At 73.5% G+C, this 56734-nt stretch carries 47 protein-coding genes and 5 pseudogenes; 23 read left to right on the top strand and 29 right to left on the bottom strand.

The window, feature by feature from the left end:
* Positions 1-28: 28 nt before the first annotated feature.
* Positions 29-613 carry a TMEM165/GDT1 family protein gene (locus tag ACI2LW_RS06475; protein ID WP_404730020.1) on the bottom strand — a complete coding sequence of 195 codons (585 nt, stop codon included), beginning with the start codon at positions 611-613 and terminating at the stop codon, positions 29-31.
* A gap of 397 nt (positions 614-1010) precedes the next feature.
* On the opposite strand from ACI2LW_RS06475, the gene ACI2LW_RS06470 reads away from it, so the two are divergent.
* Both ACI2LW_RS06470 and ACI2LW_RS06465 read left to right on the top strand, forming a co-directional pair.
* The gene (locus ACI2LW_RS06470; protein WP_404730019.1) at positions 1011-1559 is read left to right on the top strand and encodes a DUF2231 domain-containing protein; all 549 of its coding nucleotides are present in this window, start codon (positions 1011-1013) and stop codon (positions 1557-1559) included.
* An 86-nt stretch (positions 1560-1645) separates the two neighbouring features.
* On the top strand, positions 1646-2101 hold the full coding sequence (locus ACI2LW_RS06465; RefSeq protein ID WP_404730018.1) for a hypothetical protein: 456 nt from the start codon (positions 1646-1648) through the stop codon (positions 2099-2101).
* Between the two features lie 44 nt (positions 2102-2145).
* On the opposite strand, the gene ACI2LW_RS06460 is transcribed toward ACI2LW_RS06465, so the two are convergent.
* Positions 2146-3843 (bottom strand): MOSC domain-containing protein, encoded by a 1698-nt coding sequence (locus tag ACI2LW_RS06460; protein ID WP_404730017.1) that lies wholly within the window; start codon positions 3841-3843, stop codon positions 2146-2148.
* Positions 3844-4123: 280 nt separating this feature from the next.
* On the opposite strand from ACI2LW_RS06460, the gene ACI2LW_RS06455 reads away from it, so the two are divergent.
* Positions 4124-5101: an L-threonylcarbamoyladenylate synthase gene (locus tag ACI2LW_RS06455; protein ID WP_404730016.1), complete on the top strand. Its 978-nt coding sequence runs from the start codon at positions 4124-4126 to the stop codon at positions 5099-5101.
* A gap of 181 nt (positions 5102-5282) precedes the next feature.
* On the opposite strand, the gene ACI2LW_RS06450 is transcribed toward ACI2LW_RS06455, so the two are convergent.
* Together ACI2LW_RS06450 and ACI2LW_RS06445 are read right to left on the bottom strand one after the other, a co-directional pair.
* A complete protein-coding gene (locus ACI2LW_RS06450) occupies positions 5283-5924 on the bottom strand; it encodes a carbonic anhydrase (protein WP_404730015.1) in 642 nt (213 codons plus the stop codon).
* A gap of 185 nt (positions 5925-6109) precedes the next feature.
* On the bottom strand, positions 6110-6607 hold the full coding sequence (locus ACI2LW_RS06445) for a peptidylprolyl isomerase (protein WP_404730014.1): 498 nt from the start codon (positions 6605-6607) through the stop codon (positions 6110-6112).
* Positions 6608-6798: 191 nt separating this feature from the next.
* Between ACI2LW_RS06445 and ACI2LW_RS06440 the strand changes: the two genes are divergently transcribed.
* From ACI2LW_RS06440 to ACI2LW_RS06420, 5 genes are all read left to right on the top strand, one after another.
* On the top strand, positions 6799-7419 hold the full coding sequence (locus ACI2LW_RS06440) for a TetR/AcrR family transcriptional regulator (protein ID WP_404730013.1): 621 nt from the start codon (positions 6799-6801) through the stop codon (positions 7417-7419).
* 295 nt (positions 7420-7714) lie between these two features.
* Positions 7715-8434 carry a HEAT repeat domain-containing protein gene (locus tag ACI2LW_RS06435; RefSeq protein ID WP_404730191.1) on the top strand — a complete coding sequence of 240 codons (720 nt, stop codon included), beginning with the start codon at positions 7715-7717 and terminating at the stop codon, positions 8432-8434.
* Positions 8428-9435 (top strand): MerR family transcriptional regulator, encoded by a 1008-nt coding sequence (locus tag ACI2LW_RS06430; RefSeq protein WP_404730012.1) that lies wholly within the window; start codon positions 8428-8430, stop codon positions 9433-9435. Before ACI2LW_RS06435 ends, ACI2LW_RS06430 begins: the two co-directional genes overlap by 7 nt.
* 183 nt (positions 9436-9618) lie before the next feature.
* Positions 9619-9804: a hypothetical protein gene (locus ACI2LW_RS06425; RefSeq protein WP_404730011.1), complete on the top strand. Its 186-nt coding sequence runs from the start codon at positions 9619-9621 to the stop codon at positions 9802-9804.
* A complete protein-coding gene (locus ACI2LW_RS06420; protein WP_404730010.1) occupies positions 9801-10112 on the top strand; it encodes a hypothetical protein in 312 nt (103 codons plus the stop codon). The genes ACI2LW_RS06425 and ACI2LW_RS06420 overlap by 4 nt, the downstream gene beginning before the upstream one ends.
* Before the next feature lie 48 nt (positions 10113-10160).
* Here the strand turns inward: ACI2LW_RS06420 and ACI2LW_RS06415 are convergent, their stop codons facing one another.
* Genes ACI2LW_RS06415 through ACI2LW_RS06395 form a run of 5 tightly spaced genes read right to left on the bottom strand, consistent with a single transcriptional unit; the run spans position 10161 to position 15916 of the window.
* A complete protein-coding gene (locus tag ACI2LW_RS06415; RefSeq protein WP_404730009.1) occupies positions 10161-10697 on the bottom strand; it encodes a cysteine hydrolase family protein in 537 nt (178 codons plus the stop codon).
* 53 nt (positions 10698-10750) lie between these two features.
* Complete coding sequence (locus tag ACI2LW_RS06410; RefSeq protein WP_404730008.1) at positions 10751-11767, bottom strand: DUF5914 domain-containing protein; 1017 nt, start codon at positions 11765-11767, stop codon at positions 10751-10753.
* Complete coding sequence (locus tag ACI2LW_RS06405) at positions 11764-12813, bottom strand: phytoene/squalene synthase family protein (RefSeq protein ID WP_404730007.1); 1050 nt, start codon at positions 12811-12813, stop codon at positions 11764-11766. The genes ACI2LW_RS06410 and ACI2LW_RS06405 overlap by 4 nt, the downstream gene beginning before the upstream one ends.
* Positions 12810-14579, bottom strand: a complete 1770-nt coding sequence (locus tag ACI2LW_RS06400; RefSeq protein ID WP_404730006.1) for a phytoene desaturase — start codon at positions 14577-14579, stop codon at positions 12810-12812. The genes ACI2LW_RS06405 and ACI2LW_RS06400 overlap by 4 nt, the downstream gene beginning before the upstream one ends.
* Complete coding sequence (locus ACI2LW_RS06395) at positions 14576-15916, bottom strand: polyprenyl synthetase family protein (protein WP_404730005.1); 1341 nt, start codon at positions 15914-15916, stop codon at positions 14576-14578. Before ACI2LW_RS06395 ends, ACI2LW_RS06400 begins: the two co-directional genes overlap by 4 nt.
* Positions 15917-16213: 297 nt before the next feature.
* Between ACI2LW_RS06395 and ACI2LW_RS06390 the strand changes: the two genes are divergently transcribed.
* The 3 genes from ACI2LW_RS06390 to ACI2LW_RS06380 are packed head-to-tail and all read left to right on the top strand — an operon-like array spanning position 16214 to position 19859.
* The gene (locus ACI2LW_RS06390; RefSeq protein WP_404730004.1) at positions 16214-17515 is read left to right on the top strand and encodes a lycopene cyclase family protein; all 1302 of its coding nucleotides are present in this window, start codon (positions 16214-16216) and stop codon (positions 17513-17515) included.
* Positions 17512-18243: a class I SAM-dependent methyltransferase gene (locus ACI2LW_RS06385; protein WP_404730003.1), complete on the top strand. Its 732-nt coding sequence runs from the start codon at positions 17512-17514 to the stop codon at positions 18241-18243. Before ACI2LW_RS06390 ends, ACI2LW_RS06385 begins: the two co-directional genes overlap by 4 nt.
* Positions 18240-19859 carry an FAD-dependent oxidoreductase gene (locus ACI2LW_RS06380; RefSeq protein ID WP_404730002.1) on the top strand — a complete coding sequence of 540 codons (1620 nt, stop codon included), beginning with the start codon at positions 18240-18242 and terminating at the stop codon, positions 19857-19859. The genes ACI2LW_RS06385 and ACI2LW_RS06380 overlap by 4 nt, the downstream gene beginning before the upstream one ends.
* 172 nt (positions 19860-20031) lie before the next feature.
* On the opposite strand, the gene ACI2LW_RS06375 is transcribed toward ACI2LW_RS06380, so the two are convergent.
* Together ACI2LW_RS06375 and ACI2LW_RS06370 are read right to left on the bottom strand one after the other, a co-directional pair.
* Positions 20032-20253 carry a helix-turn-helix transcriptional regulator gene (locus ACI2LW_RS06375; RefSeq protein ID WP_103780551.1) on the bottom strand — a complete coding sequence of 74 codons (222 nt, stop codon included), beginning with the start codon at positions 20251-20253 and terminating at the stop codon, positions 20032-20034.
* Positions 20253-20738, bottom strand: coding sequence for a DUF2975 domain-containing protein (locus ACI2LW_RS06370; protein WP_404730001.1), 486 nt, complete (start codon positions 20736-20738; stop codon positions 20253-20255). Before ACI2LW_RS06370 ends, ACI2LW_RS06375 begins: the two co-directional genes overlap by 1 nt.
* A 229-nt stretch (positions 20739-20967) precedes the next feature.
* Here ACI2LW_RS06370 and ACI2LW_RS06365 point away from each other — a divergent pair, with 229 nt between their 5' ends.
* On the top strand, positions 20968-22917 hold the full coding sequence (locus ACI2LW_RS06365; protein ID WP_404730000.1) for an ABC transporter ATP-binding protein: 1950 nt from the start codon (positions 20968-20970) through the stop codon (positions 22915-22917).
* A 133-nt stretch (positions 22918-23050) separates the two neighbouring features.
* Here ACI2LW_RS06365 and ACI2LW_RS06360 read toward each other — a convergent pair.
* The 3 genes and pseudogenes from ACI2LW_RS06360 to ACI2LW_RS06350 all read right to left on the bottom strand — a co-directional run.
* A pseudogene (locus ACI2LW_RS06360) lies at positions 23051-23959 on the bottom strand (RNA repair domain-containing protein); the annotation flags it as partial.
* 195 nt (positions 23960-24154) lie between these two features.
* Positions 24155-25153 (bottom strand): type I glyceraldehyde-3-phosphate dehydrogenase, encoded by a 999-nt coding sequence (gap, locus tag ACI2LW_RS06355; RefSeq protein WP_404729999.1) that lies wholly within the window; start codon positions 25151-25153, stop codon positions 24155-24157.
* A 129-nt stretch (positions 25154-25282) separates the two neighbouring features.
* On the bottom strand, positions 25283-26239 hold the full coding sequence (locus tag ACI2LW_RS06350; RefSeq protein ID WP_404729998.1) for a GlxA family transcriptional regulator: 957 nt from the start codon (positions 26237-26239) through the stop codon (positions 25283-25285).
* A 340-nt stretch (positions 26240-26579) separates the two neighbouring features.
* Here ACI2LW_RS06350 and ACI2LW_RS06345 point away from each other — a divergent pair, with 340 nt between their 5' ends.
* Positions 26580-27800, top strand: a complete 1221-nt coding sequence (locus tag ACI2LW_RS06345; RefSeq protein WP_404729997.1) for an acyl-CoA dehydrogenase family protein — start codon at positions 26580-26582, stop codon at positions 27798-27800.
* Between the two features lie 220 nt (positions 27801-28020).
* Here the strand turns inward: ACI2LW_RS06345 and ACI2LW_RS06340 are convergent, their stop codons facing one another.
* The 11 genes and pseudogenes from ACI2LW_RS06340 to ACI2LW_RS06290 form a co-directional block, all read right to left on the bottom strand.
* Positions 28021-30798, bottom strand: a complete 2778-nt coding sequence (locus ACI2LW_RS06340) for a fumarate reductase/succinate dehydrogenase flavoprotein subunit (RefSeq protein ID WP_404729996.1) — start codon at positions 30796-30798, stop codon at positions 28021-28023.
* Positions 30795-31619, bottom strand: a complete 825-nt coding sequence (locus tag ACI2LW_RS06335; protein ID WP_404729995.1) for an ATP-binding cassette domain-containing protein — start codon at positions 31617-31619, stop codon at positions 30795-30797. Before ACI2LW_RS06335 ends, ACI2LW_RS06340 begins: the two co-directional genes overlap by 4 nt.
* Positions 31603-32534, bottom strand: a pseudogene (locus ACI2LW_RS06330) (ABC transporter permease). Before ACI2LW_RS06330 ends, ACI2LW_RS06335 begins: the two are co-directional and overlap by 17 nt.
* Positions 32531-33874 (bottom strand): ABC transporter substrate-binding protein, encoded by a 1344-nt coding sequence (locus ACI2LW_RS06325; RefSeq protein ID WP_404729994.1) that lies wholly within the window; start codon positions 33872-33874, stop codon positions 32531-32533. Before ACI2LW_RS06325 ends, ACI2LW_RS06330 begins: the two are co-directional and overlap by 4 nt.
* A 14-nt stretch (positions 33875-33888) precedes the next feature.
* A complete protein-coding gene (locus ACI2LW_RS06320; RefSeq protein WP_016437651.1) occupies positions 33889-34116 on the bottom strand; it encodes a ferredoxin family protein in 228 nt (75 codons plus the stop codon).
* Positions 34117-34150: 34 nt separating this feature from the next.
* Positions 34151-34939 (bottom strand): GntR family transcriptional regulator, encoded by a 789-nt coding sequence (locus ACI2LW_RS06315; protein WP_404729993.1) that lies wholly within the window; start codon positions 34937-34939, stop codon positions 34151-34153.
* 467 nt (positions 34940-35406) lie between these two features.
* A complete protein-coding gene (locus ACI2LW_RS06310) occupies positions 35407-36339 on the bottom strand; it encodes an ABC transporter permease (RefSeq protein ID WP_404729992.1) in 933 nt (310 codons plus the stop codon).
* Positions 36326-37147, bottom strand: a complete 822-nt coding sequence (locus tag ACI2LW_RS06305) for an ABC transporter ATP-binding protein (protein ID WP_404729991.1) — start codon at positions 37145-37147, stop codon at positions 36326-36328. The genes ACI2LW_RS06310 and ACI2LW_RS06305 overlap by 14 nt, the downstream gene beginning before the upstream one ends.
* A gap of 16 nt (positions 37148-37163) precedes the next feature.
* Positions 37164-38273: an aliphatic sulfonate ABC transporter substrate-binding protein gene (locus tag ACI2LW_RS06300; protein ID WP_404729990.1), complete on the bottom strand. Its 1110-nt coding sequence runs from the start codon at positions 38271-38273 to the stop codon at positions 37164-37166.
* Positions 38274-38603: 330 nt separating this feature from the next.
* Positions 38604-39377: a hypothetical protein gene (locus ACI2LW_RS06295; protein WP_404729989.1), complete on the bottom strand. Its 774-nt coding sequence runs from the start codon at positions 39375-39377 to the stop codon at positions 38604-38606.
* 133 nt (positions 39378-39510) lie between these two features.
* Positions 39511-40941 carry a selenium-binding protein SBP56-related protein gene (locus ACI2LW_RS06290; RefSeq protein ID WP_404729988.1) on the bottom strand — a complete coding sequence of 477 codons (1431 nt, stop codon included), beginning with the start codon at positions 40939-40941 and terminating at the stop codon, positions 39511-39513.
* Positions 40942-41203: 262 nt separating this feature from the next.
* Between ACI2LW_RS06290 and ACI2LW_RS06285 the strand changes: the two genes are divergently transcribed.
* Entirely contained in the window at positions 41204-42817 is a 1614-nt protein-coding gene (locus tag ACI2LW_RS06285) for an MFS transporter (RefSeq protein WP_404729987.1), read from the top strand.
* 152 nt (positions 42818-42969) lie between these two features.
* On the opposite strand, the gene ACI2LW_RS06280 is transcribed toward ACI2LW_RS06285, so the two are convergent.
* Complete coding sequence (locus ACI2LW_RS06280) at positions 42970-43419, bottom strand: ester cyclase (protein WP_404729986.1); 450 nt, start codon at positions 43417-43419, stop codon at positions 42970-42972.
* Between the two features lie 135 nt (positions 43420-43554).
* Between ACI2LW_RS06280 and ACI2LW_RS06275 the strand changes: the two genes are divergently transcribed.
* The 8 genes and pseudogenes from ACI2LW_RS06275 to ACI2LW_RS06240 all read left to right on the top strand — a co-directional run bounded on the left by ACI2LW_RS06275 (position 43555) and on the right by ACI2LW_RS06240 (position 49718).
* Positions 43555-44220: a TetR/AcrR family transcriptional regulator C-terminal domain-containing protein gene (locus tag ACI2LW_RS06275; protein WP_404729985.1), complete on the top strand. Its 666-nt coding sequence runs from the start codon at positions 43555-43557 to the stop codon at positions 44218-44220.
* Positions 44221-44768: 548 nt separating this feature from the next.
* Positions 44769-45134, top strand: a complete 366-nt coding sequence (locus tag ACI2LW_RS06270) for a PH domain-containing protein (protein WP_404729984.1) — start codon at positions 44769-44771, stop codon at positions 45132-45134.
* Positions 45135-45383: 249 nt separating this feature from the next.
* The gene (locus tag ACI2LW_RS06265) at positions 45384-45989 is read left to right on the top strand and encodes a dihydrofolate reductase family protein (RefSeq protein ID WP_404729983.1); all 606 of its coding nucleotides are present in this window, start codon (positions 45384-45386) and stop codon (positions 45987-45989) included.
* A 203-nt stretch (positions 45990-46192) separates the two neighbouring features.
* Positions 46193-46627: a hypothetical protein gene (locus ACI2LW_RS06260; RefSeq protein ID WP_404729982.1), complete on the top strand. Its 435-nt coding sequence runs from the start codon at positions 46193-46195 to the stop codon at positions 46625-46627.
* 95 nt (positions 46628-46722) lie between these two features.
* A pseudogene (locus tag ACI2LW_RS06255) lies at positions 46723-47349 on the top strand (NB-ARC domain-containing protein); the annotation flags it as partial.
* A gap of 230 nt (positions 47350-47579) precedes the next feature.
* Positions 47580-48197 (top strand): annotated as a pseudogene (locus ACI2LW_RS06250) (hypothetical protein); the annotation flags it as partial.
* 6 nt (positions 48198-48203) lie between these two features.
* Positions 48204-48278 (top strand): annotated as a pseudogene (locus ACI2LW_RS06245) (hypothetical protein); the annotation flags it as partial.
* Positions 48279-48287: 9 nt separating this feature from the next.
* Positions 48288-49718, top strand: coding sequence for a tetratricopeptide repeat protein (locus ACI2LW_RS06240; protein ID WP_404730190.1), 1431 nt, complete (start codon positions 48288-48290; stop codon positions 49716-49718).
* A 92-nt stretch (positions 49719-49810) separates the two neighbouring features.
* On the opposite strand, the gene ACI2LW_RS06235 is transcribed toward ACI2LW_RS06240, so the two are convergent.
* Genes ACI2LW_RS06235 through ACI2LW_RS06225 form a run of 3 tightly spaced genes read right to left on the bottom strand, consistent with a single transcriptional unit; the run spans position 49811 to position 55766 of the window.
* Positions 49811-51910, bottom strand: a complete 2100-nt coding sequence (locus ACI2LW_RS06235) for a hypothetical protein (protein WP_404729981.1) — start codon at positions 51908-51910, stop codon at positions 49811-49813.
* Between the two features lie 59 nt (positions 51911-51969).
* Positions 51970-52590 (bottom strand): GrpB family protein, encoded by a 621-nt coding sequence (locus tag ACI2LW_RS06230; protein ID WP_404729980.1) that lies wholly within the window; start codon positions 52588-52590, stop codon positions 51970-51972.
* A gap of 14 nt (positions 52591-52604) precedes the next feature.
* Positions 52605-55766 (bottom strand): hypothetical protein, encoded by a 3162-nt coding sequence (locus ACI2LW_RS06225; protein WP_404729979.1) that lies wholly within the window; start codon positions 55764-55766, stop codon positions 52605-52607.
* Between the two features lie 242 nt (positions 55767-56008).
* Between ACI2LW_RS06225 and ACI2LW_RS06220 the strand changes: the two genes are divergently transcribed.
* Positions 56009-56506: a DUF1877 family protein gene (locus tag ACI2LW_RS06220; RefSeq protein WP_404729978.1), complete on the top strand. Its 498-nt coding sequence runs from the start codon at positions 56009-56011 to the stop codon at positions 56504-56506.
* Positions 56507-56734: the final 228 nt, after the last annotated feature.

Here is a 56734-nt window from a genome sequence, read left to right as displayed (position 1 = left end):
AAGGGCGGGGAAGGGGCGGGGAAGCGGGTCAGACGGTGAAGGCCTCGACGAGCATCCAGACGGCAAGGCCCGCCATGCACAGCCCCCCGACGCGCTGCACGATCTTCAGCGGGACGCGCTTGGCGATGAACCGGCCGACGAGCAGGGCGAGGGCGGACACGGACATCAGGGCCGCCGCGGAGCCGATGGCGGTGGAGAGCCAGCCGTTGGTGGCGGCGAGGTTGGCGGTGGTGATCTGGGTGAGGTCGCCCCACTCGCTGATGAACACGGCCATGAAGGCGGTGGTGTAGACGGGCCAGAATCCGGTGACGGTCCGGGTGCCGGCCTCGTCGTCCCCGTCGTCGCCGCCGTCGCGCAGCAGGACGAACGCGCCGAAGCCGAACAGGGCCGCGGAGACCAGCTTGACGGCCATGGCGGGGAGCAGGCCGATGAGGCTGCCGGCGCCGACCGCGATGGCCACGTGGACGATGAACGCGGTGGACGTGCCGAACCACACGTACAGCGGGCGCATGCGGGTGCCCATGGCCAGTGAGGCGAACATCGTCTTGTCGGGGAGTTCGGCGAGGAAGATCAGCCCGAAGGCGGTGAGGATCGCCAGGGGGTCGAGAGTCATCCTTGAGGCTTTCTGCTGGGGCCGGGCCGGACTGTTCTTCCAGCACCCAGGGCGGGGGCGGCGGGGAACCGTTCGGCTCGGCACGACGGATCCGCCCGCACGGTGCGCGCGGGCAGGGTCATGCGTGGCCGAAGGTCTCGTCCGCCTCGGTGCGCCGCGGCCCGGTGGCCGGGACGGATGACCGTCCAGTATGTCGACCAGCGGTGTTGCAGGACTACTCCCCTTCGCTCGTTCCAGTGTAAACGAAGCGGGAAGCGGCGGGATGCACGCCCCCCGATAACGCCCACTCCTGTAGGCACAAATGTTCTTCACTCGTCATGGGCTCAGAGTCTTGACGCCCCTCTCCAATAAGACCAAGATTTGTTGGTGAAAGGGCAGGGGCGACGAGGAGGCCGCGATGATCGGCAAGTCACACCTTCAGGCGAAGCACCCGGTCAGCGCCTCGCTCGCCGGCCCGTACGGCCACCCGTTCCACCCGATCCTGGTGACCGTGCCGATCGGCGCCTGGGTGACCGGCCTGGTCTTCGACATCGCATCCCATGTCGTGCACCGTCCGGGCTTCCTGACCCAGTCGTCCGAATGGCTCGTGGCGGTTGGCGTGATCGGCGCCCTGCTGGCGGCCACGGTCGGATTCCTCGACCTGTTCGCCATTCCGGCCGGCACCCCGGCCCATCGCACCGCACTGGTGCACATGACGCTGAACCTGCTGGTGACCGCCGCCTACGTCGTGAACTTCCTGTGGCGCCACGGCGAGCGCACCGACGGCGCGAGCGTCGGCTTCGGGCAGCTTACGCTGTCCGCGGTCAGCGTCGCCGCCCTGGCGGTCTCGGGATTCCTGGGCGGCAAGCTCGCCTACCGCTACGGCGTACGCGTCGCCGACGAGGACACCCAGGCCGAGGGATACACACCCCGCCCCGGCCGGAGCGGCAGCCACTCGGCCGAGTGACCCGCTCGGCACGCGCGCACCTCCACCCACCAGGACGGCCGATGTCCTCCGGTCGCCTTCACCACCGTCCCCCTCGGGAGTTCCCCATGGACATCGCCGCACTGATCACCTGGGTGATCACCGCTCTCGGCGGCTTCTACATGCTCGGCACCTGGATCCGGCGCGGCGGGGTCCGCCAGCAGCAGAGCGGCGTCAGCCGTCTGCCCGCGCCCGCCGTCTTCGGCCATTTCGTCCTGGCCGCGCTCGGTCTCGTGGTGTGGATCGGCTACGTCGTGACCGACAGCACCGCGCTGGCCTGGACGGCGTTCGGCCTGCTGCTGCCCGTGGCGCTGCTGGGCTTCGTGATGCTGGCCCGCTGGATCCCCGTCCATCGCGCCCGTGCCACGGCCGGCGCCGCCGCGACCGCCGCCGGCCCCGGAGCCGAGGCCACCGTCCCGGCCGAACAGCACTTCCCGGTGCCGGTCGTCATGGCCCACGGTCTGCTCGCCGTGATCACCGTCCTGCTGGTGCTGCTCACCGCGCTGGGGGCCGGAGGAAGCTGACGCGACCGGCCGCGAGCCGGGGCGGCGCGCACGAGCCGCCCCGGCTACAGGTCGAGTACGACGGCGCCGGCCGGCCTGGAGCAGCAGATGAGGACGTTGCCCGCGGCCGGGGGCTCGACGGGGTCGGGGGAGTAGTCGACGGCGCCGGCCAGCAGCGCCAGTTCGCAGGTGTGGCACACCCCGGTGCGGCACGACCAGCGGACGGGGACGGCACAGGCCTCCGCCAGCTCGAGAAGGGACTCGTACGTGTCGTTCCAGGGGACGTCGAGGCCGCTGCGGGCGAAGGAGACCTCGGGTCCGCCGCCCACCGGACCCGCCGGCCGGTGCGGAGCCGGAGCGGCCCCGGAGCCCTTGATCCCGGGGGTCAGGGCAGCGCCCGAACCGAAGATCTCGGTGTGCACCCTGGCGGCGTCCAGGCCCCAGTCGACGAGCCCGGCGGCGAGGCCGTTCATGAAGCTCTCCGGGCCGCACAGATAGGCGTCGGCGTCGGTCGGCAGGCCGAGCTCCGGGATGCGATCGGCCGACAGGCGCCCTGCCTGGGTGTAGTCGACGCCCCGGCGGTCCGCGGCCCTCGGGGCGCTGTAGAAGACGGCCGACCGCGCGTGGGGGAGAGCGGCGATCAGGTCCTGGCACTCCTTGGCGAAGGGATGTTCCCGGCCGTTCCGCGCTCCGTGCAGCCACCGCACCTGCCGGGTGGAGCGGTCCCGCGCTAGCGCGTGCAGCATCGCCAGTACGGGCGTCACCCCCACTCCCGCCGACAGCAGGACGACCGGGCCGTCGCCGGGGGCGAGGGAGAAGGTGCCGCGCGGTGCCGCGATCTCCAGCCGGTCGCCGACTCGGACATGGGCGCGCAGCTCCGCGCTGGCGGCGCCGTGGGGTTCGGCCTTCACGCTGATGCGGTACGTGCCGGTACCGGGCTCGCCCGACAGGGAGTAGCTGCGGATCAGCGGGCTCGCCCCTCCCGCGGGCCGGACCCTCACCGTCAGGAACTGTCCGGGCCGCGCCGCCGGCAGGGGGGACCCGTCGGGGTCGGCCAGGTACAGGGAGAACACGCTGTCGCTCTCCTGCTGGACGCGGGTGACCGTCAGGGGGCGGAAGCCCTGCCAGGCGGGCGGCGGGGCGGTCGCGGCCGGGTTCAGGCCGGCGCTGCCGCCGGCTGCGCCGGCCCCGCCGTCGGCCTGTTCCAGGAGCGCCCGCATGGACTGCCGCCAGCCCGGGCTGAGCGCGGGGATCCGCAGCGCGCGTTCCACCTGCTCACGCGTGTGGCCGGGCAGGTAGAGGATTCCGTCGATCTCCTCCACCGTCATGGCCTCGGGACCGGTGGAGATCTTGACGATCTCCTGGCCGGCCTCGACCTCGCCCTCCTCGATCACCCGGAGGTAGAACCCGGGGCGGCGGTGAGCCACGAGCAGGGCGGGCATCCGGGGTTCCCGCATCCGCAGCCCCACCCGGTAGCACGTCACCCGGGGCTGTGTGACCTCGAAGACCGCCTCCCCGATGCGGTAGCGGTCCCCGATGCAGACCTCGTCGTCGGGCAGACCCTCGACCGTGAAGTTCTCACCGAACTGCCCGGGCGCCAGGTCGTCCCGGCCCAGTTCCTCGCGCCAGTGGCGGTACGAATCCAGCTGGTACACCAGTACGGCCCGCTGCTCACCGCCGTGGCCGCCCAGGTCCCCCTGACCGTCCCCGTCGATGTTCAGCCGCCGCACCATCCGCGGCCCGGAGACCGTTCGCTTGTACACGCCGGTGTGCACGGTGCGGTCATGCCACGGAACGTCCTTCGGCATGCCCACGTTCACCGCCGTCAACCTGGCCACCACCACACCACGCTAAGCCGCGGGTCCGCGGCGGGCCATGCGGGGAGCCGGGACGGGCACACGCCGGGAGGGACCCGAGGCGGGACGGCACCCGCAACCCGACGGCGAGAACCACGTTCCCTCAAGTGACACGGCGCTCCCGCCCGGGCACGAGAGGGCGCGACGCGGGACGCGCGAAAAGAGCGACAACGAGAGGTGTACGAGGGTGACGACAACGGACAGCGACATCGAGAAGGCGGCCGGTGTAATGCGCGGCGGAGGCCTGGTGGCCTTCCCGACCGAGACCGTCTACGGCCTGGGCGCCGACGCCGGGAACGCCGACGCCGTGGCCCGTGTCTTCCACGCCAAGGGGCGCCCGCCCTCCCATCCGCTGATCGTCCACCTCGGTGACGTGGAGCAGCTCGGCGGCTGGGTCGAGGACGTGACGCCGACGGCGCGCCTGCTGGCCGAGCGCTTCTGGCCGGGGCCGCTCACGCTGGTCCTGCGGCGTGGTCCCCGGGTCTCCCTCGCGGCGACCGGCGGTCTGGACACGGTGGCCGTGCGCGTGCCCGGCCACCCCGTGGCGCTCGCGCTGCTGTCGGCCTTCGGCGGGGGCGTCGCGGCGCCGTCCGCGAACCGCTTCGGCTCGGTCAGCCCCACGACGGCCCAGCACGTCCGCGCGGAACTCGGCGATGCCGTCGACCTCGTACTGGACGGCGGACCCTGCACGGTCGGCGTCGAGTCGACCATCGTCGACGCCACGGGCGGCACGCCGAGCGTCCTGCGGCCCGGCGGGGTGACGCGCGAGGACCTGGAAGCGGTCCTGGGGCAGCCGCTCGCGGTCCACTCGACGAGCGGCATCCGTGTGCCCGGCCGGCACCCGTCGCACTACGCGCCGCGTGCGCGGGTCGTCCTCGTCGCACCGGAGAAGGTCGCCGCCGAGGCGGAGCTCGCGCAGGACCTGGGGCACAAGGTGGGCGTCCTGCTTCCTCCCTCCCACGCGGACACCGCCGTCCAGGCGCACGCCACGGTCGCGGTCCCCGCTTCGCGAGCCGACTACGCGCGCGGGCTGTACGGGTTCCTTCGCGAGCTGGACCAGCGCGGGTGCGACCTCATCGTCGCGTCACTGCCGGAGGAGGAAGGGCTCGGCCTGGCGATCGCCAACCGGCTCGGCCGCGCGGCGGGCCCCCGGCCCACCGCGTGACCCGGACCGCGGCCGCCCCGCTCACCCTCCGGCCGCGGGCGGCCACACGGCCCAACGGCGGCCGGTCGCACGCCTCAACGGCGTCCGGTCGCACGCCACGACAGCGGCCGTGAGCGGTCGGGACACGGTGTTGGTCGATCGGCCGCGAGCGGTCAGACACGGGGACGACCGGGGAGCGCGGTCAGGACACGGCCGACACCGGCACGTCCAGGCCGCGAGCCGCGACGAGACGCGCGCTGCCGTCGGCCAGCCGGTAGCACAGGCCCACCACGGCGGTCCGGCCGGCGGCGACGTTCTCGGCCAGTATCCGCGAGCGGTCCATCAGCAGGTCGACGGTGTGCCGCACGTGCTCGGCGAGGATCTCCTCCGGCTCGACCCGTCCGGCGGCCCGCGCCGTCAGCACGCTGGAGGTCACCCGCTCGACGACGTCCCGGACGTATCCCGACGGGGCGATGCCGTCCTCCAGCGCGGCGCAGGCCGCGCCGACCGCGCCGCACGAGTCGTGCCCGAGCACCACGACCAGCGGGCAGTCCAGCACGTCCACGCCGTACTCGATGCTGCCCAGCACCTCGTTGCCCAGCACATGGCCCGCGGTGCGCACCACGAACAGGTCGCCCAGCCCGCGGTCGAAGATGATCTCCGCGGCCAGCCGGGAGTCGGAACACCCGAACAGCACCGCGAAGGGGCTCTGGGCCGGTGCGACCTCGGTGCGGCGGGTGGCGTCCTGGTTGGGGTGCTCGGGAACGCTGTCGACGAATCGCCGGTTACCGGCCATGAGCAGCTCGTAGGCCTCGCGGGGCGACGGGGTGTGGATCTCGGTCATGACCGCAGCCTACGAGGAGGTCCTGACAGCTGCACCCCCCGGCGCGCGGCGCGAGACGCAGTGCCGCTGTGACCTCCGCCGCACGGCGCGAGGGAGCGGGATCACGGCCCGGTGCCCGCGCGCGGCCCGGTGCCCGCGCGTGGCCCGGTGCCCGCGCGTGGCGCGGGCACCAGGCCGCCGATCCGTCAGAGCTGACCGGACGCGGCGATGGTGATCTTCTTGGAGGTACGGCCGCTGGAGGAGCCGAGGGCCTCGATCTTCTTGACGAGGTCCATGCTCTCGGTGTCGGCGACCTCGCCGAACACCACGTGCTTGCCGTTCAGCCAGTCGGTCACGACGGTCGTGATGAAGAACTGCGAGCCATTGGTGTTCGGGCCGGCGTTGGCCATGGACAGCAGGCCCGGCCGGTCGTGCTTGAGGGTGAAGTTCTCGTCGGCGAACTTCTCGCCGTAGATGCTCCTGCCGCCGGTGCCGTCGCCCCGGGTGAAGTCACCGCCCTGGAGCATGAACGAGGGGATGACGCGGTGGAACGAGGAGCCCGCGTAGCCGAAGCCCTTCTCGCCGGTGGCGAGGGCGCGGAAGTTCTCCGCGGTCTTGGGCGTCACGTCGTCGAACAGGTTGAACACGATCCGCCCGGCGGGCTCGTCGTTGATGGTGATGTCGAAGTAGACCTTGGTCGTCATGCCCCCATCCTGACATCCCGGCCCGCCCCGTTCGCGTGCGGCCACGGTGCCGCGCCTCCGTACGCATCCGCCGACTGCCGCCGGCAAGCGGCCGAGCGTGGGAGAAGCAGGCGAAAAAGCAGACGGAAAACCAGGCGGAGTGAGTCCTCACTCATTGACGGAGTGAGCACTCACTCCGTACTCTCGCGGTCATGACGCCCGCCAAGGAGAACCAGACCGCCCGGACCGCCCGCCGCCGCGCCCCCGGCATGTCGCCCGAGCAGCGCCGTGAAATGATTATCCGGACCGCCATCCCGCTCATCGCCGAGTACGGCGCCGCGGTCACGACCGCCAAGATCGCCCGCGCCGCGGGCATCGGCGAGGGCACGATCTTCCGGGTCTTCGCCGACAAGGACGAATTGCTGCAGGCCTGCGTGGCCGAGGCGCTCTCCCCGGATCATGTGATCCGCGAGCTCGACGCGATCGACGTGACCCAGCCGCTGCCCGGCCGGCTCGCGGAGGCGGCCGAAGCGCTGGAGGCGCACATGTCCAGGATGGGCGCGATCCTCGGCTCCCTCGGGCACCACGGCGGCAAGCACCGCGGCACGGTGCGCGGCGCGGGCCGCGAGGAGTCGACGGCCCGTGTCCGCGCGGCCCTCGCGGAACTGCTGGAGCCCGAGCGGGCCGCGCTGCGCCGCCCGCCCGAGCAGATCGCGGCCCTCTTCTTCGGGCTGCTCTTCACCCAGCCGCGCACCGACGGCGAGCCGGACCTGACCCCCGGAGAGCTGGTCGAGGTCTTCCTGCACGGAGCCCTCTCGGGAGCCGGCGCATGAGCCCGTGGCCAAGGTGCCTGGGGCTGCTCCCCTGGCCGTCCCGGTCCCCCTGCGGGTGCGGCCGGCACCCACCGAGGGGACGCCGACCGCGGAGCGCCCCCGTGAGCCGACGTTCGATTCCGGCGCTGGTGCCGGTGTCGGTGCCGACGGCGGCCCAGGGCGGGGCCGGCGGTGCGTCGGTCCGCCGGCCAGGGGCCGGGGCTTGACCTTGACACGTTGTCAACGTGTGCCCTGGGTGCAGGAGGTGGTCCCGATCAAGACGACAGACGGAACCCCGCACAACACCCCCAGGGCCATGGCCATGGTCATGGCCCTGAGCGCCGAGAATGCCTCGGTCCGGCTCCAGGCGGCCCTGGCGATCGGCTCCGATCCCCGTCCGGCCGTCCTGGAGGCACTCGTCGAGCGGTGCGCGGTCGAGCCGGATTTCTTCGTGCGGGACATGCTCTCGTGGGCGCTGACCCGCTTCGCGGCGGAGTCCACCCTGCCCCTGCTGCGGCGGGAACTCCACTCCGAGCATCCTCAAGCCCGCAGCCAGGCGCTGCACACGCTCTCCAAGATCGGTGACAGCAGCGCGTGGGACCGGACCGCGCACCGCCTGCTGCACGACGCCCACGACGAGGTCGCCCGGACCGCGTGGCGCGTCGCGGTCGCCCTCGTGCCCGAGGACGGGAAGGAAGACCTGGCCGACGCGCTGGTGACGCAGCTCGGGCGGGGCGACAGCACCGTGCGGCGGAGCCTGAGCCGTGCCCTCGTCGGCCTCGGCGACGCGGCCGGACCAGCCCTTCGGAGGGCTGCCGCCCACTCCGATCCGGAGGTGGCCCTGCACGCCCGCGCCACCGCGATGCTCCGGAACCACCCGGAGGCAGGGTTCGACGCGGCCGTCGAAGAGGCGAAGCGCATCCTCGCACTCGGCCCGGAAGGGAGCGCGGCCGCCGCGACGGCGGCCGCGGGCGCCGCGAGGCCGATCGGGCCGGCCGAGCCGGCCGGGACCCCCGGGGAGAGCGCGCCGTGCTGATCGGCGAAGTGGCTCGCCGCTCGGGCGTGAGCGCCCGGATGCTCCGGCACTACGACGCCCTCGGGCTGGTGCGGCCGAGCGGTCGTACCGTCGGTGGTTACCGCGAGTACTCCTCCGAGGACGTGCGCAGGCTCTTCCACGTCGAGAGCCTGCGGTCCCTCGGGCTCTCGCTCAAGCAGATCGGGCGTGCCCTCGAGGACCCGGCCTTCCTCGAGGACCCGGCCTGCGCACCGTCGGCTCTGGTCGGCGACCTCATCCGCTGGGCGGAGGAACGCCTGGAGCGGGAGCGGGAACTGCTCGAGCGGCTGCGGGCGATCGACGCCTCGGCGCCGGTCGGCTGGCAGGACGTCCTGCGCGTCGTCGAGCTCATGCAGGGGCTCGACTCCACCAGCGCGGCCCGCAGGCAGCAGGCCGTCCTGAGCCGCCCGGAGCAGCTGCCGGTTCCCGCCGAAGTGCTGGCCAGGGCAATCCTGGCGGAAACCGACCCCGGCGTCGCGGGCGCCCTGAGGTGGGCGCTCGCCCGGTCGGGCGGTGACGCGCCGGCGGTGCTGGCCGACGGCGCGCGCTCGGCGGACGTCCGGGTCCGGCGGCGCGCGGTGCCTGCGATCGCCGTGATGCCCGAGACCCCGGCTGCGACCGCGGCGCTCACGGAGGCGCTCGACGACCCCGACGCGACGGTGCGCGGGCACGCCGCCGTGGCGCTGGGCGGGCGGGGCGCGAGCGCGGCGGTGCCCGTACTCGTCGACATGGTGGTCCGGGGATCCCATGACGTCGAGGCGGCGGAAATCCTCGCCACGCTGTCCCGGGACCCGGCGCGCGAGCAGCGCATCCTGACCGCACTGGTCGACGAACTCGACGCACCCGCCGCGGACACAGCGACGCGGATACGTCTCGTCCAGGCGCTGGTCGAGCTGCCGGGGACCGCCGCGCGGGAGGCCCTGCGCCGGCTGGCCCACGACGACGACCGCGCCGTCGCCCTCGTCGCCTCGGCACTCGCCTGACCGGCCGACTCCGTCAGCGCCGGGGCTGGGACGCTGCCGACGCGGGTCCGGGCGCGGGTCCGGGCGCGGGTCCGGGCGCGGGTCCCGACGCGGGTGCCGGCGCCGGGCGGCGGTCCGGGTCCTGGAGTGCGAGAAGGTCGTGGTGGCTGGCATGACGGCGTCCGTGCCACTAAAGTTGGCGTCATGACTGCCATCACCCTGCGCATCCCGGATGCCATGGACAAGTCCCTGCGGGCGGCCGCCGCCGACGCGCCCTCGCTGAACGACTACATCCTGCGCGCCGTCCGCCGGCAGATGACGCTGGACGCGGCCCGCAAGCTCGCCGAGATCGCCCCCCTCGACCTCGAGGGTGAGGGAGACGCCGCGTGACGGTGCGCAAGGGCGACGTCTGGGACGTCGACACCGGCAGAGGCGTGCGAACCGTGCTCGTCGTCAGCCTGGACGGGCTCGCGGAGGCCTACGGGGCCGCCCTGGCGCTGGTCCTGCACGCCCCCGCCCAGCATCCCGACACGGCGATGAGCGTGCGTCTGACCTCGCCGGTCGACGCCTCCGTGGTCGCCGTGAACCTGCTCCAGCTCGCCGCGGCCCGCTTCGACAACGGCAAGTTCCACGGCAACATCGGCCCCGAGCAGCAGGAGAGCGTGGACAACGCGCTGCGCGCCGTCCTGGATCTCTGAGGTCCCCGGCGGCCGCCGGGGGGCGGGTCGGAGGCGCCGCGCGGCTTGTCACGTGAGGATCTCGTGGCTCTCGCAGACGCGCGCGCCCATGTTCCGCTCCATCATCCGCAGGGCGGCCCGCGCGAGATCCTCGTGGATGTGCGCGACCGCGTCCTTGGGGACGATCACGTCGAAGTGTCGGATGTGGGCGTCCAGGGCCGAGTACAGCACGCACTGCTCCGTCACCTGGCCGCAGAGGATGAGCTGGTCGAATCCCTGTTGCTGAAGCAGGTACTGCAGCGGTGTCTCGTAGAAGATCGAATGGCGGGCCTTCAGCACGAACAGGGAGTCCGCGTCGGGTTTGACGGGTTCGACCAGGCGGGCGTGCGGGCCCGCCAGGGCGCGGTCCAGCAGCTCGCCGTGGTGGGAGCGCCATTCGCCGAAGTTGTCGTTGACGTAGATGACCGTGACCTTCTGCTCCCGCGCGCGCCGCAGGAGGTCGGTGATGACCGGCACGACCGGCTCCACCGCGGGAAGCAGCAGTTCGGCGTCCTCGTGGTCGTAGGTGTTGATCATGTCGATGACGATCAGCGCAGGCTTGCTCATACGCTCAGGGTTCCACCGGAGGCGGCCCGGGCAACTGCGGTGTCGCGTGCCGCTCAGCCCGGGAACCGGCCGGTGGACCGCAGTTGCCAGCGCCGCTCGGCGTAGGCCAGGTCGTCCTTCCACAGCCGCCCGGCCGCGGCGCGCATCAGGGGACGCAGCAGCGGCGCGGCCCGGCGGGCGGCGGCGAAGCCGGGGCGGGGCGAGGAGGCGACGACCGCCTCGACCACGGCGGTGCGCGGCCGGCCGGCCACGTCCGCGCCGAGCGGCGTCGCATGGGTCTCCACCACGGAGCCCGCGCCTTCGCCCTCGGTGATGCGCATGACGACCGTACGGGGCTCGGGTGCGGTGAAGACGGCGCGGACCGGCACCACCAGCCGGCCCGCCACCTTGAAGGACACGTCGACGGTCAGGACGTCCGGGCCGTGGTCGTGCGCCCCGCCGGTGCCGCCGGTGCCGCGCCGCGTATCCACCACCGTCAGGTCGACGAACGAGTAGGGGTGGAACCATGCCCCGTGCCACGGATCGAGCCGGTTGGCCACCACGTCCTCGGGCTCGCAGACGCCGACGCCGGTGTAGACGGCCGTCAGGGAGCGCGCGGTCCCGGGCCGCCGCGGCACCACCGGCTCCTCCAGCGGCTCCTCCCCGCCCACCGAGTCCAGCCGGATCCACACGAGCAGCCCGTCGTCGTGCACCGGCAGCGGCGACCAGCCCGCGTACGGGGTGCCGTCCAGGGCCAGTCCGTGCCAGTGGCAGACCAGCGTGCCGCAGCGCACCGGACTGTCCCGCAGTGGTGCCCCCAGATGCGGGCAGATCCCCGGCCCGCCGGCCAGACGCCCGCCGGGCCCGCGCCACACCACGACCTCCTGCCCGGCCACGGTCCGCGCGAGCTTCCCGTCGCCCCGCAGGGCGCGGGAGGCGCCGACGACGTACCAGTTCCCGGACGGGCGGGCCCGCGCCCGCTTGAGCGCCCCGGCGATCACCGCGGGCCGTGCCTCGGGCCAGGTGGGGCGCTGGCCCTCCCAGGGCACGGCGCGGCGGCGCAGGGACAACGGCAGACGACGGCGGTTCACACGACCTCCTCGGCGCGGCGGACGGCGGCCGCCGGCGCGACCGCGGCAGCCGCCGCGAACGCGGCCGTCGGCAGGGTGCGGGCCCGAGGGGGCGGCCGGTGTCCGGGACCGCTGCGGGTACGCAGCCGGGCCGCCGCCACCCGGACCAGCCCGTCGGCGGCGACTACCGCCCGGCGCCGCCGCGGCACCACCGACCGCCGGTGCAGCACGGTGTAGCCGTCGCGGGCGACGGCGTCGAGGATGCCGCCGTACAGGACGGCCGCGGTGCGGACGCAGGGCCGTGCCACCGGTTCGAGCAGGCCGACTCCTGGCATCGCCGTCCGGTACGCCTCGCGGGTCAGGGCCTCGAACTCCCTGAGCGCGGCGGTGATGCGGCGGTCGGTCCGGCCCGTCGCGCGGCTCCACACCAGCAGCTCCCGGTCCACTCCGTGACCGGCGAGCAGGTCGGCCGGCAGGTAGACGCGTCCGCGGTCCAGGTCCTCGCCGACGTCCCGGAGGAAGTTGCTCAGCTGGAAGGCGACGCCCAGCGCCGCGGCGTACGGTGCGGCCTCCTCGCGCGGCGCCACGGTGCCCAGGACCGGCAGCATCTCCAGCCCGATCACCGCGGCCGAGCCGTGCATGTACGCCCTCAGGTCGGCGTAGGTGGGGTAGGAGGCGACGACCAGGTCCGAGCGCATCGCGGTCATGAAGTCACGGAAGTGGGCGTGGTCGATGGCGTAGCGGCGGGCGGTGTCGGCGAGGGCCCGCACCACGGGCCGGCCGTTGCCGCCCCGCCGCAGTCCTTCTTCCAGGTCGTCCTGGAACCGGGTCAGCGTCCGCCTCCGTGCGTCCGTTCCGGCGCCGGGGGTGAGGGAGTCGACGATGTCGTCGGCCCAGCGGGCGAAGCCGTACAGGGCGTGCACGGCGGGCCGGCGCTCGGGCGGCAGCAGCCGCGTGGCGAGGAAGTAGGTCCTGCCGTGGCGGGCGTTGAGGGCGCGGCAGTGGTGGTAGGCCGCCCGGAGCACCGGATCGGTGATGCCCGCCGCGTCCAGTTCTCGATCGGTCATCCTGTCCTGCCTTCGCTCGCGGGGGCCGGGGGATCGGCGGCGGGGTGCTGCGGGGTTGGGGTCCGCCTCGCGGCGGGTGCGGACTCCGCGGACGGGGACGCGGACGGGGACGGGGGCGCGGACGCGGACGGGGCCGGGGCCGGGGCCGGCGGCTTCAGTGGCCCTGGACGCAGGGGCGGCTCCTGCGCGGCGCCGGCCGGGGCGCCCGCCGTGGTGGCCGGGGTGCCGGCCGGGGCGGGGAGGGCGGCCGCCGCGGCGCGGCGCCGGCGGGTGCCCGTGCGCCGGGGAACCCCCGTGATGCGGGCGGCGGCCAGCTTGCCCGACAGCAGCACTGTCGGCACGCCGACGCCCGGCGTGGTGCCGCAGCCGGCCAGGACCGCGTTCCGGGTGCCGCGCACCAGGTTGCGCGGCCGGAACGGCCCGGTCTGCGCGAAGGTGTGGGCGGCCGAGAAGGGTGTTCCGGCGGCGTGCCCCTGGGCGTGCCAGTCGGCGGGAGTGACCAGGCACTCCTCCTCGACGGCGGCTCCCAGGCCGTCCATTCCGCGCCGTTCCAGCTCGCGCAGCAGCGCGTCCCGGTAGCGCGGGCCGAGGCCGGACCAGGCCGCCGCGTCCGGACCGATGTCGGTGTTGGGGCAGGGGGCCAGGACGTAGTGCAGATGACGGCCCGGCGGTGCGAGGCTCGGATCGGTGGCGGTCGGGCGGGTGACGAGCAGGGAGGGGTCGCTCATCAGCCGCCCGGTGCGGGTGAGTTCGCCGAAGGTGGTGTGCCACGCCGCGCCGAAGGAGATCGTGTGGTGGGCGAGGTGGGGCCAGGTGCGGTCCGTGCCGGCGTGCAGCACGACGGCCGAGGGGGAGTGGCGCAGGGCGAGCGGTCTGCGCGGCCGGCGGCCGAGCAGCCGGTAGGCCACGGGCAGGTCCGGGGTGAGGACCACGGCGTCGCAGGGGATGCGGCCGGTGTCCGTGACGACGGCCGTGACGCGCTCGCCCGAACGCTCCAGACGGGTCACCCGCTGCCCGAACCGCAGGTCCGCGCCGGCCGCGGCGGCGGCCTCGGCCATCGCCCGCGGGAGGGCGTGCATGCCGCCCCGGGGGAAGTACACGCCGGCGACGGTGTCCATGTAGGCGATGACCGCGTAGGCGGCCAGCGCCCGCGCCGGCGGCACCCCGGCGTAAAGGGCCTGGAAGGAGAACACCCGGCGCAGCCGCTCGTCGCTCAGGAAGCGGCCGATGCGCGCGTCCAGGCGGCCGAAGCCGCCGAGGGCGGCCAGCCGGGCGAGATCGGGGGTGAGCAGGCCGAGCGGCGAGTCGAAGTTGGCGTCGATGAAGTGCCGCATCTGCGCCCGGTACAGCCGCTGGAGCCAGTCGCGCAGCCGCAGGTAGCCGGCCGCCTCGGCCGCCCCGGCGAACCGCTCCACCTCCGCGGCCATGGCGTCCGCGCCGGTGTGCACGTCGATGCTGCTGCCGTCGGCGAAGCAGGCCCGGTAGGCCGGGTGCAGGGGAATCAGCTCGACCCGTTCGCGGAGACTGCCGCCGACGGCGGCGAACGCCTCGTCGGCCAGCTCGGGCATGGTCAGCACGGTCGGCCCGGTGTCCATCCGGTAGCCGGCCCGGTCGAGGCGTCCGGCCCGGCCGCCGGGCAGTTCCTCGCGCTCGACGACGGTGACCCGGCGTCCGGCGCCCAGCAGGTGCAGGGCCGCCGACAGTCCGGCGAGTCCGGCGCCCACGACCACCACGTGGTCCGTGGGACCGGGCACGGTGCGGGTCACCGGCCGCTCCCCGCGCCGCCCCCGGCACCGGCCGCGCACGGACCGTCCGCGGTCCGGGGACGCGGGGATGCCTCCCCGCCGTACTGCCCGGCCCCGGCCGTCGCGAGCAGCAGGGCGCGCAGCGGGCCGGCGCCCTCCGCGTCGAGCACGGCGCCGTCGAAGTGCCTCAGCCCCTGCGCGGCGAGCCGGTCGACCCTGGTCTCCACGGTGGCCCGGGCGCCCGTCGTGACCAGGACGTCCCGCACCTCGTCCAGACCGTGCCGGGTGAGGGCCGGGTCGCCGAGCCACCGGTCCAGCACGGCCAGCGCGGCGCCGTTGCCGGTGGCCTCGGCCCGCTCGCGGGCGACCGCGACCAGATACGTGGGCTTGCCCTCCCGGATGTCGCCGCCGCACGCCTTGCCGGTCCGCCGCGGATCCCCGAAGACGTCGTCCAGGTCGTCGCGCAACTGGAACGCCATGCCGACACACCGCCCGGCCTCGCACAGCCGGCGCAGCGTCACCTCGTCCGCGCCGGCCACGGCGGCCCCCAGCGCGAGGGGCCGCTCGACCGAGTACAGGGCGCTCTTCAGGCGGGCGGCGCGCAGCACCCGGGGCAGGGACCGCGTGGCGGTGACCTGGCCCTGCACGTCCAGGTACTGGCCCGCCACCATCTCCGTGCGCATGTCGCTCCACAGCCGCCGCACCACCACCCCCGTCCAGGGCGCCAGCGGTGTCTCCGCCACCATGTCGTCGGCCCACACCAGCGCCAGGTCCCCGGCGAGCACCGCCGCCGACTGGCCGAACCGCTCGGCCCGCCCGGCTCCCACCCGGTCGGCGTACTCGGCGGTCAGGTCGGTGTGCAGGGTGGGCCGGCCGCGCCGCAGCGTCGCCCGGTCCATCACGTCGTCGTGGACGAGGGCGCAGGTCTGCAGCAGTTCCAGTGCGGCCGCGATCCGCAGGGCCGCGCCCGCGGACGCCGGGTCCGGGCCGGCGCAGGCGCGCGACGCCCACCACACCAGCTGCGCGCGTCTGCGCTTGCCGCCCTCCAGGGTGAAGCCCGCCACCCGTTCGGCCACTTCCCGGGCGAACAGCGGATCCGCCAGCCGTGCGCGGCGCAGACGCTCGGTCAGCACATGGTCGAGCATCCGGCCGACGGCGCCGGGCACGTCGGCGTCGATCCGGCGCACCTCGGCGGGGCCGGCCGGGAGCGGGCCGCCGGCCGCGGGGCGCTCCTCGGCCCGGCCGTGTCCTTGCTCGTCGTCGGCCTCTCGCCCGGGCGCGGGTGACGCCACGGGCGCCGCCGTGGCCGGCTGCGGCGGCGCGGTCGCGGGGTGGTCCTTCGCACGGGTGGGACGCATTCCGGTTCCCTCCATCGTGTCCGTCTCGGTCGTTCCCGTCACCCATCCGCTTCGGCGTGCACGGCACGGACGGATGCGCGAACGGCCCACGCGATCGCGGCGGCCACCGGGGATCCGTCCCCTTCCACCGTGCCGTGTCCGGCGCTCGCCCGCTCGCCGCCACGGGGCGCCCTGCATCCGCCGGGGTACACACTCCGGAAGACCGGGCCGGGGCGTACGCGGTGACGTTCGAGAAACCGGGCAACCGGAGGGAGCCCGAGGAAAAGGACCCCGAGGACCCCGAGGAAGGGAGAGGCCGTGCCGGAGGCGGACGTCGCCGTCGTGGGTGCGGGCGCAGCCGGGCTGTCGCTGGCCCACCGGCTCGCCGGAAGCGTTCCGGGTCTGCGGACACCCGCCGTGGTGCTGGTGGACGCACCGCCCGGCCCGCTGCGGCCACCACCGCGGACCTGGTGCTACTGGACGGCGGGGCCGGGACGGTTCGACGCGGCGGTGCGGGCCGAGTGGCAGCGGCTGAGAGTGCGCCCCCGCACCGGGGCCCCGGTCGACGGCGACATCTCACCCCTTCGGTACCGCATGATCCGCTCCGACGACTTCGAGCGCCTGGTCCTTCGGGACCTGGCCCGCAGCCCCAACGTGCGGCGCCTGCGGGCGACCGTGGACGCGGTGGAGGACGTGCCCGGCGGCGCACACGTCCACCTGAGGGACCCCGACGGGCGCGTACGGGTGCTCAGCGCCCGCTGGGTGCTCGACTCCCGGCCCCCCGGCAGCCTGCCGGCCGCGCGCACCACCCTGCTGCAGCACTTCCACGGCTGGTTCGTGCGCACCGCCCGGCCGGCCTTCGACCCGGCCGTCGTGGAGCTGATGGACTTCCGCACCCCGCAGCCCGCGCACGGCCTGTCCTTCGGCTACGTCCTGCCGACCGGGCCGTGCGAGGCGCTGGTGGAGTACACCGAGTTCTCCACCCGCACCCTCACCCCGGAGGGGTACGAGGCCGCCGTACGGCACTACGCCGACGAGGTGCTGCGCCTGGGCGAACGGCGGGTCCTGGCCCACGAGACGGGCGTCATCCCGATGACCGACGCGCCGATCCCGCGGCAGACCGGAGCCTCCGTCTTCCGCATCGGAGCCGCCGGCGGAGCGACCCGGCCCGCCACGGGCTACACCTTCGCCGGACTCCAGCGCCAGACCAGGGCCGTGGCCGACGCGCTGCGCCGCGGGCGCCGCCCGATGCCGCCGGCCGCCCACCCGGCGCGCTCCCGCGCCATGGACGCCGTCCTGCTGCGCGCCCTGGACAGCGGCCGTGCCGACGGCCCGGAACTGTTCAGCCGCCTGTTCGCCCGCGTGCCCGCCGCACGGCTGCTGCGCTTCCTCGACGGAGCGACCCGCATGCACGAGGACCTGGCCATCGGCCTGCGCACACCCGTCGGGCCGATGCTGCGCTCCGCCCTGGAACTGCCCCGCCTGCCCCGCCGCCCCTTCGACCTGCCCCCCTGCCCGCAGCCGCCGCCACCCTCCACCGCCGGCCCGCCGCCCGTACCCGACCCGTCCGCCCCGAAACCGCCCCCACCCCCGCCCCCGCCCCCGACGGAGACCGCATGACGCTGCTTCGTGACGAGCACCTCGCCGCCGCCTTCGACCACGCCTCCCGCACCTACGACACGCTCGTGGCCGCCAATCCCGGCTACCACGCCCATCTGCGCCGCTCGGTGCGCCGGCTGGGCCTGCCCGGACACGGACAAGGGCTGCGCCTGCTCGACCTCGGCTGCGGCACCGGCGCCTCCACCGCCGCGCTGAGGTCCGTCCTGCCCGCCGCCGGCATCACGGCCGTGGACGCCTCGGCCGGCATGCTCGAGCGGGCCGCGGCCAAACCCTGGGCGGAGGGGGTGAGTTTCGTGCACGCCCCCGCCGAGCGGCTGGCCGAGGCCGGGGTGCGCGGCCCCTACGACGCCGTGTTCGCGGCCTACCTCTTCCGCAACGTCACCGACCCCGACGCCGTCCTCGCCGCCGTGCACGGGCTGCTGCGGCCGGGCGGCCGGCTCGGCGTGCACGAGTACACCCTCAGCGGGCGGCGCGCGGACCGCGCGGTGTGGACGCTGGTGTGCCGCGGTGTCGTACAGCCCGTGGCGGCCCTGCTGGGGGACGGGCCGCTGTACCGGCATCTGTGGCGCAGCGTGGTGGAGTTCGACACCGCGGAGCGGTTCGCGCGGCGGCTCGGCGCGGCCGGCTTCGGCCAGGTCCGCGCGCTGCCCCTGCCGGGCTGGCAGACGGGCATCACCCACACCTTCGTCGCCCGCCGCCCGCACGACCGCGAGAAGGCGGACGCGTGAGCGCCACCCGCCAGGGCGGCACCCGCCAGGGCGCCGCGCGCCGGGGACGCGACCGGCGGGCCCGGATCCTGCCCGCCCGCCCCGGAGCCCCCAGGGTGGCGGGGGACCCGCCGTCGGTGACGGTGGTCGGCGCGGGCATCGCCGGTCTGGCCGCCGCCACCGCGCTCGCCGAGCGCGGGGTCGCCGTCACCGTGTACGAGAAGCGGCCCTACCTCGGCGGGCGGGCCGGCGGATGGCCGACCGTCCTGCGCGACGGCTCGACGGCGACCATGAGCCGCGGCTTCCACGCGTTCTTCCGGCAGTACTACAACCTGCGCGGGCTGCTGCGCCGGACCGACCCCGGCCTGGAGCGGCTCACCGGCCTCCCGGACTACCCTCTGCTGCACGCCGGCGGTCTGCGCGACAGCTTCCGCCGCGTCCCGCGCACCCCGCCGCTGAGCGCCCTGGGCTTCGCCGCGCTCAGCCCCTCCTTCCGGCTCGCGGACCTGCGCGCCATGGACCCGCGGGCCGCCCTGCCGCTGCTCGACGTGCGCGTGCCGGACGTGTACGACCGTCTGGACTCCACCAGCGCCCACGCCTTCCTGGACGCCGTGCGCTTCCCCGAGGACGCCCGTCACCTGGCCTTCGAGGTGTTCTCCCGCAGCTTCTTCGCCGACCCGCGGGAGCTGTCGGCGGCCGAGATGGCGCTGATGTTCCACATCTACTTCCTCGGCTCGGCCGAAGGGCTGCTGTTCGACGTGCCCCGCGCCCCCTTCCCGGCCGCGCTGTGGGACCCGCTGGCCGGCTATCTGGACGGCCATCGCGCCGAGCTGCGCACCGGGACGGCCGTCGAGCGCATCGCGCCCGCCGCCGACGGCGCTCTCGTCATCACCTCCGACCGCGACGAACGCCGCTGCGACGGGGTCGTCCTCGCCCTGGACTGCGCGGGGCTGCGCTCCCTTACCGGGCGCAGCGCGGAGCTGGGCGACGCGGCCTGGCGCGAGCGGATCGCACGGCTGCGCACCGCCCCGCCCTTCCTGGTGAGCCGGCTCTGGCTGGACCGGCCCGTGGCGCCCGACCGGCCCGGCTTCCTCGGCACCAGCGGCTTCGGCACCCTGGACAACGTCAGCGTGCTGGAACGCCACGAGGACGAGGCGGCCCGCTGGAGCGCGCGCACCGGGGGCTCCGTCGTCGAGCTGCACGCCTACGCCGTACCGGCCGGGGCCGCCCGGGACGTCGAGCAGAAACGCCTCCTCGGCCAACTGCACCGCGTCTACCCGGAGACCGGCACGGCCACGGTCCTCGACGCCCGCCACGCATGGCACGAGGACTGCCCCCTGTTCCCCGTGGGCGGCTACGGCGACCGCCCCACCGTCCGCACTCCCCACCCCCGCGTGGTCGTCGCCGGCGACCTGGTCCGCACCGGCCTGCCCGTCGCCCTCATGGAGCGGGCCGCGACGAGCGGCTTCCTCGCGGCCAACGCCCTGCTGGAGCAGTGGGGGGTGCGGGGGCAGACCCTGTGGACGGTGCCGGACCGAGGCCGCAGCGCGATCCTGAGGGCCCTGGCGGCCCACTTCACCGGCGCACGGCGGGGTGCGGCGACACGGCGGGGAACGGCGGCAGCAGCGACCGGCTGACCGGCGAAGTCCCTCTGGCTCCCCGCCCGTCGCGAACCCCCGCCCCTCCGCGGCGGAGGAACGGGGGTTCGTGACGGGCGGAAAGACGCCGGAGCCGGCGCTGTCGGCATGTCGGTATGCCGGTATGCCGGTATTCCGGCATACCGACATACCGGTGTCCGTCCCGGGTACGTCACCCGCCCGCGGCGTCCTCGGCCTCCCAGCGCAGCAGGTCGCCCGGCTGGCACTTGAGCACCTCGCAGAGCGCGGCGAGCGTCGTGAAGCGCACCGCCTTGGCGCGGCCGTTCTTGAGCACGGCGAGGTTGGCGGGTGTGATCCCCACGCGCTCCGCCAGTTCGCCCACGGACATCTTGCGCCGGGCCAGCATCACGTCGATGTCGACGACGATGGGCATCAGATCACCTCGTCCAGCTCGGCCCGCAGCCGCGTCGCTTCGACGTCGCGCGCGACGGCCTGGGCGAGCAGCGCCCGCAGCAGGTGCACGATGAGCGCGACGCCGAGGATGGCCACGCCGATGCCGCCCATGATGAGGGTGACGCCCGGATCGTCCCGCTGTCCGGGCGCGTTGACGAGGGTGACCGCGAACCACACGAGGGCGGCCGCCACGATCGCGCCGACCACGATGTCCACGTACCGGAAGGCCGCGTGGGAGAACACGGTGCCGCGTCGCACCATCGTCACCAGCCGCCATACGCAGACCAGGACGACCTGCACGGACACCATGCCCAGGACGGTGAGCAGGCGCAGCGGGGTCAGCGGGAGCGACCCGTCCTCCGGATCGGTGGCCAACGCCCACACCATCAGAACCTGTACGAACACGGTGCCGGTGAGCACCACCACGAGCACGGCCCGCAGCGCACGCACTGTCAGCTTTCCCACGACACGTCCTTCCATCGACTCACGATGGGAAACTATCGAAATTCGATAGATCCCACAAGTGCCGGGACGGCGGGCGTGCGGCGGTCTCACACCATGGCGGGAGGACGTCCGGGTACGGGTGCGGGTCCCGCCGCGCGGGGTGTCCGGTTCTCGCAGGTCCGCGGTAAATGCCTGGACCGAGGACCGCCCAGGACGGGACACTTCCGACTTCGAACCTTCCGGGAGTGTGATGGGCACAACGAAGACGCCGGGGCTGACGCCGGGCAGGGGCGCGGTCGTTCTGGCGCTGCGCTGTTATGGCCGGGAACTTCTGCGACTACGACGACTGACCCTGCCCGCGCTGCTGCTGCCGGCCGTGGGCAACATCGGCATCCGCTACATCGCCCCTCTGCTGATCGCCAAACTGGCGGGGCAGGCCGCCGAGGCCGGCGGTCTCACCCTCGGCTCGGCGCTGCCGTCCGTGCTGGGCTTCGGCCTGGTGCTGCTGCTGTCCGAGGCCGTGTGGCGGGTGGGGCTGCACTGCCTGAACCGGGTGGACGCCCTCGGCATGGAGCACCTGTATGTCACCGGCATGGACGAACTGCTCGCCAAGGACGCCGCCTTCTTCCACGACAACTTCGCGGGCTCCCTGACCAAACGGGTGCTGAGCTTCGGCAAGCGCTTCGAGGACTTCGTCGACACCCTGACGTACCGGATCGTGGGCAGCCTCGTCCCCCTGGTGTTCGGCGCCGTGGTGCTGTGGAGCTACGCACCGATGCTCGTCGTCGGTCTCCTCGTGATGATGGCGCTGACCGTGCTGGCCGCGACGCCGCTGATCCGCCGTCGGCAACGGCTCGTCAACGACCGTGAGGCGGCCATCGCCCGGGTCTCCGGCCATGTCGCCGACAGCCTCACGAACATGGAGACCATCCGCGCGTTCGCGGCCGAGCGGCGGGAGGCCGGCGAACACCGCGACCGTGTCGCGCACTCCCGGCGCCTGACGCTGCTCTCCTGGGACTACGGCAATCTGCGTGTCGACACCCTGATCGCCCCCATGTCCGTACTGACCAACGTTCTGGGGCTGCTGGTCGCCGTCGCCTTCGGCGGCCCGGGCCGGGGAGTGGAGGAGGTCGTCGTCGCCTTCACCTACTACTCCAACGCCACCCAGATCATGTTCGAGTTCAACCAGATCTACCGGCGTCTGGAAAGCTCCATGACCGAGGCCGCCCAGTTCACGGAACTGCTGCTGGACCCGCCCACCGTGCTCGACCCGGCGGAACCCGAACCGCTCGCACCCCGCGACACGGGCATCCGCTTCGAGGCGGTGACCTTCGCCCACGCGGGCGCGAAGCCGATCTTCCGGGGACTCGATTTGGACGTGCCCGCAGGCGCGCGGATCGGCCTGGTCGGCCGGTCCGGCGGCGGCAAGACCACCCTCACCCGGCTCCTGCTGCGGATGTCGGACATCGACGGCGGACGCATCCTGATCGGCGGTCAGGACATCAGCCGGCTGCGCCAGAGCGATCTGCGCTCATTGATCGCCTACGTCCCGCAGGAACCCGCCATGTTCCACCGCAGCCTGCGCGACAACATCGCCTTCGCCCGGCCCGGCGCCACCGACGAGGAGATTCATGCGGCGGCCGCCGCCGCGCACGTCACGGAGTTCGCCGAGCAACTCCCCGACGGCTTCGCCACCCTGGTGGGGGAGCGGGGTGTGAAACTCTCGGGCGGCCAGCGCCAGCGCGTCGCCCTCGCCAGGGCGATCCTGCGCGACGCCCCGATCCTGCTGCTCGACGAGGCGACCAGCGCACTGGACTCGGAGAGCGAACTCCTCGTCCAGGACGCCCTGTGGCGGTTGATGGACGGCCGCACGGCCCTCGTGGTCGCCCACCGTCTCAGCACCGTCGCCGGCATGGACCGGCTCGTCGTCCTCGACCACGGAAGCGTCGTCGAGCAGGGCACCCACGAGGAACTGCTCGCGGCGAAGGGCGCCTACGCCAACCTGTGGCAGCACCAGTCGGGCGGCTTCCTCGGCGGGAGCACCGACCCGGCGCTCGAGGACCCGGCTGTCCGACTGGTCGGACCGGCCGCGGACGGGAACGGGAACGGGAACGGGGACGGAAACGTGGACGGGGACGGAAACGTGGACGGTGACGCGGGAACGCCCTCGCACACCCGGACGGTCACCGGGGCCACGTGAGGGAGTGTTCCCGAGCGCTCGTCGCCCGCCCGCCCGGCCGGGGCCTCCGCAGCCCTCACCTGTCGGTGATCGTGGAGAGCCAGGCGGTGTCCTCCGGCCCCGGCGCCTCCGCGCCGACCGCGGGCAGCCGCCGGACGCCGCCCGTACGCAGGGCGACCGTGGCGCGGGGCCGCATCGGCCCGTCGCCCCTGCGGGAGAGCAGGACGAGTTCCCAGACCGTCACGGTCATGGCCTCGAGCCGGGTCGCGCACTCGGCGCCGACGCGTTGCGGATCCCGGGTCCGGCCCAGGGACAGATGCGGGGTGAAGTTCCTGGCCGGCCCACCGCAGCGGGGGAACCGCCGCAGCAGCGCGCGGTGCAGCTCCGCCCACGGCGCCGGGCCGGCCGCGGCCGGGTCGAGCCACACGGTGGAGTACGCCCGGTGCCGGAAGGCGCGCACCCCGTCCAGCCGGGCGGTGAACACCGGTGTCCGGGCCGTCGCCGCGGCGAGCAGCGGGAAGGCTTGCTCGAAGGCCGTCTCCGGAACGAAGCCGAAGAGCACGTTCACGTGCGGGGGCCATCGGTGGATCTGCGGATCGTAGTCCCGGCGGATGTCCTGGAGCGCCGGCCACAGTTCGGCGGGCGGGATCCAGGCCAGCGCCGTGCGGGGGGTCGGAGGCACGTCGAGGACACCGGCGGGCTCACCTCCGCCCGCGCCCGTGCCGGGGCTCAGGCCGTCTCCGGGGTCCCCCGCCCGGCCGCCGCCGGAGGCGTGCACGTCCCCCGCCCGGCGGCCGGCACCGGAGGAGGCCTGCGGGTCCCGCGCCCGGCCGGCGCCGGTCGCGTCGATGCGGTCCACCCCCGTGGCCCGGTCCCAGACCACCTCGCCGTCCGCCTCGATGAACACCACCCGGTGCCACGGGATGTCCCCGCCGGGCACGAAGGAGGGCAGCGCGATCCGCTTCGGGGCGCCCTCGCGCCGGCTGATGCCCAGCACGAACCGGGCCGGGTCCAGCCGCGGGTCCCAGCGGACCCGGTGGTAGATCTCGTCGCTGGTCCGCACCGCACGCACCTCCTCGCCCGCCGTCACACCGCTCTCCCTCCAGGGTGCCGCCCACCCCGTCCACGGGGACGGCTCCCTCGCCGGTGAACGGCTCCGAGCGCTCCGGCCGGCACCCGGGGGGCCGGCCGGAGCGCTCGGAGGAAGGCGACGGCCCGGGCGGTCGCCGCAGGCCGGGCGGCCTGCGCATCCGTACGGTCAGCGGGCGGCGAGGAGCTCCAGCGTGTCGATCACTCGGTTGGAGAAACCCCACTCGTTGTCGTACCACGCCACCACCTTGACGTGGCGGCCGTCGACGCGGGTCAGGGCCGAGTCGAAGATCGACGAGGCGGGGTTGCCCGTGATGTCGGACGACACGAGCGGGTCGTCCGAGTACTCGAGGACGCCGGCGAGCGGCCCCTCGGCCGCGGCGCGGTACGCCGCCAGCACGTCGTCACGGGTCACGTCGCGGGCGACGGTCGTGTTGAGCTCGACGATCGAGCCCACCGGCACCGGTACGCGGATCGAGTCGCCCGACAGCTTGCCGTCGAGGTTCGGCAGCACCAGGCCGATCGCCTTGGCGGCGCCGGTCGTGGTCGGCACGATGTTCACGCCGGCGGCCCGGGCGCGACGGGGGTCGCGGTGCGGACCGTCCTGCAGGTTCTGCTCCTGCGTGTAGGCGTGCACCGTCGTCATGAACCCGTGCTCGATCCCGGCGAGTTCGTCGAGCACCTTGGCCAGCGGCGCGAGCGCGTTGGTGGTGCAGGAGGCGTTGGAGACGACGGTGTGCACGGCCGGGTCGTAGGCCTCGGTGTTCACCCCGAACGCGAGCGTGACGTCGGCGCCGTCCGACGGGGCGCTGACGAGCACCTTCCGCGCGCCGGCGTCGAGGTGGGCGCGGGCCGCCTTGGCCGAGGTGAAGCGGCCCGTGGCCTCCAGGACGATGTCCACGCCGAGTTCGGCCCACGGCAGCTGCGCCGGCTCCCGCTCGGCCAGCACCTTGATCCGGCGGCCGTCGACGACGAGGGTGTCCCCGTCGACGCTCACCGGGCGCCCGAGCCGGCCCGCCGTGCTGTCGAAGGCGAGCAGCCGGGCGAGGGCGGCGGGCTCCGTCAGGTCGTTGACGGCGACGATCTCGAGGCCGCTGTCGCGCTCCAGCAGTGCGCGCAGCACATTGCGCCCGATGCGGCCGAATCCGTTGATGGCGATGCGAGTCATGAGTTGGTGTCCCTTCCCTTCGCCACCCAGGATCGTCCGCCGTCCGCGCCGCGGACAGTGGCGAGATCGCCACGGTTCAAAAGTATCCCGCCACCCTCCCGCCACCCCCGCGGACCGGGTCTGGGCGGATCACTCGCCCCGGGTGAAGGTGCGCCGGTACTCGCTCGGTGTGGTGCCGAGGATGCGCTGGAAGTGCAGGCGGAGGTTGGCGCCGGTGCCCAGCCCCACGTCGTCGGCGATCTGCTCGACGCCGCGCTGCGAGCGTTCGAGCAGTTCGCGGGCGAGGTCGATGCGGGCGCGCATCACCCACTGCATCGGCGTGTAGCCGGTCTCCTCCACGAAGCGCCGCGAGAACGTGCGCGGTGATACCCCGGCCTGGCGCGCCAGGATGTCGAGGGTGAGGGGCTCGCCGAGCCGGTGCAGCGCCCACTCGCGGGTGGCGGCGAACCGCTCGCCCCGCGGCTCGGGGACGCTGCGCGGCACGTACTGCGCCTGGCCGCCGCTGCGGTAGGGGGCGGCGACCAGACGCCGGGCCGCGTGGTTGGACGCGGCCACCCCCAGGTCGCCGCGCAGGATGTGCAGGCACAGGTCGATGCCGGACGCCGCGCCCGCCGAGGTGAGCACGCTGCCCTCGTCGACGAACAGCACGTTCTCGTCGACCCGGACGAGCGGGTGCCTGGCCATGAGCGCCCGCGCGTAGTGCCAGTGCGTCGTGGCGCGCCGGCCGTCGAGCAGACCGGTGGCGGCGAGCGCGAAGGCGCCCGTCGAGATCGCGGCGAGCCGGGCGCCCCGGCCGTGGGCGGCGATCAGCGCCTCGACGACGGCCCGCGGCGGGTCGTCACGGTCGGGGAACCGGTAGCCGGGCACGAAGACGATGTCGGCCCACTCCAGCGCGTCCAGGCCGTGGGAGACGTAGTACGCGAGGCCGTCACCGCCGGTCACCAGGCCGGGCGTGGCCCCGCACACCCGCACCTCGTACGGCATGCTCGCGCGCGTGGTGAACACCTGCGCCGGGATGCCGACATCGAGCGGCTTCGCCCCTTCGAGCACGAGGACGGCGACACGGTGCAGGCGGGACTCGGGCACAGGAAGAGAGTACGTGGGCGTGACGTCCGCACGCCCACCGCGGGGACCGCTTCACGGCCGGCGCGGGCGGTGGGACGAGGCGCCGGACCGTATGGTCGACCGGGCGGACGCCCGGCTCGCCCTGACGGTCGCCCTCTTTGCCGGCCGGCGACGCGCCCGCCGTCGTGAACTCGCCATCGGGGAGCGTGAATCGGCCACAGAGAAGCAGTATCCCTAGTTTTCCTATCGATTTACTAGGAAAGTGTTGACCGTGGTCGGACAGGAGGGTGAGGATGGCCGAGCCGGCGCGTCGCTGAGCACGGCGTGAGCACGGCGGCAGTCGCAGGAAGCGGGCAGGGATATGACGGTGACGGCGGGCGAGGCGTCCGACGCGGAAGTCCGGCGGGCCCACTGGCTGCACACGGCCCGTGAGCTGGCGGACGACCTGGCCACGGACGCGGTCGAGCGTGAACAGGCGGGCAAGACGCCGCTCGACGAGGTGGCACGCCTGCGCGAGTCGGGACTGCTGACACTGGCGGCGCCGGCCGAGTTCGGGGGAGGCGGTGCGGACTGGCGCACCGTCTACGCGGTCATCCGGACCGTCGCCGCCGCCGACGGGGCCATCGGCCACCTGCTGGGCAACCACTACTTCCTGTCGCACAGCGCCCGCTTCTTCGCCGACCGCACCCGTGCCCTCCGCATCGAGCGGGAGTCGGCGGCGGGGCGGTGGTGCTGGGGAGGCGGCATCGCCTCGGACGAGGCACCCCTCGTCCTGACGCCCGCGCCGGGCGGCCATCTGCTCAGCGGCTACCGGAGGTACGCCACCGGCGTCGGCACCGCCGACCGGCTGGTGGTGCGAGCCGCCCAGTACGGCACCGGTGAGCCGCTGGCCGTCCTGGTCGACCCCGCCCGCGCGGGCGTCGTGAGCGGCGGCAGCGGGGACGCCTTCGGCCAGCGGCTGGCGGCCGGCGGCGGCGTCGAGTTCGATGCCGTGGCGGTCACGGCCGACGACATGCTGGGCTCCCTCTCGCCGGACGAGGGCGTTCTGTCACCCTTCGCCGCCCTGGCCGCGCCGACGGCGCGTCTGGTCTCCGTCCAGTTCTGTCTCGGCGTGGCGGAGGGCCTGCTGGCCGAGGTCCGCGAGTACGGAAGCGGCAGGCGGTCCCCCTGGCGGCCCTGCTCGCCCCAGCCCTGGCCGGACAGCCCGCAGGACCCGTACGCAGTGACCGTGTACGGCGAGCTCACCGTCGTCGCACGGGCCGCGTCCGCCCTCGCCGAGCAGGCGGTGAACGCCCTGGTGGGCGGCCTCGCCCAGGGCGACGATCTCGGCGACGACGAGTGCGCGGAGATCGCCGTCCTGGCGAGTGCGGCGCAGTCCGCCGCCTTCCGGGCCGCGCAGGAGATCACCACCCGTGCCCTGGACGTCATCGGCGCCGACGCCGCCTCCGCACGGCACGGCTTCGACCGCTTCTGGCGCGACGCCCGGACCCACACCCTGCGCGAGCCGGTCGCCCACAGACTGCGCGAGGTGGGCGACTACTACCTCAACGGCGCGCACCCGCCCTTCGCCCTCCCCGCCTGACCGGCGAGGCGACCGGTGGACGAACCCCTGACCGGACGTCACGTGCCCGCACGGAGCGGACCGCCGAGACCGGAGCATGGAGCGGACCGCCGAGACCGGCGTCACGTGCCCGCAAGGAGTGGACCTCCGGCCGCTCGTCGGCGCGCCGGCGTCCTGGCGGGCGCCGGTCCGTGACCGCCGCGGCGCCGGCGCGTGCCTGCTGACCGTACGGCCGGCGCGGTCACAGCGCGCGCGCCGCGAAGGCCCTGACGTCCGCGTCGGTGTCCGTGGTGGCCGTGGCCAGGGCGGCGCGGGCGTCCTCGACGGCACGGTGCCGGGCGAGGGCGAGTACGGCGGCCTTGCGGACGTCGGCGTTCACATCGGCGAGGGCCTTGGCCAGGGCCGGGACGGCGAGAGCGGAGCCGGCGACGGACAGGGCGGTGGCGGCGCCTGCCCGTACCTGCCAGGCCGGGTCCGACAGGGCCGCACGGGCGCGTGCGGCCAGGGCGGCCGGGCAGCCCGTCGTGCCCAGGGCCTCGTAGGCGGCCCCCCGCACCAGGGCGTCGGGATCGTCGACGAGCGCGGCCAGCGCCGAGCGGGCCGTGTCCGAGCCGGTGCCCAGGGTGGCCAGGGCCTTGGCGATCGTGACGCGCACCTCGCGGGACGGGTCGACGGCCGCCGCGCGGGCCACCTCCGCGGCGGCGTCGGCCGACACCAGCGCGCGCACCGCCGCGACGCGTACGGTGGTGTCGGCATCCGCCAGCGAGGGCGCGTACAACGCGGCGTCGCCGAGCCGCAGGGCGCGCAGCACGTCCAGTGCGGCGGCGCGGACGGTGGGATCCGTCCCGGACAGGGCGGCGGCCAGGCCCTCGCGCAGGGCCGGGTCCGGGGGCAGTGTCTGGACGAGTTCGCGCAGCGAGGCGGCAGCGGCGGTGCGGACGCCGGCGTCGGGATCGGTGAGCGCCGAAGCCAGTGCCGGTCCGGTGCCCGGCGGCACCACCTCCGTCAGGACCGTGACGGCCGTCCGGCGCACACCGGCGTCCGGGTCCGTCACATAGGGGGCGAGCACGGTGAGGTCGGGCTCGGCCTCCGCGAGGGAGAGCAGTTCCAGCAGCCGGGGCGTGGCCTGTGCGTCCGCGCCGTCGCGGGCCGCGGCGGCTGGGCCGGCCGGGGTGGGTTCCCGGCGCGGTGCCACCGGCGCGGCCTCCCGGGCCCCAGCCGTCGCCACGGGCTCCGGTTGGACCTCGCCCAGGTGCCGGGAGCGGCCGCCGGCCGGGGCCCAGCCGTCGACCGGGACCAGGTAGGGAGCCACCGGGCGGGCCGTGAACTCCATGGCGCCGGTGGGCGACTTGCGCAGGTCGAGGTGGTGGAACCAGGACGCGTCGTCGCGCTCCGGGTGGTCGAGGCGGTCGTGGTAGAGACCCCAGCGGGACTCGGTGCGGGCCAGGGAGGCGCGTGCGGCCATCTCCGCGCAGTCGCGGATGAAGGTGACCTCGGCGCAGCGCATCAGCTCGTGCGGGGTGCGGGCGCCCATCGCGGCGATGTCGTCGCGCATCCGCTCGAAGGCCTCCAGGGCGAGGGAGAGGCGGGCGCCGGACTTCGGCGGGGCGACGTAGTCGTTCACGAAGCGGCGCAGCTTGTACTCGACCTGGGTCTGCGGCGGGCCGTCCGGGTGGCGCAGCGGGCGGTAGATCAGCTCGTGTGCCTCGCGCAGCTGTTCCTCGGGCAACGCTCCCTCGTAGGCGCGGTACCGGGCCGCGTCCGCTCCGGCCAGGTCCCCGAAGACGAACGCGCCGATCATGTAGTTGTGCGGCACGCAGGCCAGGTCGCCGGCGGCGTACAGGCGCGGGACGGTGGTGCGGGCGTGGTCGTCGACCCGCACGCCCGAGGCGGAGTGGCCGCCGCACAGGCCGATTTCGGAGATGTGCATCTCGACGTCATGGGTGCGGTAGTCGTGGCCCCGGCCGGCGTGGAAGGTGCCGCGCGTCGGGCGCTCGGTGGAGTGCAGGATCGACTCCAGGGCCGAGACCGACTCCTCCGGAAGGTGGCTCAGCTTCAGGTAGACCGGGCCGCGGTCACTGGCGACCTCGGCCGCGAACTCGGCCATCATCCGGCCGGACCAGTAGTCGGAGTCGACGAAGCGTTCGCCGTGCCGGTTGACCTGGTAGCCGCCGAAGGGGTTGGCGACGTAGGCGCAGGCGGGGCCGTTGTAGTCCTTGATCAGCGGGTTGATCTGGAAGCATTCGATGCCGGTGAGTTCGGCGCCGGCGTGGTAGGCCATGGCGTAGCCGTCGCCCGCGTTGGCCGGGTTCTCGTAGGTGCCGTAGAGGTAGCCGGAGGCGGGCAGTCCGAGCCGGCCGCAGGCGCCGGTCGCCAGGATCACCGCGCCGGCCCGCACGACGACGAACGCGCCGGTGCGCGTGTGGAAGCCGGCCGCCCCGACGGCCCGTCCCCCGGCGGTGAGCACACGCACCGGCATCACCCGGTTCTCGATGCGGATCCGCTCGCGCATCTCGCGCCGCCGCAGCTGCCGGTAGAGGACCTTCTTGACGTCCTTGCCCTCGGGCATGGGCAGCACGTAGGAGCCGGAGCGGTGGACCTGGCGGACGGCGTACTCGCCGCGCTCGTCCTTCTCGAACTTCACCCCGTACGACTCCAGCCGCCGCACCATGGCGAAGCCCCGGGTGGCGGTCTGGCGGACGGTGGACTGGTCGACGATGCCGTCGTTGGCGCGGGTGATCTCGGCGACGTAGTCGTCGGGTTCGGCGCGGCCGGGGACGACCGCGTTGTTGACGCCGTCCATGCCCATCGCGAGGGCGCCGGAGTGGCGGACGTGCGCCTTCTCCAGCAGGACGACGTTCGCGCCGCGTTCGGCGGCGGTCAGGGCCGCCATGGTGCCGGCGGTGCCGCCGCCGATGACGAGGACGTCGCAGGCCAGTTCCTCGGCGTCGGTGAGAGCGGGGATGCGCGGGGACTGCGCGGGGGTGTGGGCGCGGGGATTCACCGGGGTGCCTTTCACGTGCTGAGCGAGGTGAGGACGTCGCGGCGCAGGGCCACGCGGGCGGGATCGCCGAGGGCTGTACGGTCGCGCGGGCGCGGCACATCCCGTACGGCGAGCAGCCGGCCGGCGCCGAGCAGGGCCACGCGGTCACCGAGGAACAGGGCCTCGTCCACGTCATGGGTGACGAAGACGACGGTCGCGCCCGTGCCGCGCAGCACCTCCACGAGAAGGTCCTGCATGCCGGCCCGGGTCTGGGCGTCGAGGGCGCCGAACGGCTCGTCCATGAGGACGGCACGCGGACGCCCGGCCAGGGCGCGGGCCAGTTGGGCGCGCTGGCGCTGCCCGCCGGAGACACGGTGCGGCAGCCGGCCGGCATGGCCGGCGAGCGCGACCCGGGCCAGCCACTCCTCGGCCTGGGCGCGGCGCTGGGCGCGCGGGACGCGGCGGACGGCCAGCGGGAGTTCGACGTTGGCGCGCAGAGTGCGCCAGGGCAGGAGGGCGTCCTCCTGGAAGACCAGGGCGCGTTCGGCCGAGGGGCCGGCCAGCGGGTGCCCGTCCTGGTCGATCCGTCCGGCCAGCGGCGGCAGCAGGCCCGCCAGGCTGCGCAGCAGGGTCGACTTGCCGCATCCGGAGGGTCCGACGACGGTGAGGATCTCACCCCGTGCGACGTCCAGGTCGAGGCCGGAGAGGACGGGCGCCTGGGGGCGGCCGAGCGTGGCGTCGCGCAGGGTGAGCCGGGTGCCGCCCACGGGCGCCGGCGCCGGGCCGGCCGCGGGACCTGCGGCGGTGGAGCGAGCGGTCGTGGAACGTGCGGCCGTGGTGTCAGACGAGGTGCTCATCGCGTGCCTCCTCGGTGCAGGAGGGCTGTTCGGGGTGGACGGCGGCGGGGGCCGGCCGGGCGGACAGGAGCGCGCGCGGTGCCGCCGGCCGGGTTCCGGGGACGTACGACGTGCGGGGCAGCCAGCGGGTCAGTCGCCGGCCGAGCAGCTCGACGGCCGTGGAGGTGAGCCAGCCGAGGACACCGATCGTGACCATGCCGACGAAGACACCGGGGTAGTTGACGATCGTGTAGTCCTGCCAGGTGCGGTAGCCGACGCCGTACTGGCCGGAGATCATCTCGGCGGAGATCACGCAGATCCAGGAGACGCCGATGCCGACCGACAGGCCGCCGAAGATGCCGGGCAGGGCGCCCGGCAGGACGACCGAGCCGAGGACGCGCAGACGGCCGCCGCCCATGGTGAGCACCGCCTCCTCCCATACGGGGGCCAGTGCCCGGACGGAGTGCCGGGTGGAGACCAGGACCGGGAAGAACGCCGCGGTGAAGGTGATGAAGACGATGCCCTGTTCGTTGGAGGGGAACAGCAGGATCGCGACGGGTACCAGGGCGATCGCCGGGATCGGGCGCACCACCTCCAGCAGGGGCCCCAGCAGGTCCTCGGCCGGGCGGGAGCGGGCCACGAGCACGCCGACCGCCATGCCCAGCACCGCCGCCAGCAGGAAGCCGGTGACGATGCGCGTCAGGCTGTCGGTGAGGTCCGTCCAGTAGTCCGCCCCGGCCAGGCGGTCGGCGAAGGCGTGGGCCACGTCGATGACGGTGGGGAACTGCGAGAAGCGCAGCCACAGGTCGACGTCAGGCCGGTGAGCAGCTGCCAGAGGCCGAGGGCGGCCGCGACGGAGGCCAGGCGCAGCGCGTACCGGCCGGCCGGCGGGAGGGGCCGCCGACGGCGGCCCGTTCGCGGCGCGGGCCGGCTCATGCGGCACGCTCCAGGGCGTCGGCGTAGCCGATGACGCGGGCGCCGCCGTGCGCGGACACGTACGCCTGCGCGGTCTCCGGGGCGAGGAACGGCAGGAGCTTGCCGCCGTCGGCCACCCAGACCGCCTTGTCGGCGAACCAGAGGGTGCCGGTGGTGGCGTCGGGCACGTAGGCGGCGCGGACGCCCTTCGGATGCGCGGCCACATAGGCCAGCAGCCGCGCCGGGGACGTGAAGGACCTGGTCTTCCCGGCGCCCTTGGGCCAGACCTCGCCCGCGGCGGCGGGCGGTGTGGCGGCGAGCCGCTCGGCGTACGACGCTTTGAGGGCCTTGCGTACATGGCTGTCGTCGACGAAGGAGTCGACGTCGATGTCGCCGGTCAGCCCGGCCGCCTTCAGGACCGGCACGTCCTGCTTCAGCGCGGAGACGAGGCGCGGTTTGACGGACGGGTCGAAGGTGGAGATGCCGTGGGCGCCGTTGTAGAGGTAGACGACCTCGGCGGGCAGGCCGGTGGCCTCGGCGACCTTCTCGGCGGCGGCCACCGGGTGGGAGTTGAGGTAGTCGGTGGCTTCGGCCTGGGCCTTGAGGAAGGCCTCCAGGACGGCCGGCCGGTCCTCGGCGAAGTCCGCGCGGGCGGTGACGCCGTGGAAGGTGGGCAGGTTCAACTGGGCGCCGTCGTACAGGGCCTTCGTCTTGCCCTGGTAGGTGAGCAGACCGGGCCAGGCGACGAACTGCGAGAGGGCGTCCGCGCTGCCCGCGGTCAGGGCCGAAGCGCCCACGGCGGGCTGCTGGTTGAGCTTGTGGATGCCGTGGTCCGGGTCGATGCCGGCGCGTTGCAGGGCCCGTACGAGGGTGCCGTCGGCGGCGGAGCCGACGCTGGTGGAGACCTTCTTGCCCTTCAGCTCCTCCAGGGAGTCGATCGTGGAGTCGGGTGCGGTGACGATGGTGTTGAGGCCGCCGCGGAGGTTGTAGCCGGTGACGGAGACCAGCCGGGTGGGGCGGTTGAGCTGCCGGCCGCGGGCGGCGTTGATGAGGAGCGGGAAGTCGCCCATCGAGCCGATGTCGATCTTGCCGGCGGTCATCTGGGCCGTGATGGGGGCGCCGGTGGCGTAGTCCTGCCAGTCGACCTTGTAGGTGTGGCCGTCGCCGAGCGAGTTGAGCCGCTTCTCGAAGTAGCCGAGGGAGCGCAGGAGCGTGCCCGCGGTGACCGTGTTGATGGTCTTGGACTGGTAGCCGACGGTGACCGTGACGGTGGAGCCGTCGGCGCCGGCCGCGTCGCCGCCGCAGGCGGTGAGCGACGCGAGGAGCAGGGCGGCGGCAGCGCCGAGTGCGGTGCGTTTCATGGGGTTCGGGCCTTTCACCGGAGCAGGTAGGGCATGTTGACGGTCACGGCTCCGGTGGGGCAGCGGGCCGCGCACGGGCCGCAGTACCAGCACTCGTCGACGTGCATGTACGCCTTGCCGCTGCTGTCGTCGATGGCCAGGGAGTCCAGCGGGCACATGTCCACGCAGAGCGTGCAGCCGTCGATGCACTTGGACTCGTCGATGGTCACGGGCACGTCGGCCCGCTGGGGCGCCAAGGGCATGGCTGTCTCCAGGTCTGTGCGCGAGCGGGGGTGTCTACAGGGAGCGGTGCAGCAGACCGCTCATCGAGATGCGGTCGCCGCGGAAGCGGATGAATTCCAGGTCGACGGGTCGCCCGTCGGCGAGGTGGGTGAGACGTTCCAGCATCAGGACGGCCGCACCGCGCGGTGCCTGCAGTACGGCGGCGGAGTGGGCGTCGGCGTTCACCGCCTCGAGGCTGATCTCGGCGTGACCGAGGCGCCGGCCGGTGAGTGTCTCCAGGAGCCGGAAGATGTCCGTGTTCTCCAGGTCCTCGCCCAGCAGGCCGGTGCCGAGGTCGAGGGGGATGTAGGTGAGGTCGAGGGACAGGGGCAGTCCGTTCAGCCGGCGCAGACGCTCGATGCACAGGACGTCGGTGCCGGGCGGCAGGTGCAGGCGGCCGGCCACCGGGGACGGGGCGGGCACGGGGCCCATGGCGCGGATCTCGTTGGTGACGTGGCCGTGTTCGCGCAGGGTCTCCGCCAGGCCCATCAGGCGGTCCAGCCCGTGGGGGTACTTCTCGGCCACGACGACCGTGCCGACGCCGGGGAGGCGTTGGACCAGGCCCTCGGCGCGCAGCAGGTCGAGGGCCTGGCGCACGGTGTTGCGGGAGGCGCTGTAGTCCGCGGCGAGGGTCGTCTCGTGCGGAAGCGCGCCGTCGGGGAACCCGCCGGCCAGGAGCTGGTGGCGCAGGAGGTCGGCGAGTTGGCGAGCCCGGTCCGCACGCGGTCGCCGCCGCGCACGGTGGGCGGCGACGGTGGTCGCGCCCTGGCCGGCGCGGTCCCGGATGCGGTCGGTGGGTGACATGTTTTGAACCATATCCATCTGGTAGGGAAAGGGGTGTTGCCGGGATGTTGCGCCACCTGACGCACCCACAGATGCCCCTCTGAACTGGGGCTTTGCAGGACGTGCGGGGAGATCTGCCGGCACCGGGACCGCGGTTCACGGGAGTCGGCGGGGCGGCCGGTGCGCGAGGTCGCGCAGTTGTTTCCCGCCGCACGCGCCGACACGGGCGGGACCCGTTCGCGGCGCACGGCGGCACGGCGGCACGGCAGTACGGCAGTACGGCAGTACGGCAGCAGGGCGGCACGGCGGCAGAGCCGGCTCAGCGGCACAGCCGGCTGGGCTGCGGCACGGCAGGTACGGCAGGGCACGGCACGGCACCGGCTTCGCGTGCGGCGGTGAGGCCGTGCGGGCCGGTGCCGTGCCGCACGGACCTGCCGGCGGGGCAGGTCGCGCGCGTGGGGGACGGGCGGGGAGCGGACCGGTTCCGCTCAGCGGGTGACGAGCAGGCCGCGGCCGCGCAGCACCCACCGCTCCAGCGGACTGAAGAGCAGCAGGTCGATGGCGATGCCGACGAGCAGGATCAGGAAGATGGCGAGGAACACCTGCGGCATGCTGGAGTTGTTGCGCCCGTTCTCCAGCAACTGGCCCAGCCCGACGCCCAGATCGGGGGAGGAGGCGATGATCTCGGCGGCCATCAGGGACCGCCAGGAGAACGCCCAGCCCTGCTTGAGTCCCGCCAGATAGCCGGGCAGCGCCGCCGGCATCACGATGTGCCGCGCTTCGCGCAGCCCGGTCGCGCCCATCGTCCGGCCGGCCCGCAGGAACAGCGGCGGGATCTGGTCGATGCCCGAGACCAGGCCGTTGGCGATGGAGGGGACCGCGCCGAGCAGGATCACGGCGTACATCATCGAGTCGTTCAGGCCCAGCCAGATCACCGCCGGCGGCACCCACGCCACCGACGGCAGCGACTGCAGGCCCGACAGAACCGGTCCGACGGCCGCCCGGACGAACGCCACCCGGGCGACCAGCAGGCCGAGCGGCGTGCCGATGGCGAGCGCCAGCAGGAAGCCGAGCAGGCCGCGCGAGACGCTGGTCCAGATGTAGCCGAGCAGTGTGCCCTGGACCCAGGCGTCGCGCACCTCGCCCCACACGGCGCTGGGCGCGGGCAGCTTGTAGTCGGGGGCGACGCCCGCCCACACCAGCAGTTGCCAGACGGCCAGCACCAGCGCCACGGCCGTGACGGGCGGCAGGACCTTCCGCATCAGGATCTCGCGCAGCGGCGCTCGGCCGGGACCGGTCCGCACGGAGTCCAGGACGTCGAGCCCGGCCTCCACTCCGGCGAGACCCACGGCCGTCCGGGGGTCCCCGGCTGCCGCGGTGGCGCCCTTCCCGGGGGCGGCTCCGGTGTCAGTGCCGGCCATGGCGGCGGATCTCCTCACGCAGTTCCTCGGTGATCTCGACGGACAGTTCGGCGACCGCGCCGTCCTCGATGCGGCGTGGCTGCGGAAGGGGGACCGTCCACTGACGGGCGATCCGCCCCGGGCGGGAGGACAGCAGGACCACACGCTGGGCCAGCCGCACCGCCTCGCGCACGTTGTGCGTCACGAACAGCACGGACACGCCCGTCTCCTGCCAGACGCGGGTCAGTTCGTCGTGCAGGACGTCGCGGGTGATCGCGTCCAGAGCGGCGAACGGCTCGTCCATCAGCAGCAGCCGGCTGTCCTGTGCGAGCGCGCGGGCCAGCGCCACGCGCTGGCGCATGCCGCCCGACAGCTCGTGCACCCGCTTGCCGTACGCGCCCTCCAGCCGGACGAGTCCCAGCAGCCGTTCCGCCTCCGGCCGGCGCCGCGGTCCCGGAACCCCGCGCAGTCTCAGGGCGAGTTCGATGTTCTTGCCCGCGGTCAGCCACGGGAACAGGGCGTGCTCCTGGAACATCAGCGCCGGGCGGCCGTCCGTGGTGATGGAGCCGGCGGACGGCCGGCCCAGCCCCGCCACCAGGTTGAGCAGGGTGGACTTGCCGCAGCCCGAGGCCCCCAGGAGGGTGACGAACTCGCCCGGTGCGACATCGAGGGTGATGTCGTCCAGGACGAGCTGCGATCCGCCGGGCGTGCCCGGGGCGGGGAAGGACTTCGAGACGTGCTCGATGCGGGCGGCGTACGTCACCGCCGTGGTCTCCTCGGCCGTGCCGGTGATCGTGGTGGCCACGGTCGTCACCTCCTGGGGGCTCATAGGGGACGGGCGGTCGTCACTGGGCGCCGAGACCGGCCGCGTCGACCGTTCCCTTGCCCTCGGCCTTGAGGACCTTGTTGAGCGGCGTGAGGTCGTAGATGCCCTTCAGATCGGGCTTTTCCAGCAGGCCGGCCGTGACCGCTTGCTGCGCCTCGGTGTTGAGCGTGGAGGCCAGCGGGTCGTCGAGGAAGGCGATCGACTTCCACGCCGGGTCGAGGACGGCGGCGGGCAGCGCCTTGCCCGACAGCTTCTGCAGCGCGGAGTTGGCGGAGGCCTTCGCCTTCTCGGGGTTGGCGTTGATCCACGCGTTGGTCCTCACCGAGCCGCGCAGTACGGCCTCGACGACGTCGGGGTGCTCCTTGAGGAACTTCTGCGACACGATGATGTTCGTGATCACGAACTTCTTGCCGGGCCACAGCGAGGATTCGTCCAGCAGCACCTTGGCGCCCTCGGCGACCAGCTTGGACGCGGTCGGCTCCGGCACCCAGGCGCCGTCGATGGAACCGGACTTGTAGGCGTCCGGGGTGATCTTGTTGTCGGTGCGGACGACGGAGACGTCGCCCTTGCCGCTCTGGGGGTCCACCTTCCAGCCCTGGTCCGCGATCCAGTTGAGGAACGCGACGTCCTGGGTGTTGCCGAGCTGCGGCGTGGCGATCTTCTTGCCCTTGACGTCCTTCAGTGACTTGATCTTCTTCGGGTCGACGACGAGCTTCACGCCGCCGGAGGCGGAACCGCCGACGATCCGCAGGTTCTTGCCGCCCGACCTGGTGTAGCCGTTGATCGCCGGGGACGGGCCGATCCAGCCGATGTCGATGGAACCGGCGTTCAGCGCCTCGATCTCGGAGGGGCCGGCGTTGAAGGTGGACGCCTTGATCGTGGTGCCGCCGAGCTCCTTCTGGAACAGGCCCTCCTGGACACCCACCAGGGCGGTGGCGTGGGTGAGGTTGGGGAAGTAGCCGATCTTCACCTGGTCGGCGGAGAGCTTTTCGGCGCCCGCCGCGGCCGCCGGGGTCTGCTTGCCGTCGTCGGTCGATCGGGAGCCGTAGCCGCACGCGGTGAGCAGGAGCGGAAGCGTGGCGGCGACGGCGAGGGTGCGCAGGGCTGTGAGCGGTCTTGCGGCAGACACAGAGGTGTCCTCTCGGGGCAGGAGGGGTGATCAGTGAAGTGCGGAACGCGTCCTGAGGTCTCGGTCCGGGCGACAGATGGCACTGGACATCCGCCCGAAGTCGACATGGCGACGCGAGGTCAGCACGGGCAGCACCCGGTGCGCGCAACTGAGCGCTCCCACGGCCACCCCCTGATCCCTACTTTTCCTACCTGGCTGCTAGGGATGGTGGCAGAAGGCGGCACCCACCCCAAGAGGGCATTCATATGATGGACGCCACTCTTTCACTATGTGAGACGTGTGCTGATCTGCCCAGCGTGCCGGCGGTTCTCCCGCTGCGGCGGCTCGCGTTCAGCGGCGGACCGCGCCGGCCAGGACGACGAGCGTGCCGAGGAGGGCCGCGACGGCCATCGCCGTCGTGGCCGGGGCCGCGAGGAGCCGCCGGTCGGCGGGCCACTGCCGGCGGACGAGTCCGAGCGCCACCCGCGCCGCCTGTGCGAGTACGCCGGCGACAGCGGCGAGCAGCAGCGGCATGAGGCCGTCCGGAATGGGCAGGGCGCTCGTCAGGAAGGCTCCCGCGACCGGACTCAGGCAGGCCAGTGCGATCCATGGAGCCATGCGCCGTCCCGGTCGTGTCCCCAGCAGGGCGGCCAGCGCCAGTCCCTCGCCGGCCGCGTGCACCAGCAGTGCCGCCACCACGCCTGCCGAGGTGGTCAGCGCGAGGGTCGCCCCCTCCAGGAAGCGGTGCAGGGCGAGGCCCGACGCGGCGCCCATGCCGCCCGCGCGACCGGGCTCGCACGGGCAGCCGCTACGGATCACGGCACCCATCACCGCGTACGCGGCGAGAGCGGTGAGCGGCACCGCCCACGGCGGTGCGCCGGCCTCATGGGCCTCCTCCCACGCGTCGGGCAGGACATGGAGGCCCGCGATGATGAGCAGAATCCCTGACCCGGCGGCCAGGACGAGCGCCGACCGCCCCGGTCCGCGGCGCGCCGGCCAGGCGCCGGCCACGGTGGCCAGGGCCACCAGGACGACGGCCACCAGCGTTCCGGTCGGGGGCAGTTGCCATGCGCCCCCGTCGGAGGTGTGCGCGCACGCGGCACAGGGGCCTGCTGCGTGGGACACGGGGTGCATGGCCCCTCCCTGCGAGTCGCCTTGCGGGGGCGGCGGGGCTCCGAGTCGCCTTGCGGCGGCGGGGCTCCGAGTCGCCTTGCGGCGGCGGGGCTCCGCGTGGTGCCGCCGGGGCGAACCGGTTCCGTCAGTCGCGGTAGCAGTACGAATCGGACGAGGCGTCACCGCCCTGCAGGTGTGTCTGATGCACGCGCAGTCCGAGGAAGTCCGTGCCGTGCGGGAAGAAGCCGCTGTCGACCGAGAGCCCTCCGTGCGAGGTGTCGGCGTCGAGTTTGACCATCCACGGCTCGATGCCCGAGGGATAGAACTGCTCGTCCCAGGCGGCGTACAGGGAGTTGGTCAGGTACACGCGCTGCCCGTCGCGGCTGAGCTCGACCATCTGGGCCCCGCCCGTCAGCTGGGTGTCCGGCTCGCCGGGGTGCGGCTGCCGGGAGACGATGCCGCCCAGCCGCACGGCGGCGGTCCGCCTCGGACGGAACGGGTCGCTCACGTCGTACTGGAGCAGGTCGCCGGTTCCCCATGCGGACACGTACAGCCAGTGATCGTCCACCGACAGGTCGATGTCGGTGATCAACGGGGGCACGGCGCCGAACGGCTGCAGCGCCGGGGGCAGGCTCTCCGTCGGTGCGGGCTCGGCCGGGACGGTGATCACCTTGCGGACCGTGAAGTCCTCGCCCTCCCGGTGCCACAGCCACACCGATGCCGACAGGTCCTCCACGTCGACCACGGTGTTGGTGAACCCCCAGGTCGCCTCGGGGTCGTGTGCCGGGCGCAGTTCCAGCACCATCTGGTTCTGGTCCCCCAGTTCGACGCGCTGCAGATGCCGGCCGGAGTCCAGTTCCCAGAAGTGCAGGGCGTGGCCGTAGCGGCGGTCCAGCAGCAGTTCGGGGACCACGCCGTCCTCGATCATCGAGGGGCTGCCCCATTCGCTCGTCACGGCGATGTTCCGGCGCAGATGCCACCAGACGTCGTAGGCGAACTGCTGCGGCCCGCGGTCGGTCTCCCAGGCACGCAGCACGTCGAAGCTCTCGTGGTCCAGGAGCGCGACGCCGCCGGGCCCGTCCGCGCCGTCCGCGCCGCCCAGGCAGGACAGGAAGACTCCGTCGGGACCACAGTGCAATGTGTGCGGGCGCGAATAGCCGGCTTTTGCGGCCAGCTCCTCGGCCTCGACCACCTTGACCAGGCGGGGGCGGGCGGGATCGGGGGCGGTGTCGAAGACGTGCAGCCGGGACGAGCGCAGTCCCGGCGCGACCAGGTAGCGGCGGGCGGCATGGTCGTGGCCGGCGTGCGCGAGGGCGCTCGAGCAGGCGTTCCAGCCGAAGTGGTGCAGTTCGTTGCCCAGGTCGGGCAGCTCGGTGTGGGAGGCCACACGGCCGTACGCGGGGGATGCGGGGTCGGTGTCGACGGTGAACAGGGCGTCCGCGCGCTGTGCGGCCGGGTCGAAACCGACGACGTAGGCGAGCTTCTCCGGGGCCGCGGCGACGGCATCCGCCGGAGTGCGGTAGAGGGTGGGGTCTTCGTGGCCGTCGCGGTCGTGAACGTGCTCGGTCGTCCTCATGGCTGTTCCTCAACTCCCGAACGGGAGCTCCGGGCGAGCCCCCGACACGGAGCCCGGCCCGTCCGGCCGGCGTCGACGTCCGGACGAGGGGCGGACAGGAAAGGCGGAGTGACCCGTACCGAGCGTTTCACAGCCCCGGAGCCCCTGCCAGGCGGCGCTCGCGGCCGGATCCGGGCAGCCGGTTCCGAGGCGTGTTGACAGAAGAAATTCATCATGCGCAGAATTCAGCGTCCGATGAATTCTGCCGTGAGGTGCTGCTCCTGTGTCCAGCCGTCGATCCCCTTCCGTGGCCCTGTCCGCCCGGCGCCGGCGGGCGGTGCTGGCCGTCATAGCCCTGGCGCTGATGATGGTGGTGTCCGCGGTCAGCGGGCTGAACGTCGCCCTGCCCGTCCTCGCCCGCGACACCGGGGCCTCCCAGACCGAGCTGCAGTGGATCGTCGACGCCTACACCGTCGTCTTCGCCGGTCTCCTGCTGCCGGCCGGCGCGCTCGGCGACCGCTACGGCCGCAAGGGCGTCATCCTCAGCGGGCTCGTCGTCTTCGGATCGGCCGCCGCGGTGGCCCTGTTCACCAGTGATCCAGCCGTCCTGATCGGTCTGCGAGCGGTGATGGGCCTGGGCGCCGCGCTCGTCATGCCGGTGACGCTGTCGGTCATCACCACCTCGTTCCCGCCCGAGGAACGCGCGAGCGCGGTAGCCGTCTGGGTGGGCGTCGCCGGCGGCGGCGCGGTCCTCGGCCTGCTGGGCTCCGGCGCGCTGCTGGAGTTCTTCGGCTGGAGCTCCTTCTTCTGCCTGAACGTGACCCTGGCGGCCCTCGCCGCCGTCGGCGCGCTGCTGCTCATCCCCCCGTCCCGCGACGAACGGTCCCAGCCGCTCGACGGGCCGGGCGCGCTCTTGTCGCTGCTGGCCGTCGGCGGGCTGGTCTTCGGCGTCATCGAGGGCCCGGAGCGCGGCTGGAGCGACCCCCTCACCGACGTCAGCTTCGCCGTCGGCGTCACGAGCGTGGTCGGATTCGTGCTGTGGGAGCTGCGCACACCGCGGCCCATGCTCGACCCGCGCCTGTTCCGGCTGCGCGGGTTCGGCACCGGTTCCCTGTCGGTGACGGTGCAGTTCTTCGCCTCGTTCGGGTTCTTCTTCATCGGCCTGCAGTACCTGCAGTTCATCGTGGGCTACTCCCCGCTGAAGGCCGCGCTGGCGATGCTTCCGCTGCCCCTGGTGATGCTGCCGCTGTCCCGCCGCGTGCCGGGACTCACCAGCCGCTTCGGCGCCAATCGCGTCGGCGCCACCGGGCTGCTCCTCACCGCGGCGGGGCTGCTGACCCTGTCCGGCGTCGATGTCGACTTCCGCTACTGGCAGTTCGCCGCCGGCCTGGCGGTCTTCGCGGCGGGCATGGCGCTCGCCTCGACCCCGGCCACGACCGCGATCGTCGCCTCACTGCCGCCGCACCGCCAAGGCGTCGCCTCCGCCGTCAACGACACCTCCCGGGAACTGGGAAGCGCTCTGGGCATCGCCGTCCTGGGCAGCATCCTCAACGACCGCTACCGCTCCGGCGTCGACGGCGCCCTCACCGGCCTGCCCGACGCCGCCCAGGAGCACGTCCGCTCCTCCGTGGCCTTCGTGCAGACCGGCGTGGCCGACCGCTTCGGCGCGGCCGGCGCCCGCCTTGTGGGCACGGCCCAGCAGGCCTTCGTGGACGGCGCGTCGAGCGCTCTGCGCGTGGCGGCCGCCGTGGTCGTCGCCGCCGCCCTCTACGTCGCCGTACGCGCCCCGCGCCACGCCGGCCACCCCGAGACGCCCGCCGGGGCCACGGACTCCTCACCGGCCGGCGGCCATCCGGCATCCACGGCCGGCACCTCGCGCCCCCCGACGGCAAGCTGACACGACCTCACCGAAGCCGGCGATCACGGAGTGACACGCCTGATGCCCTCGACGCGTGCGGCGCCGAGGGCATCACTGCCGGGCCGGCCCGGCGGGCGAGCCCGTTTCCGCGCGCTCGCTTCCGCCTGCCCGCTTCCGCCCGGGACGGCGACTCAGTCCTCGGCCGGCCAGTCCCAGCCGAGTTGCAGGAACATGCCGAGCCGGTCGCTCACCGCGCGGATCTCGGCGATCCGCCCGGCGCGGACGGTGAAGATCCAGATCTGTTCGACGTCGCAGCGCCGGCCGGTCGGTTCGGGCATCCGGGGGTGGCGCCCGGTGTGGACGCCGCGTACCCGCAGCCGGGCCACGACCTCCTCGCCCTCCGCGATGAGCTGTTCGACGAGGAAGCCGTCGTCGGGGTCGTCGGTGCTGAACGCGGCGAGCTGCTGCCGGAAGCCCTCGATCGCGGCGCCCGGGGTGTCCTCCTCGCCGAAAATGATCTTGTTGTGGTCGATCACGTCCGGTGCGAGATGCCGCACCCAGTCCTGGCGCGAACGGTCGTTGAGCGCGGTGATGAAGGCGAGCACGACCTGCTTGCCGTCGACTGCGGTGGTGGCGGACATCTCAGCTCCTGCGGGTCGGGGAAGCCGGGCGTGGGCGAACGCTCGGACTCTTACAAGGTAAGTTTCGCTGGACCGCAGTTTTGTCTTACCTTGTAAGAAAGTCAATGCGTCCCTCGAGGAGAGGAAGGGGAACACGTGACGGCCGAGAAGCCGGGCGCCAGACGCGGCCGGGGCGAGCGCGCGGGCCTGACCAGGCAACGCGTCCTGGACGCGGCACTGGACCTGGTGGACCGCGGCGGGCTCAAGGCCCTGACCATGCGCGCACTCGGGGAGCGCCTGGACGTCGAGGCGATGACGCTCTATCACTACGTCCCGAACAAGGAGGCGTTGCTCGACGGGCTGGTGGAGCAGGTCTTCACCGCCGCCGCACCGGCGATGGACGGGGCCGCCGACTGGCAGCAGGCGCTGCGCTCGTACGCGAAGGCGCTGCGCGAGGGCCTGCTGCGGCACCCCGCCGTCCTGCCGCTGGCCGCCTCCCGTCCCGCGGTCACCCCGGCGACACTCGACGGCGTCGAGGCGTGCCTGCGCCTGCTGACGGACAACGGCTTCCCGCTCGGCCGCGCGCTGCACGCCCTGAACACGGTGTCCGTCTTCACGATCGGGCACGCGGTGCTGGAGGCAGGGCTCATCGCCGGTCCGCAGGACCCGGGCGGCCGGAGCCGGCTGGCGGAGCTGGAGGCCGAGCGGTATCCGCTTCTTGCCAGGGCCGCGCGCGAGGGAGCAGGCGTGGACGACGAGGAGCGCTTCACCTTCGCCGTCGACGCCCTGCTCCTCGGCTTCGCCGCACTGCGCACGGTGTGAACCGCCGGCACCCTGAACCACCCGGTCGCCCGCGCCTGTCGGTCCCCACCGGCCGCCGCACTCCGCCTCCGGCCGCGTGACAGATCCGCCGGGCGGCGGCTCCTGGCCCGTACTCGGCGGAGAGGGCACCGTGATCCTGCGACCGCGCGTGGTTCCGTGCCGGGGTTCGGCGAGAACGTCAGCCGACCGCCGGCCGACGGGTGGGCGGGGTGAGGTGGGCGTTCAGGCTGTCGAGGAGCATGGTGCTGCCCTGCTCGGCCATGTCGCGCTCTTCGCGGGTGTCGCAGCTCAGGCGAAGCGTGATCTCGGTCCGGCCGGGAGCCGGTGAGGGGATGCCGGTGGGGTCTGTCCGACCTGTGGACCGCCGTGGACGCCAGAACTCATCGGTGCGGCCTCGGTGACGCCACGGGGAAGAAGAGCCGACCGCGTAACACGCCTGCCACAGCACGGTCCGGGGCGAGGCGGGAGCTTCTCTCCGGCCCCCTTGCCCTGCGAAGATCACCGCAGGCGGCCGGCCGGCCGCGACTGCTCACGTGGGGGGTTCTTTCATGGCACTGTTCGGCAACGCGCACAGCATCGACCCGGCCTCCGCCCAGCAGGACTACGCCCGCCTGCTGGGCCACGGCGAGCAGGTGCATGCCGCGTTCCTGCTGATCCGCGACACCGTCCTGTTCACCGACCGCCGCCTGATCCTGATCGACAAGCAGGGCATCACGGGCAAGAAGGTCGAGTACCACTCGGTCCCGTACCGCAGCATCACGCACTTCGCGGTGGAGACGGCCGGAACCTTCGACCTCGACGCCGAGCTGAAGATCTGGATCTCGGGCAGTGCGGCTCCCATCGAGAAGACCTTCACCAAGGGGGTCGACATCTACGAGGTCCAGGCGATCCTGACCCAGTTCGTGGCCCGCTGACCGACGATCCCCGAGGCAGGCGCGAGGAGGGCCGCCGCCCGCGGTACGAGGGCCCGGCTCAACAGGGCGAGGACCCGGGCCCCCACAGGACCGGGGGCCCGGGCGCCACAGGACCAGGGGCCCGTCAGCGAAGCGACTCGCTGACGGGCCCCCGCCGCGCCGCCGTCGTGCGCCGGCGCTGCTCCGGAAGTCCCCGCCGATGAGTTTCCGGCCGCCGCGCGGTCTACCGGTGGACGAAAGGAGCGCATCATGCGCGAGATCATCGTGTGCACGTTCCTCACGCTGGACGGCGTCATGCAGGCGCCGGGAGGTCCCGACGAGGACGCCGAGAGCGGCTTCCAGCACGGCGGCTGGCAGAAACCGGTGGACGACGACGAGGTCGGCACGGCCGTCTCCGGCTGGTACGAGGCGTCCGACGCGATGCTCCTCGGCCGTAAGACGTACGAGATCTTCGCGTCGTACTGGCCGACCGCGGACCCCGGCAACCCGTTCACCCACCGGATGAACAGCATGCGCAAATACGTGGCGTCCCGGACGCTGACGTCCGTCGAGTGGCAGAACTCCACGCTGCTGGAGGGGGACGTCGTCGACGCCGTACGCGAGCTGAAGGCGTCCGACGGCGGCAACATCAACGTCGTCGGCAGCGGTGACCTCGCCCAGACCCTGATGCGGCACGGTCTGGTCGACGAGTACCGGCTGACCATCCATCCGGTGATCATCGGCACCGGCAAGCGGCTGTTCGCCGACGGGGCGATCCCCACCGCGCTGGACCCCGTCAGTGTCACGACCACGAAGGGCGGCACCGTCGTCGGCGTCTACCGGCCGAACGGCAGTCCCCGCTACGACAGCTACTGAGCCATTTGGGAAAGTCGGTGCTCAGGCCGCGCGCCGGGTCCGGGGGTCCGCACGGAAGCACTGCGAAAGACCGGTCGAGGCGGCCACGCCCGAAGTATGCTGACCATGCCGGAACGCGCGTTTCACCCAGGTTCAGGGGCAGTACGGGGGGCGGCATGTTGGATCAGGCGTTGATCGCCTTGGCTTCCGCGGCGGGGGCGGCTGTGGCTCAAGCGGCCGGCACGGACGCCTGGCAGGGCTTCCGGGACCGGGTGGCTCGTGTCTTCGGCCGTGGCCCCGCGCCGGGCGCCGCCCGGGAAGCGGCCCTGGACAGGCTGAACCGCACGGCAGCCGAACTGGAGAGCGCCGATCCCGGCGCGGTCGCGGACGTGCGGAACACCGCGGTGACCGCTTGGCAGACCCGCTTCCGCGATCTGCTGGAGGGGCTGGACGAGGACGGCCGTGAACAGGTGGCCGCCCAACTGCGTGAGCTGGTGGCCCTGGCCCAGCGGGCCGGCGGCGGTGCGTCGGCCGCGGACGGCGGCGTCGCCATTGGCGGCGACGTGCACATCCAGGCACAGAACCACGCGGTGGCCGCGGTGCAGACGGGCGACGTGAACATCGGAAACCCTCCCTCGCCGGGCCCGGACCAGAGCTGACCGCGCCCGGCGGCACCCCCCTTCCGCACATCACCGCCCGAACGGCAATCGTTGCGTACGGCAACTCGACGGCGATCCAGCACGTCGACCGACTCGTGCAGCAGGCCGCGCCGCGGCCCCCGGTGGTCTGGCCGGTTCTCGTGGGCGCCGTGCCGCCTCCGGCCTCCGCCTTCCAGCACCGTTCGAGCCTGTGCGATCGCATCGACGAGGCCTGGGCCGGACGCACCTCGGTCGTACTCTCCGGCGGTGGCGGTGTGGGCAAGTCCCAACTGGCCGCCGCCCGCGCGCACCAGGCCCTGGCCGCCGGCATCGAGGTGGTGGTGTGGGTGAACGCCGCCGACATGGCGCAGGTCGTCACCGGCTATGCCGCCGCCGCCCTCCGCGTGCAGGCGCCGGACGCGCTGGGACAGGACGCCGAGCACGACGCGCGGGTCTTCCGGGAGTGGCTGGCCGCCACTTCCCGCTCCTGGCTCGTCGTACTCGACGACGTCACCGACATGGAGAGCATCGAGCCGTGGTGGCCGCCGTCCTCGCCCGCGGGGGGCGGCAGGGTGCTGGCCACCTCCCGGCGCCGGGACGCCCTGCTGTCCGGCGGCGGCCGGGCGGTCGTCGACGTCGGTACCTACGCCCCGGACGAAGCCGTCGCCTATCTGCGCAACCGGATCGCCGACGCGCACATGCCGCATCTGCTGGATGCCCAGGCCCCGGACCTGGTGCGCGAGCTGGGGCACCTGCCGCTGGCCCTGTCGCATGCGGCCGCCTACATGATCAACGAGGACGTGACCTGCGAGCCCTACCTGCGGCTGTTCACCGACCAGCGGTCCCGCCTGGACTCGCTGCTGCCGCCGGGGGCCGACACGGAGGGCTATGGCCGGCCGGTCGCCGCCGCCCTGCTGCTGACGCTGGACGCCGTCCGGCGCCGCGACCCGGTGGGCGTGGCCGCTCCGGCCCTGTGCCTGACGGCCCACCTGGACCCGGCCGGTCACCCCTTGAGCCTGTGGGCCGACGCGGCGGTCACCGGCTACCTGGGCGCCCACCGGGAGCCCTCCGCCGCCGCGGGCACCCGGGCGCCCGCGGCGGTCACCGCCGGGCAGGCCCGGTCCGTGCTGCGGCTGCTGCACCACTACAGTCTGATCAACTTCGACTCGGAGGACGGCGTCCGCACGGTGCGGGTGCACGCGCTGACCGCCCGCGCCGCCCGCGAAAGCGCCCCCGCGAACCTGACCACCTCGGCCGTGCCCGCGGCAGCGGACGCCCTGGCTGCGATCTGGCCCGACAGCGACCACACGGACTGGGACCTCGCTGCCGTGCTGCGCGCCAACACCCTCGCCCTGTCAGCCGTGGCACACGACCTGCTGTGGCAGCGCGGCGGCCACCCGGTGCTGAGGAGGGCCGGGGAGAGTCTGCTGGACGCGGGCGTGTACACAGCCGCCGTCCGTTACTTCGAGCGCCTGGCCGCCGAAGCCGAACGGGTGCTGGGCCGCGAGCACGCCGAGACCATCGAGACGGCACCGCCCTGGCCGCCGCGTACGGGAAGGCGGACCGCCTGGAGGAAGCGATCTCCGGTGGGGAACGGGCCGCGGCCGACGCCGAACGGCTGCTGGGAGACGATCACCCCACCACCGTGAGAGCCTACGCCAACCTGGCCAACTCCTATGCGATGGCCGGGCGTTCCGCGGAGGCGATCTCCCTGGGGACCCGGGTCGTCACCGAGCACGAGCGGCTGAATGGCCAGGACGCCCAGGACACCGTCGCGGCCCGCAGCAACCTGACCGCCTACTACCTGCAGGCGGGACGCGCCGCGGAGGCGATCCCCCTCGGGGAGCGGGTCGTCGCCGACCGCGAACGGATCCTGGAACCGGATCACCCCCACACCTTGGCCTCGCGCAGCGTCCTGGCCGGCTGCTACGCCGCGGCCGGGCGCGCCGCTGAGGCGATCCCCCTCGCGGAGCGGGTCGTCACCGCCCGGGAGCGGATCCTGGGAGAGGGCCATCCCACCACCGTGGAGAGCCGAGCGGCCCTGGCCGGCTACTACCACGCGGCGGGCCGCACCGGGGAAGCGGTCGGCCTGGCGGAACGGGCCGTCGCCGATGCCGAGCGGCTGCTGGGCGACGACGACCGCGTTGCCCTCGTGGCGCGCGGCAACCTGGCCGCGCTCCATTTCGAAGCAGGGCACGTCGACCGATCCATCGTTCTCGGGGAGCGGCTCCTCGCCGACGCCGAGCGAGTCCTCGGCAGCGGTCACCCGGACACCCGCAGGATCCGCAGCAACTTGGTCGACGCCTACCGGGCGTCGGAGCGTTGGGACGACGCGAGCGAGGCGGCGCGACGGAACGTCGCCGAGGCCGAACGGCTCCTGGGTGAAGACCATCCCGACACCGTCAGCGCCCGCGTCGAGCTGGCCGTCTGCCACTGGGACGCGGGCCGTACGGAAGAGGCGACGGTGCTGGCGCGGCGGCTGGTGGAACCGGGCAACCCCGACGGCCTGTCGGCGTACGCCGGCCTGGTGCTGTTCTACGAGGAGACGGGGCAGACCGAGGAAGCGGGGGCCCTGCGGCGCGTGGTGGCCGATGTCGCGCGGGTCATGGGCGAGGACCGGTCCGAAGCCATCGGCGTGGACGAGAAGGTCGCGTTGCTGGGGCAGGCCGCGGCCGACCTCGGGCGGCTGCTGGGCGAAGACCACCCCGACACCCTCACCGTGCGCAGCGGCATGGGCTTCCTGCTCCTGGAAGCGGGACGGGCACAGGAGGCGATTCCCCTGCTGGAACGCGCCGCAGCGGACGCGGAGCGGCTCCTGGGCATCCAGGACACCATCGAGGTGTGCATCAACCTGGCCGCCGCATACGCGCAGGCGGATCGCACGGGAGAAGCGATCACGCTGCTGAAGCGAGTCGTCGCCGACGCCGACCTGACACTCGGTCCCCACCACCGCGACACACAGGAAGCCCGCCTCGCCCTGGCCATCTGCTACCGCAAGGAATGGCGCATCGCGAGCAGCCTCGCCGTCCTGAGCCGGATGGTCCTCGCCGCCACCCGTGCGCGGTGGGACAGACCGCGCCCAGGGCAGCGCACCCGGAACCCGCCAGGGTGACGGCACTGCGCGGACCACTTCACCGCCTGCGGCACCCCGCGCGTCGACCGCGTCCTGACGCATCGACCTCAGGCGTGTGAACAGCCAAGGGGTCAGTCCGCCGTGGACCCGTACATCATCCGGTGGGCGAACATCCCGTCGCCGACGTCGAGCGCCGTACCGCCTTCCCAGCCCAGCGCCCGGTTCACGGAGAACAGGTAGACCTCCGATTTGAGGTTGTGCCAGGGGTCGCGCCAGGCGAACGAGGGATCGACGACGTGCGCCTGGCGGTTGGCGAGATCGAACTCGATGAGGTCCAGCTTCTGCTCGCCGATCCTGACGTTCATCCACTCGACCCACCGGGCGTACTCGGCCGCGGCCGCCGAGGCGTCCTCGGCCGCCCGGCGCTTGAGACCGGGGTCGCTCACGCGGTTGCGGACCTGCTCCGTCGCCCGTGCCCGGGCCTCCAGGCTCCGTCCCATCGCCTCGGCCCGCTCCAGCAGTTCGGTGCCCTGCAACAGCTCCCGACGAGTCTTGCTCAGCACACCCGGATCGGCCTGTGCGAGCAGCTCGGGAACACCCGACTGCTTGAGACGCTCCACGTGAGCACGCAACTGGGCCAGAATCACGGACAGTTGGCTGCTCTTCGTCGTGAAGTAGGTCGCGCTGTCGCGCGGCGCCCTCTCGTGGAACTCGCGCTTGACCGCCGCCTCCAGCTGCCGCCACGTCCTGGGCCGTCCGCCGGCCGGCGGCTCCGGTACGGCGCCCCCTCCCCGCGAGGAGGAGCGCGTCTCCGGACGGGTGCCCATCTCGGCGTACGTGGGCCCTTCACCGTAGGCGCCCGCCCACGCCGGCGCGAGTTCGGGCCGGACGGTGAGCGCGTCCTTGACAGCGACGGCGACGGCTCGGCCCGCCCGAAGGAGCGGCTTGCCGGCCGAGCGAGCCGCCTTGAGCGACAGCAGCGTCACCATGGCGACGACGATCTCGCGGACCTTCCCGGCGGCGGCCGCCAGGTGCCGCCGCGCCAGCTCGTCGAGCCTGCCGTCCGCCGTGCGCCGCACCAGGAGCAGCTCCCGCCCGGCCGCGACGGCCAGCAGCGCCACCTGTCCGTAGAACTGGACGTCCATCGCGTACCCGGCGACCTTGACACCGGCGAGGACGGCCAGGCCGAGCACCTGCAGTTCGCCCTTGCCGAAGGTCACCAGGAAGCGCCCGACCAGCTCGGCGGCCAGGAACATCACGAGCACCGGCACCATGCGCAGCGCCTCGTCCTCGAGCCGGCCGAGGAAGTCCCAGTCCTTCATGACGGCCGGCAGCAGGAGGTCGCCGTTCTCGGCATAACCCTGGGCGGCCGCGGCGACTTCGAGCGTGCCGCCCGCCATCGCCTGCCGCAGGTAGGTCACCAGGCTGTACAGCGCCGGGTCGCGGATGACGAGCTGCACCGCGAACGGTGGCGGCCCGAGCGGCGCGTAGGTGTGGTCCCAGTACACTCCGGCGGGACCGATGACGGGCAGCCCCTTGTCGTCGTACCAGCGCACCCCGCGCCGGTACAGGCCCCACCCGGACGGGCCGCGCCGCACCGCCAGGAATCCGGGGTCCGCCGAGGGGTTGCCGCGCTCGGCCTGGACCAGCAGCGCCTCGGCGAGGACGCCGTACTGGTCGGCGCCCTCCCCGCCCGCGGCCGTGTACTCCTTCCACGTGCGGCAGACTGTCGCGGCCAGGGCCCGTGCGTCCGACCCGGACGCCACGAACGCGTCGACGTGCGCGGGCGACCAGGGCGGCTTGAGCGGGACCGGCGCCCGGGGCGCCCACCTGCGCGCCGCTGCCAGGAGGAAGGACCCCGGCCGGGGATCGGCGAGGACCGCCGCATCGACGACCCGGGCAGACGTAGCCCGCTCGGTGGTGCCGCGGCCCTCGGTGGCGCGCGGGGCCGGATCGGGTGGCGGCGCGCCGCGCACGACGACGTCCACCGGACCGTGGGCGGCCAGCGCGAGCGCGAGACGGCGGGCCGCCGACTGGTCGGAGATCTCGAACGGCGCGCCCGGCGGGTCGGCGCCGTCGAGCACGATGCCCGACGGCGGGTCCCAGCTCAAACGGACCCGCGCGCCCCGTGGCCGCGGTGCGGGCCGCAGCTCCAGGACGTCGTGGACGCCGCCGGGATAGCGCACCACCAGGCTGCCGCGGTCGTACTCCACCGACGCCGGGCGCCGCACCGCGGCCGGCGTTCGCCCTGCTGCCCCGACGGGCTCCGGCCCAGCCATCCGCGGCGCCGTCATACCCCTGGCGGTTCGGTGCGCAGCATCGGCCACACGGACGTGTCCCGCCGGACGGCCTCCGCGATCGTGCGTGCCTGCATCCGGCGCCGCTCCTCGTTGAAGGCGCGTGACTCGACCGCCCGGACGTACGCGCTCTTGCCGCGGGTATAGGCGCCGCGGTCCTGCGGGAACCGCTCCGCCAGGCGCTGCTTGAGCTCGGCGTACTCCTTGGCCAGGCCGCGATGGCGGCGCAGGACGTCGCGGAAGAACACGAGCCGGTCCCACGCGTGTGAGCCGGCGACGACCAGGTGGTAGTGGAACAGGCGCTCGGCGTCGCCCAGGGCGAGGAACAGCATGCCGGGCTGGTTGGCCGCCTTGACATAGTCCCGGCCGGCGGCCCGCAGCGCCACGAGAGCGCCGCCGACGTCATCGGCGCTCGGCACGCCCACCGCTATGTCGATGATGGGCTTCGCCGGCATCCCCTGCACCGCGGTGCTGCCGACGTGCTGGATCTGTGCGGCGATGCGATGCCTGCGCAGGACGGCCTGCAGCGCATAGGCCTCGGCCTTGAAGACGGCGGCCCAGTCGGGGTCGTGCTCGACGAGCCGCACGGTACCGCGGGCCAGTCCGTGTGCCATCACGGGTGCTCCGTTCACGAAGGCGGGGGTGCCGGTGCGGCGGTGGTGCCGCCGATGACGGGGCCGACGACCGGGGTGACGTCCGCGTCCGCGGCGACGACGACGAAGCTGTCGATGTCCGGGTCCGACAGGTCGTTGCCGGCCAGGCGCTCCTGCCGGCGGGAGTTCTCCAGCCGCCGCCGCACGCTCTCCTGCAGCTCCTTGAGAACGTCGATCGCGCGGTGCAGCCGCTTGAACTCCTCGAGCACCGGGGTCCGGCCGACGTCGATGTCGACCACCACGTTGTTGGTGTCGAGTACGAAGCGGCGGGTGTGGTCGCGCACGAGCAGGTAGCGGTGGTACTCACGCCGGACCACGGCCCGCTCCTCGTCGTCCAGGTCGGCCCACCGGGTGCCCTCCGTGCCCGCGACGGCGGCGACCTCCGGCAGGTAGGAGGCCATGTCGGCGAGCAGGGCGGGGGAGAAGAAGTCGCCCGCGGTCGCGTCCGGCGGCAGCAGCCGGCTCATTCCCAGTGCGCGCAGCTCCGGGTCCTCCAGCTCGTCGGTGACCGCGACGGCGACGGTGAGGCGGTCGCCGGCGGCCGGCGCACGCGACAGCCACAGACGGATGCCCTGCACGTCGGCGGCGTGCGCGACCGGGGCCGCTACGGGGACCGTTGCCCCGGAGCCCGAGTCGACCGCCCGCCACGCCGTGCCGTCGTGGGTCAGGTCGTACTGGGCGGACTCGTGCCGCGGCTCGTAGGCGACGGCCTTGCGCACCTCGAGGTCACCGGAGGCCACGGTCACCGAGACGGCGAAGCGCACGTAGGCGGAGCGCAGCAGGGTCAACGCGTCGTTGAGATCGACGAGGGCCGGGCCGGCCCGCAGCTGGAAGACGGCGCAGTTGGCGGTGAAGCCGATGGGGCCCGCGGGGTTCACCAGCTCGTTGAGCGGGCGGAGGCTTTCCGGCGAGAGGTCCGGTACGAACTGGCCGGTGACCTCACCGAGCGGCGCGAGCGGATCCGTGGCCCCGGCGGGGACGAACGTCCAACGGGTGGGCACGGCGACGGCCGCGTACCGGCGCAGCCGCTGGTCGGCGTCCTCGGCCTCCCAGACCGCCCGCATGTAGTGCAGGATGTTGGCCCGGACGTGCTGGACGAGCCGGTCCACCTTGTGCTTGCGCCGCCGCCGCGCCTCGGCGATCTCGTGCTGACGCTCGAGCCGCTCCTTGAGGGCCTCCTGCGACGAGCCGACCACATCGGGCAGGTATCCCGGGAACGCGCTGAAGCTGCCGAGCGTCTCGTAGGCCTTCTCCGCTGCCGACTGGGCGGCCCCCCGGTCGTCGGGCAGGTCCGAGGCCTCCGGGTGGAGCGCGATCTCGGCCAGGTCCTCGCCGAGCCGGGGATCGAGCAGGACCCGCCGCAGGATCCACTCGTGGTCGCGCAGCCAGGACTCGTCGACCTCGTCCCACGCCGGCACCGTTTCCGGCACGAGCACGACAGAGGCCACTTCTGCCAGTGAGGTGTAGATCTCGTACTGGCGTTGCAGTCGTGAGTAGACGTAGGTGACGGCGATCTCGTCGTTCGGGTTGCTGATCTCCGACGTCGTGGACGTCTCGGACGATGTCGTCGACTCCGTACTGATCACGATCTTGGTGTCGCGGCGCATCCGGCCGGCGGTCTTGGACATCGCCTCGTTGAGGCTGGTCTTCGCCTGTTTGCTGCTGCTCGCCTGCTCCCCGGACGCCCCGGCCGACAGCTTCGCGCTGACGGGCCCGATCCCGCCCGAGGCTTCGGCATCGACGTGCCACCCGAACTTGCTGGAGGCCTCGTCGACGACGTCGGTGCTGTCCCGCGTGGTGCTGGAGGACTCCGTGGAGGTCTCGGTCGACGTGGCGGTCTCGCTGGTCCGCGCGGCTTTGCGGGTGGTCACGATCTTCGTGGTGACCTTCTCGACCTGCTTCGGGGCCAGGGGGATGGTCCGGACGATCTCGCCCGGCTGGTTGCCCAGCGGCCGCCACTCCTGACGGTAGGTCAGCCGCAGGCCGAACGACACGTCGCCGGGGGCGAACAGGGAGAACGGGTAGCCGCCGGGCTGGGCGCCGACCCGGTCGGTGACCCTGGCATCGGGGTGGGCGGCGAAGAAGAGGGTGAGCGTGTCCTGGGCGCAGGTGCCCCACTTCGCCGGGTCGTCGAACGACGAACTCACCGAGTTGGGGTTGAGGGCGTAGCTCCAGGTGAGCCGATGGGCCCAGACCGCGAAGGCGTTGACGACGTCCTGGGCCGCCGAGCCGGTGTATCCGGTGTAGCCCGGGACCAGGCGCAGCGCCACTTCGTACAGCGGGGCCGCCGCCGCGGCGAGGAAGAGCTTGAACAGCGACTCCACCAGAGCGGCAACGAGCGGGCGCAGGTCGATGGTGAAGTAGTGGCCCGGCTGGTCGACGTCGATCTCGGCCTGGCCGTAGGCGAACACGGCGTCGTTCAGCGCGGTGTGGCACGCCGTCAGGAACTGCTGGAGGTCGACCGGAACCGGGCGGCCTCCGGGTGAGGTGACAGCGGCGGCGGGCTCGCGCAGGTAGACGTACTCGGCGAAGTCGTGGATCGCGACGTTGGCGATCTCCGGTCCGAAGCGCAGCGGCGACGCTCCCGGCTCGACACCGAGCATGTTCGCTGTGCGCTGCGCCAGCGACTCCTCCACCGAGACCGGCGGCGGACCGGTCACGGAGGATGCGGGCGTAAGGGATTCGGGCAGCACGGCGGATTCGAGGCCCGTGGCCAGGCTCAAGGCCGCGCGCCGGGTGTGCGGGGAGGCGGCCCCGTCGGCCAGCAGGGTCCGCATCGACGCCTCCGTCCGGCGCAACCGCTGCCAGGTCCGGTGCAACTCCTGCCGGTGACGGCGGGCCTCGCTCGGCTCCGGCGTGGCGAACAGGGGCGGCGTCCGCGGGAACACCGGCCGGTGCACGACCTTGTCGCCCCTGCGCACCGGCGCATAGCCGACCGTCGCGGGGATTCCGACCGGCCCGGGCGGCTGCGCGGCAAGTTGGCGCACGAGCGCCCGGGCCGCGTGGACCCGTTGCGCACCGGGCCCGGTGACCAGGGAGGGCAGCGCGTCCGCACGCTCCTCCGCGGCGGCCGCCGTCCGGGCTTGCTCGATCAGGCTCTCCAGCGGAGGAACACGACCACTCGACCCGCTGCCCATGACGGCCCCCCTCCGCCGAACCAACGCTGTGACGGAGCGTACCGGCTCGGCTCCTCCTGGGTGAAGAACCCCTGCCGCCGCGTGTGCGCGCAGTCCGGTGGGTGCGCGGCAGGTCTCCGCACACCCCCCCGTTCTCGCCCGATGGCACGGTCGATCCGACGGCACTGGCCCGTCAGTGCCGTCGAGTAAGTTCTGTCTGTTCGGCCCGGCATGCGGGCCGCCGAGCTGGAGGAGTCGTCGCGATGAGCGTCCACCTGCACCTTCGCGCCGTCGCGGAGTCCGAGATCCGGGACGACCACACCTGGCTCGCGGCGTTCATGTCCGAGGCCTGGGACAACCACCCCGACGAGTACGCGGCGGGTATCGCCGACTCGATCGACAAGGTCTGGGGCGCTGTCAATGATCTCTACGCCGCGGCCGACGTCCGCGACACGGACGCCGAAGAGCCCTGGACACTTCCCATTTACGGTGGCCGCCCCGTGCCGCACAGCGCGGACGCCGACCCCTCCGACCCGCCCCTGATGCTTCTGGAGCCGCCTGGGGTGTCACAGGCCGCGGATTTCCTCGCGACTGTTTCCTTCGACCAGTTGTGGAACGTTGCCGGGGCCGGGATCATCGGCCCCGGCTGGACCGAGGCGCAGGTCAGGCAAGAGTTCCTCAACTGTCACAGGGACCTCCAGCAGTTCTACGGGCGGGCGGCTTCGGCAGGCCACGCCGTGGTCAAAGCGGTGTGGGCTTGAGGCGTGGTCACGTGCCGAATCACGGCCACTCGCTGAGGGCCGCGGCCGGCAAGGTCGCGTGAGAAGCACGCCCATCGGCGGCCAGGGGTACGGCATCGGCCTCGCTCTCTTTCGCCGTTGTGGGGCTCAGCGGCCGCCGGCCAGCTTCTCGCGCAGGGCGGCCAGCGCCTCGTCCGAGGCCAGGGCGCCGGAGCTGTCGCCGCCCTCGGAGGAGTACGAACCGCCGGA

The organism is Streptomyces sp. NPDC004065 (genome assembly GCF_044903565.1).
GTDB lineage: Bacteria > Actinomycetota > Actinomycetes > Streptomycetales > Streptomycetaceae > Streptomyces.
Note: the sequence above shows the minus strand (reverse complement) of the source record. Positions and strands in the feature narration are given on the sequence as shown.

Coding starts and splice junctions, on each gene's coding strand:
- ACI2LW_RS06415 (WP_404730009.1), bottom strand. CDS start 10,697: ATGAGCAAGCCTGCGCTGATCGTCATCGACATGATCAACACCTACGAC.
- ACI2LW_RS06290 (WP_404729988.1), bottom strand. CDS start 40,941: ATGAGGACGACCGAGCACGTTCACGACCGCGACGGCCACGAAGACCCC.
- ACI2LW_RS06425 (WP_404730011.1), top strand. CDS start 9,619: ATGACTGCCATCACCCTGCGCATCCCGGATGCCATGGACAAGTCCCTG.
- ACI2LW_RS06220 (WP_404729978.1), top strand. CDS start 56,009: ATGAGCGTCCACCTGCACCTTCGCGCCGTCGCGGAGTCCGAGATCCGG.
- ACI2LW_RS06240 (WP_404730190.1), top strand. CDS start 48,288: ATGGCCGGGCGTTCCGCGGAGGCGATCTCCCTGGGGACCCGGGTCGTC.
- ACI2LW_RS06280 (WP_404729986.1), bottom strand. CDS start 43,419: ATGTCCGCCACCACCGCAGTCGACGGCAAGCAGGTCGTGCTCGCCTTC.
- ACI2LW_RS06335 (WP_404729995.1), bottom strand. CDS start 31,619: ATGAGCACCTCGTCTGACACCACGGCCGCACGTTCCACGACCGCTCGC.
- gap (WP_404729999.1), bottom strand. CDS start 25,153: ATGACTCGCATCGCCATCAACGGATTCGGCCGCATCGGGCGCAATGTG.
- ACI2LW_RS06475 (WP_404730020.1), bottom strand. CDS start 613: ATGACTCTCGACCCCCTGGCGATCCTCACCGCCTTCGGGCTGATCTTC.
- ACI2LW_RS06435 (WP_404730191.1), top strand. CDS start 7,715: ATGGCCATGGTCATGGCCCTGAGCGCCGAGAATGCCTCGGTCCGGCTC.
- ACI2LW_RS06230 (WP_404729980.1), bottom strand. CDS start 52,590: ATGGCACACGGACTGGCCCGCGGTACCGTGCGGCTCGTCGAGCACGAC.
- ACI2LW_RS06365 (WP_404730000.1), top strand. CDS start 20,968: ATGGGCACAACGAAGACGCCGGGGCTGACGCCGGGCAGGGGCGCGGTC.
- ACI2LW_RS06465 (WP_404730018.1), top strand. CDS start 1,646: ATGGACATCGCCGCACTGATCACCTGGGTGATCACCGCTCTCGGCGGC.
- ACI2LW_RS06450 (WP_404730015.1), bottom strand. CDS start 5,924: ATGACCGAGATCCACACCCCGTCGCCCCGCGAGGCCTACGAGCTGCTC.
- ACI2LW_RS06375 (WP_103780551.1), bottom strand. CDS start 20,253: ATGCCCATCGTCGTCGACATCGACGTGATGCTGGCCCGGCGCAAGATG.
- ACI2LW_RS06395 (WP_404730005.1), bottom strand. CDS start 15,916: ATGCGTCCCACCCGTGCGAAGGACCACCCCGCGACCGCGCCGCCGCAG.
- ACI2LW_RS06320 (WP_016437651.1), bottom strand. CDS start 34,116: ATGCCCTTGGCGCCCCAGCGGGCCGACGTGCCCGTGACCATCGACGAG.
- ACI2LW_RS06345 (WP_404729997.1), top strand. CDS start 26,580: ATGACGGTGACGGCGGGCGAGGCGTCCGACGCGGAAGTCCGGCGGGCC.
- ACI2LW_RS06305 (WP_404729991.1), bottom strand. CDS start 37,147: ATGAGCCCCCAGGAGGTGACGACCGTGGCCACCACGATCACCGGCACG.
- ACI2LW_RS06310 (WP_404729992.1), bottom strand. CDS start 36,339: ATGGCCGGCACTGACACCGGAGCCGCCCCCGGGAAGGGCGCCACCGCG.
- ACI2LW_RS06470 (WP_404730019.1), top strand. CDS start 1,011: ATGATCGGCAAGTCACACCTTCAGGCGAAGCACCCGGTCAGCGCCTCG.
- ACI2LW_RS06445 (WP_404730014.1), bottom strand. CDS start 6,607: ATGACGACCAAGGTCTACTTCGACATCACCATCAACGACGAGCCCGCC.
- ACI2LW_RS06225 (WP_404729979.1), bottom strand. CDS start 55,766: ATGGGCAGCGGGTCGAGTGGTCGTGTTCCTCCGCTGGAGAGCCTGATC.
- ACI2LW_RS06440 (WP_404730013.1), top strand. CDS start 6,799: ATGACGCCCGCCAAGGAGAACCAGACCGCCCGGACCGCCCGCCGCCGC.
- ACI2LW_RS06405 (WP_404730007.1), bottom strand. CDS start 12,813: ATGACCGATCGAGAACTGGACGCGGCGGGCATCACCGATCCGGTGCTC.
- ACI2LW_RS06270 (WP_404729984.1), top strand. CDS start 44,769: ATGGCACTGTTCGGCAACGCGCACAGCATCGACCCGGCCTCCGCCCAG.
- ACI2LW_RS06315 (WP_404729993.1), bottom strand. CDS start 34,939: ATGTCACCCACCGACCGCATCCGGGACCGCGCCGGCCAGGGCGCGACC.
- ACI2LW_RS06265 (WP_404729983.1), top strand. CDS start 45,384: ATGCGCGAGATCATCGTGTGCACGTTCCTCACGCTGGACGGCGTCATG.
- ACI2LW_RS06385 (WP_404730003.1), top strand. CDS start 17,512: ATGACGCTGCTTCGTGACGAGCACCTCGCCGCCGCCTTCGACCACGCC.
- ACI2LW_RS06325 (WP_404729994.1), bottom strand. CDS start 33,874: ATGAAACGCACCGCACTCGGCGCTGCCGCCGCCCTGCTCCTCGCGTCG.